The organism is Lactimicrobium sp., from assembly GCF_036453465.1.
Lineage (GTDB): Bacteria > Bacillota_I > Bacilli_A > Erysipelotrichales > Erysipelotrichaceae > Bulleidia.
In genome coordinates this window covers 1-49,108 of sequence record NZ_JAZHUW010000015.1, presented here as the reverse complement: position 1 = coordinate 49,108, position 49,108 = coordinate 1, and the positions used below count along the sequence as shown (strand labels likewise).

The window sequence follows — 49,108 nt, the reverse complement described above, 5'->3', positions numbered from 1 at the left end:
AAAGAGGCAGAAAGAGATCCTGAGTGTGTATGGCATCAGCGAACAGAGCTATGCCCGCGAGATCAAAAAGATCTGTCAGAGAATCAGGTGATTTTCTCAGTTAGTTATAAAATCCATGAAGTTAACGATAGTCAGTAATTAAACGTGTCATAAAGACCTCCATCTTTAAAATTCATCTGTATTATAATAATTTCACAATGGTTTTATCTTGCACTATAACGTTTACAATTTGTACAATAGCACCATGGACACGCAAAATACACTTTCACAGGCATCTTCACAGCAGACAATCCCATTTCACATGCAGCTGTGCACTGTTCCAGACGATTTTGATGCCGTCGGCATGCACTGGCACGAGCAGATGGAAGTCATTCTGATCCGCAGCGGACAGGGTCAGATGCACATTGACAGCCAGATTCTTGCTGTCAGCACCGGCTGTATGATCCCCGTTATGCCAGGGGAAATGCATGCCATCACCCGTACAGGCAGCCAGCCGCTGGTCTATGAAGACTACCTGTTTTCTCTGGATATGCTTGATGGCAAAGATCCGGATGACTGGTGCCGCACCCATGTACTGCAGCGTCTTGAACATCATGAACTTCTGCTGCCCCGTCCCATCAGTGATACAAACCCGATTCACCAGGATCTTTCCGGTTTTCTCCATAAGGCAGAAAAAGCCAGCACAGCCAGAGAAGGCGGCTATTCCATGCAGGTAAAAGCATATCTATTGTTGTTTCTGCAATGCCTGTATGCCCACCGCATCAAGGCTGCCTTCCAGAATGAATCCAGCCACCAGGACATTGTGAGAAATACCATTGCTTTTGTCAAAGCCAACTACCGCCATTCCATCTCCATTGATGAAGCCGCGGCTGCAGCAGGCTTCTCCCGCAACCACTTCATGCGGATCTTCCATCAGGAAACCGGCGAAACCTTCATCACCTACCTGAACAGATACCGCCTGGAAGTTGCCGCAAATCTATTGCGCAGCACAAACAGCTCCGTCAATGACATTGCCGTGGAATCCGGCTTTGACAACTTTTCCTACTTCATCCGTCTGTTTAAAAAGCAGTATCATACCTCACCAGGCAGATACCGCAGAGCCAGCTACCGCTAACGTACAAACCCATCCAGATGTGGTATTTCCACACCTGGTTTTTTATCATGCATGCAGGAAACAGACTGCAGAAAATGATCCAGCAGAATCAGCATATCATCTTTGTTCTGCATTGAAGTACCATAAGGTCTTGCAATCAAAGTCATATCTGTCAGTGCAAACAGATCTTCAATCTGCCGGCAGGCGTCCTTAACCTGTCCAAAACGTGCATTGCCAATGCAGGCTGCCGGTACATAGTGCCAGCTTTCACTGTGGCTGTAGAACAGGCGCTTCGAAAAGCGCACCGCCTGTTCATCCGGCTGATCATACAGCACATCAAACAGCACAAGCAGGCCATCCCACATGCATGCATTACACTGGTTCACCGCATCCGGAATGATACAGACCCGTCTGCGGATACACTTGCCGCAGCCAATACAGCCGGCAATATCCTCTTTACCAAGAGCACATATATCCACAATCATGTCCTTCTCTTCTATCTTCTCTTTCATAAAGGCAAATGCATCCACCGCCGCAGAACCTTCCTGCCTTGAGGCATTCACTACCAGAATCTTTTCAGCCATCCTGTCTCCTATTCAACCATTTCATTTTACACAGGGTTAGCCAACAGTGCGATACAGGCTTTACATCCTGCTGTTAGTCTTTCCTCAGGAAAGGGAGAATATCATGAAAAAAGCAATTGTTCTGGCAGGCTGTGGGATGCTTGCCATCAGCCTGCTGCCAGCCCATGCCAGCGGCGCCATTGTCATTAATGAAGTACAGCCCAATGATCCAGACAAAGGACCTGACTGGGTCGAAATCGCCAACATTTCCAATACAGCCGTGGATCTTTCCGGGTGGTATCTGAGTGATGATAAAGGAGAAGAGCGCCATACATGCAGCGAAACCACACCTATCAAAGACGGTACAATCTTAAACCCTGGTGAAGTGCTTGTTCTGGAAGAAAACACTGACTTCTCCTTTGGATTAGGAAAAAAAGGAGACAGTGCCATTCTCTTTGACAAAGATGGCAAGCAGGAGGACGCATACTCCTGGGACACAACTGCCAATGGCACCTGGCAGCGGCAAAAAGACGGTACCTTCAAAGATGCCCCGCAGACAAAAGGCCAGCCAAATGAAACAGAACAGAATACAAGTGCGCTGAAGATCAATGAAGTCGATTCCAATCCGGATGACTGGGTGGAACTGATCAATACCGGCAGTACACCAATAGAACTGGATGGCTTCCAGCTGAAAGACAACTCAGATGATCACATCTGGCGTTTCACCAACCACACGATCATTGAACCCAGAAAGCTGCTCCTCATCAACAACCAGACCCAGGGAGAATCCTGGGACAAAGATGGCTGGAAGACAGATACGTTTAACATTGGCTTAGGAGGCGGTGATTCGATCCGTCTGTTTGATGCCAAAGGAAATCTTCTGGATGCATACAGCTGGACCGAACATGCCCAGATCAATGGCAAAACAGCAGGAGCTTCCTATGGCAGACTGCCAGACGGTACAGGAAACTTCGCTCTGACAAAAGAAACACCCGGTGAAGCCAACCAGGCAGCTCCTGCAGAAACTGCCCAGCCGACAAATACACCCGAGCCAAAGCAGACCATTGCCTGGCCGGGACCGGATACTATCACCACTTCCAGCCTCACCTTTCTGGAAGATTCCTCCGGTCTTGATTTCTACAACGGAAAACTCTATGCCGTAGACAATGGCACCGGTAAGTTCTGGGTCATGGATGTGGCTAAGGATGGCACCCTGACAATCGAACCAGGCTTTGAAAACGGCAAGGCAGTCAACTTCACAACGCCAAGCAAAAAAGGACCGGATACCGAAGGCATCACTACTGCCAAAGATGGATATGTCTATCTGGCATCGGAGCGTGACAATTCTGCCAAAGGCACCAATTATAACGTGATTCTCAAAGCAGATCCCAATGGTGCTGAAAACCAGAACGCCATTCAGCAGTGGGATCTGACAAACCTGCTGCCGGCGGTGGATGCCAATGCCGGCATTGAAGCAGTGGAATGGGTTGATAACAGTGAACTCAAAGGAAAGCTGTTCGATCAGAACACCAATGCACCCTATGATCCTGCCAATTATCCCAATGCCACGGCAGACGGCGTCTTCTTTACCGCATTAGAAGCAAACGGCCATGTCTATGCCTTTGTTTTAAACACAAATGGCATAGCAAAGCTGATCGCTGACCTTGACAGCACGATTGGCGGTGCCATGGGGCTTGACTATGACACCTATGAACACAAGCTCTGGATTGCGGCTGACAATGGCTATAACAACATCTCAGCCACCATGGTATTTAACGGCACAGACAAGCCGGACATTACCCTTGTCTCCCCTGCCAAAGGCATCGATATCAATGCCAACAATGAAGGCTTTGCCATTGCCAGTGCAGACTACACCGTCAATGGTGTCAGGCCCGTCTATCACTTCCAGGATGGCATCAAGGAAGGCTCCCTGACAATCGGTGGATTATATTGTGATTACAAACCGGAACCAACAACAGAGCCCACTGCCCAGCCAACCACAGAACCAACGGCAGTTCCTTCTGAAAAGCCAACTGCTGTACCAACCACACAGCCTTCCGCAAGACCTGCCGCAGACAAAGCAGCAAAGAACACTGCAAATAGCACGCAGAAAGCGAACAATGCTAAAACCGCAGCCAAGACAGGCATCGATACAAGCCTGAATGGATGGCTGAGCATCGGCATTCTTGCCCTTACAGCAGCAGGTTTTGTACTGCATATGGAATTCAAGGAAAAACAGTAATTCATACAAGTCCGGTCAATGACCGGATTTTTTTACAGGCAAAAGAAAAGACCGCCAACGCGGTCATTTCGTTATGGTGGAGCTGATGGGACTCGAACCCACTACCTCATCCATGCCATGGATGCGCTCTCCCGGGTGAGCTACAACCCCAGTGCTTCTAAGTTTAACATAAAATTACGCCAGCGCAAAGACGCATGTCATGTGATCACAAAGAATTCTATTGGGCATGCTTCGTGCCTACATTCTGTAATCATTGATACAGCACCTCCTTTGATGAACACATTTTCATGATGGCAATCCACTCCAGAATGATTGGCGTACAATGAGACAAAGAGATTCTTTACGAAAGGGTGAGGTGGGATATATGGCAGCACAGCTGGTCAAGAAGCTGGAAATTGATTGGAACAAAATCGATCAATACAGCTACATCAGACAGATTCCAGCATTTAAAGGTATTACTGAAGTTGAATTCCATTCACCGGTTACCTTCTTTGTCGGAGAAAATGGAAGTGGAAAATCCACCCTGCTGGAGGCAATTGCCATTGCCTATGGCTTTAATCCGGAGGGTGGCACGAAAAACTATTCTTTTTCAACATATGATGATTACTCAGAGCTGCATCAGGCAATACGCTTATCAAAGGGGTATCGGAAAAACAAATGGGGCTATTTTCTGCGGGCAGAAAGTTTCTATAATGTTGCCACAAAAGAAGAAGAATATGCAAAATCCGGACTGGTTCCAATTCCATCCCAGGAGCTCCATTTAAAGTCTCATGGTGAAAGTTTCCTTGAAATTGCTCAGGAAAATTTCACAGATAACAGTCTCTATCTTCTGGATGAACCCGAAGCGGCCCTCTCTGTGCAAAGACAGCTCACCCTGCTTGCCATGATATACAACTGTACAAAACAGGGATCACAGTTCATCATTGTCTCCCACTCTCCTATTCTGCTGGGCATGCCGGATGCGGAAATACTGACATTTGATGATGGGCCGATTCATTCATGTGCATATGAACAGACAGACAGTTACCAGATCACAAAGATGTTCATTGAAAACAGAAAACGTGTATTGGATCTGCTGTTGGAAGATGATAAATCTTCTGCAGATTAGTTTGAAAAACCGTATAAAAGTACAATGCAGCTGCAGTTTTGCACGGATGATTCAACGAATTGTTTTTCACAAATGAAAAAAACCGCTTAAATAAACGGTTTTCTTCAAATACTTCTAGTGAGCGATAAGGGACTCGAACCCATGACCCCTTCCACGTCAAGGAAGTGCTCTCCCAGCTGAGCTAATCACTCAAGTAAGATGATTCTAGCACAGTCGAATAGAAAATGAAACATAAAAATCATGAGACCAATAGATCCCATGATTTTCATGTTATTCATCAGATTCCTGAATATCTGCTTCTTTCTTACCCTGCGGCAGGCGTTCATAGAGACCTGTCATATGTCTGAGCTTCTTGGCCAGTGCAAATGTGAAGTCTTCCTTCTTTGCACGCCATACCCAGTTATTGCCGGTTGTGGAAGGTACATTGAAGCGTGCTTCATCTCCCAGTCCCAGCAGATCCTGGAACTGCATGACTGCCAGATCTGCCACACTCATGTAGGCAGCTCTGATAAAGCCCCAGTTATAGCCTTCCTTTTCATCCAGATGCAGATAATCAATTGCATGTTCACTGAAGGACTTCGGTGAATTCTCCATCCATCCCATGACAGTCTCATTATCATGTGTACCTGTATAGACAACACAGTTGTTAATGAACTTGTGCGGGAGATAGCCGGAACCTGTATCTCTTGGATCAAAGGCAAACTCCAGCACCTTCATGCCCGGATAGCCTGTATCCTTGACCATCTGAATGACTTCCGGTGTCAGGAAGCCCAGATCCTCGGCAATGATGTTGAGGTGGCCAAGCTTCTTTTCAATGGTACGGAAGAAGTCGATGCCAGGTCCTTTGCGCCATCTGCCTCCACGCGCTGTCTTAGCACCATAGGGAATGGCAAAGTAAGATTCAAAACCTCTGAAATGGTCAATACGCAGCACATCCACCAGTTCGAACTGATACGAAATGCGCTTTGCCCACCAGGCATAGTCATCCTTCTTCATACCTTCCCAGTTATAAAGAGGATTGCCCCAGAGCTGGCCATCAGCGGAGAAGCCATCCGGCGGACAGCCTGCAACCTCTGTTGGCTTGCCATCCTGATCCAGTTGGAACATCTGCGGATTTGCCCAGAGATCACTGGAATCCGGTGATACATAGATCGGTACATCACCGATCAAAGACACACCATGATCCAATGCATAGGTACGCATCAAAGCCCACTGCTGGAAGAAGAAGTACTGAATGCCTTTATAGAAGGCAATTTCATCCTTCAGTTTCGCTTCTGCCTGCTTTAATGCTTTGGGATCCCGCTTGCGCAGATCATCTTCCCACAGCATGAAGCTCTTGCCATTGTGGGCATCCTTCAATGCCATGAAAAGTGCATAGTCATGCAGCCAGAAGGCATTCTCCTTTTCAAATGCCGCAAAGTCATCCGGCAGATCCTTGTACAGTCTGTCTACTGCCTTGCGAAGAACCGTAAACCGTTTGTTATACAGTGTTCCATAGTCGGTACGGCCAGGATCACTGCCCCAGTCTTCCTCACTGTACTCTTCTTCCTTCAGCCAGCCGTCCTTTGCCAGCAGATCGAGATCGATGAAATACGGATTGCCGGCAAAAGCAGAGAATGACTGATATGGAGAATCCCCATATCCGGTCGGTCCAATTGGAAGAATCTGCCAGTATGACTGCCCGGCAGCCTCCAGGAAATCAATGAATTCATATGCCGCCTCACCCAGTGTACCAATCCCATAGCGGGAAGGCAGCGCACTGATCGGCATCAGAATTCCTGCACTACGTTTCATAAATACCTCAATTCTAAGAGTATCATCCCTTTACGGCACCAGCCGCTACACCCTTGATAATATACTTCTGGCAGCTCAGGTAGAAGATGATAACCGGAATAACCGCAAGAATCAATGCAGCCATGATGGCACCCATATCGACGGAACCATAAGATCCCTTCATATACTGAATGACAATGGAGATTGTCTTGTACTTCTTGATATCCAATACCAGATACGGCAGAAGGAAGTCATTCCAGATCCACATGGTTTCCAGAATACCAACAGAGATATAGGTAGGCTTCATGATCGGCATGACAACCTTGAAGAATGTCTGCAGAGGTGTGCAGCCATCGATCATGGCAGCTTCCTCAATCTCAATCGGAATCGAGCGGACAAAACCGGTAAACATGAATACTGCAAGTCCGGCACCAAAGCCAAGATACACGATGATGATGCCCCACGGGTTTGTCAGATGCAGCATGTTGGCAACCAGAGACAGTGTGAACATAACCATCTGGAACGGCACAACCATGGAGAAGATGCACAGCAGATAGATGATCTTGGACCACTTGGAATTGACTCTGGTGATATACCATCCGGTCATCGAGCAGAACAGCAGGATGGCAGCGACGGAGAATACTGTGATAAACACAGTCCAGCCGACGGAGCTTAACAGACCATACTTGTTGATGGCCTGCGCATAGTTCTGAAAGCCGATGAATGTTTCGCTTGTCGGCAGCTTGAATGGCTGCAGGTTGATGGAATTCTTATCCTTGAAGGAGTTCCAGAGCACAACCAGCACCGGCATAATCCAGAAGACACAAAGGAATGTCAGGAATGTTGTGCCATACCATTTACCTTTTTGATTCATATTACTGCTGTACCTCCTTGGACTTTGTCAGCTTCTGCTGAATGCCCGCAATTACAACTACCAGGATGAAGAACAGAACTGCCTTGGCCTGGCCGACACCTTCGAAGCCGACACGGCCGAAGAATGTGTTATAGATATTCAATGCCATCATTTCAGTCTGTTTCATTGGCGCGCCTCCGGTCAATGCCAGGTTCTGATCGAACAACTTGAAGCCATTGGTGATCGTCAGGAATGTGCAGATCGTAATGCTCGGCATCATCATCGGAATGATGACCTTGAACAGCATCTGACGGCTGTTGGCACCATCGATTTCAGCAGCTTCGAGCACATCGCCCGGAATTGCCTGGAAACCGGCAATATAGATGATCATCATGTAGCCGATCTGCTGCCAGCAGACCAGAATGACCAGTCCCCAGAAACCAAGCTTTGCATTCAGGTTCAGTGCTGTGCCGAAGTGAACAAGAATACCAGAGAAGATCAGCTGCCAGATATAGCCAAGCACAATGCCGCCGATCAGGTTAGGCATGAAGAAGATGGTACGGAAGATGTTTGTACCATGACGGTCTTTGGTCAGAGCCATTGCCAGTGCGAAGGCAATGACATTGATCAATACGAGCGTCACAATGGCAAACGCTGCCGTGAACCAGAAGGAATGAACGAATGTTGTGTCCTTGAATGCGGTGATGTAGTTGGAGAAGCCAACCCATTTGGCATCCGTGACAGTTGTAAACTTGGTAAAGGAGAGATAGATACCAAGAATAAACGGAATCAGGAAGCCGATGGCAAAGGCAGCCATCGTCGGCACTGTGAATACAGGCCAGTATTTTTTGATATTTTTCTGCATATCTTGTTTTGCCTCAAATCAATGTGAAGAAAGACAGGTCAGCAGATAAGATTTCTGCCGGCCTGTCTGCGTTGTGAATCAAACTAACTCAGTTGTTGGAAGCAGCGAGCTTCTTTTCAGTTGCCCAGTTGTCAACGAATGCTGTCTTGACCTGATCCCAGTTAGCATCACTCTGATCAGCAGCGTATACAGTCAGAGCCTGGCCAAGTGTATTCTTCCATTCCTCGGAAGGCATTGTTGTGAAGTTCCAGGATACCGGTGTACCTGTGTTTGCATTGGCAAGGTTGAACAGAACGTTTGTGGATTCAGGATTGGACTTGAACGGAATGTTGAAGCCCATCTTGTCGCCGCTTGTCATAGCCTTGACACCTTCATCAGATGTAACGCACCAGTTCATGAAATCCAGAGTAGCCTTGATATCAGCCTCAGAAGCCTTGCTGTTAACGCACCAGTAGTTCTCAGTGCCCATGCACAGACCCTCATTAGCATCATCAACACCGAAGTAGATCGGCAGGAAAGCCAGATTGTCATCGCCAATAGCCTTTACCTTGTCATACTCCCATGTACCATTCTGGAAGAAGACAGCCTGCTGGTTGACGAATTCAGATTCAGACTGATCACCAGTTGCAGTGGACAGCTGAGAAGGATCGATTGTGGAATTATTGATGTACAGATCCCATACATTCTTGTAGTTAGGCAGATATGTACCCTTCAGCTCATCCTCATCATCTACACCTGCATCCTTGTACTCATAGTAGATCGGCAGGTTAGCCAGATGTGTCTTGAAACGCCAGTCACTGGAAGAATCCATACCAGGAGAAGTAAATGCTGCAAATCCAAGCTCATCCTTGCGAGCTGTGATATCCTCAGCAACCTTCTTCAGATCATCGAAGCTCTTGATATCATCAACAGAATAGCCAGCCTTCTCAAGCAGAGCCTTGTTGGTGATCAGACCATAAGCCTCAGTAACATAAGCAATACCTGCGACCTTGTCGCCATCCTTCAGCTCATAAGCCTTATTGGACAGCTGGCTCTCAATATCAGAACCGCTCAGATCGTAGCAATAATCCTTCCAGGAAGCCAGTCCAACAGGACCATTAACCTGGAACAGAGTCGGCATCTCAGACTTAGCCATCTCAGACTTCAATGTGCTCTCATACTCACCAGAAGCAGCTGTCAGAACAGTTACCTTAACGCCAGTCTCCTTTGTGTACTCGCTTGCCAGATCCTGCCAGTACTCATCAGCCTCAGGCTTGAAGTTCAGATAATAAACGCTTCCCTTGCTGGAATCAGCAGATCCAGAAGCTGCAGCAGAAGCAGAGCCTCCGCAGCCAGCCAGCATCGCAGCAGATAATGCTAATGCTACAAAACCCTTCTTATTCATTTTTTCCTCCTGATTTTTCAATCATGGTTGTACGCCCCATTTCATTTCCCTCCGGATGGAAACGTTACCGGAACCGTTTACAACTTACGCCATTATGATATGTAATCGTTTACAGAAATGCAAGCACTTTCTTAAAGAATTTTAATGATTTTGTACAGCCCTCATATAGGCCAGAATCTGATCCTGTTCCTGAAGCCCATCAACCCAGAGATCCGCCGTATTTTCAATCACATTCCAGTCCCCTTTGGACCAGACATCCTTTACGCCAATCACCCGAAAACCAGCCTTTTCTGCCGTCATTACCGGCACAAGTGTATCCTCAAACACAAACGTAAAATAAGGCTCTGTATGCATCCGATCACAGGCACGGAGATACAGATCCGGCACAGTTTTATCCTCTTTGCCATTTCCAGGGGTCAGAACAAAAGAGAAAAACGGCAGAATGCCAGTTCTGGCAAAACAGGCATGCAGAAGATCTTCATCACTGGTGGATACCACACACATCGGCATGTTCTTCTCCTTCAAAGCAGAAAGGAAGGAATACACACCAGGCTTCAAAGGAATCTTTTGTGCATATGCCTGATGAATCATATCAATGATCTCCTGCTGTATGCGTTCAGGAGTAAGCGCAGGCAGATATCTCTCATGCAGAAAGGCACTGCTCTGCGGCAGTGACATATCTTTCACTACTGTATTGATCTGTGCTGATACATCAATTCCTTTTGTATGCAGGTACTGCCGGGCAAGATCACACCAGAAGCCCATAGAATCCAGCAGCGTCCCATCCGCATCAAAGATGCAGGCAATTCTGTTTTGTTTTTGTATAAGCATACAGCTATGATAGCGCATCCAAATAAAAAGGTCCCTTGCGGGACCCACTGGAGGATTGATATTGATAAGTGTAAATGATTATGCCTGCTCGCCGAAGAACAGCTTGAGATCATCATCGACCGTGCCGATGCCGGCAATGCCGAAGTTATCAACAAGCACCTTGGCAACATTCGGTGACAGGAAGGCAGGCAGTGTCGGTCCAAGGTGGATGTTCTTGACACCAAGGGACAGCAGAGCCAGCAGAACAATGACGGCCTTCTGCTCATACCAGGCAATATTGAATACCAGCGGCAGATTGTTGATATCTGCCAGATTGAAGATTTCCTTCAGTTTGAGGGCAATCAGAGCCAGGGAATAAGAGTCGTTGCACTGGCCGACATCCAGAACACGCGGAATGCCATTGATATCGCCAAGATTCAGCTTATTGTACTTGTACTTGGCACAGCCTGCTGTCAGGATGACAACATCCTTCGGCAGCTTCTCAGCAAACTCTGTGTAGTATTCACGGGACTTCATACGGCCATCGCAGCCAGCCATGACCACAAACTTGCGGATGGCACCAGACTTGACAGCATCCACAATCTTGTCAGCCAGAGCAAATACCTGGGCATGGGCGAAACCGCCAACGATGGAACCTGTCTCAATTTCCTTCGGAGGCTGGCATGTCTTTGCCTGCTCAATGAGAGCAGAGAAATCCTTGACCGTACCATAGGCACCATCAATGTGACGGCAGCCAGGATAGCCGGCAGCACCGGTTGTCCACAGTCTGTCTCTGTAAGAATCAGCCGGCGGAACGATGCAGTTGGTTGTCATCAGAATCGGGCCGTTGAAAGACGCAAACTCTTCCTTCTGCTTCCACCATGCATTGCCATAGTTGCCCGCAAAGTTAGGATACTTCTTGAACGCCGGATAATAATGTGCCGGCAGCATCTCAGAGTGTGTATAGACATCCACACCAGTACCCTGGGTCTGCTCCAGCAGCTGCTCCAGATCCTTCAGATCATGGCCGGATACCAGAATGCCAGGATTCTTTCTGACACCGATATCAACCTTGGTAATCTCCGGATTGCCATAAGTACCGGTATTTGCCTCATCGAGCAGTGCCATACCCTTGACACCATACTCACCAGTCTTCAGTGTCAAAGCAGTCAGTGCATCCGCGTCCAGACTGTCATCCAGCAGCTTGGCCAGTGTCTCCTGCAGGAAAGCATCCACTTCCTCATTCTCATAGCCCAGGGCATTGGCATGCTTCATATAAGCCGCAAGACCCTTCAGGCCATAGGTAATCAGCTCACGCAGAGAACGGATATCCTCATTCTTTGTAGCCAGAACACCAACCTTCTCAGAACGAGCCTTCTCCATGAAGGAACCTTCGTTTCCATTCCAGAGAGCCGCATCATTCAAGCCTTCCTTATTGTCAAGCTGTGCAAGCAGCTCTTCCTTGGCGGCCAGTGTCTTCTTGATTCTTTCAATGATGGCAGCCTTGTCAAAGTTGGCATTGGTAATCGTTGTAAACAGGTTGACTGTGACCAGATGATTGACATCCTTGCTGACAGCCCTGCCCTCTTTGCGCAGTGCAGTTGTCACCTCAGACAGTCCCTTTGTCACATAGATCAGCAGATCCTGCATGGCAGCCACATCCGGCTGCTTGCCGCATACACCAACATACATGCATCCCTTGCCGCCAGCAGTTTCCTGGCACTGATAACAAAACATCTTTGCGTCCATTCTGTTCTCCTTCTTTCCTTCTATGCTATTACAGCGTCAATAACAGACCCATCTTGAACCGCTTGTCTGCCTGGACAGCATGCAGGCCGCCCTTGGCAAAATGGAAATTCTCACCCGCATGAATCACATGCGGCACGCCTTCATACGTAATGACAGCTTCCCCATCCAGAGCGAAGATCAGCGCCTCACCCGGGGCCGCATGCTCACTGAGACCTGTACCGGCATCAAATGCTATCACCACAAACTTCATGCTGTCATTATGGACAACATCCATGTTTACGATCTTGCCATCCTGATAAGGAACCAGATCCGCAAACCTGAATACCTCACCTGCTTTGATCAACTGATTCATAACATCCTCCTGCTGGACTGCCAGCTCTGTATAAACCGTATCTTCCTTCGTACGGAAACCAACTGCCTGATTAATTTCTGTCAGCACACCTTCATGTTCTTTGACAAGCACGCTGTCATCTGCGCCATATACTTCCACACTGCCCTGCAGCACATAGACAAGCTTGTGGTAAGGGTGAATCTCAGCACTGATGTCCGTATTGGCACCAAGCGAGAATACCGTCAAAGGATTCTTTCCGGAAATGATCTGACTTGAAACCGTACACCCAGGCACCGGTGCATTTTCTTTTTTCAGAGAAAACACTTCACCAGCTTTTGCTTTCATAGAATTATTTCCTTTCGATGACACCATGTGTATCATCTTTCATCACAGCCTGAAAGGCTGTCTCTGCAAGCATGCCATTCATGATGGCAAGACGCAGCTTCTGGTACATACCGGCATCCGACTGCCAGTAGGCGCTGTGTACATCCGATCCAATCTCCCATGTGAGTGAATCCAGAGAACTGTCAATAGCATGATTGACATGATCACACGGCATGCCATCCAGGAAGAAGTTTTCATATGCCTGAAAGGCATCTGCCGGAGCCGCTGCACTGACAGCATGCTTTGCACCAAAGGCCTGTGCCCACTGCACCAGCATATCAGGATCTGCCCCATTCTTTTTCAACAGATCTTCCACCAGGGCAGCATAGCGGCTTTCTGCACTGTCAATCGTTGACTGCAGAGAACCATGGATATTCATCGGATTGATGATTCTTTCCAATGGCGGCAGTACCCTGACATAGGCACTGTCATCTTCCAGCAGACCATTTTCCTTTGCCTGATCCGCAAAATACTTTGTCAGCTCTTCCTGGTTGGCAATTTTGCCATACAGCCAGTAATGAATCGGGCCGAGTGTCATGCTCATGTCAGGCATTCTCCTGCAGGGAAATGGACTCATTGAGCATATTCACAATGACCGGGGAAGGCAGACCGTGCATTGCACAGGCATCTTCCAGGGACTCACCGGATGCCGCTGCACACTCCAGGCAGTGCATGCCGGCATCCATCAGAATCTCAACACAAGCCGGATATTTCGCAACAATCTCGCCAATCAGCGTATCTCCATTGACATACTTTTCCATCTTTACTGGTCCTCCTTGACCTTACGACAACAGGATACTAAGATGTAGACAACAATTATGTTGTTGCAACAACAAAGAGGCAAATTTATGAACGAATTTTTACTGTCAAATACAAATCTGTTCCATGGCATCAATGAAGACGAAATCAAACATCTGCTCGTCTGCCTTGGCGCCCATGAACAGTCCTATGATAAAAACGAAACCATTCTGCGTGCCGGCAGCACCGTCCAGGAGATCGGTCTGGTAGAATCCGGCAGTGTCAATATCATCGTCAACTTCTACTGGGGCACAAGCCGAATCTTCGGCCATGCCAGCCAGGGTGAAATCTTTGCCGAAAATTATGCTGCCATCCCGGGCAAGGAACTGCTGTGCGACGTGGTTGCCGCCCAGCCCAGCACCATCCTGTTTCTGAATCTGAACAAACTGCTGACAACCTGCCAGAAAGGCTGTGCCTTCCATAACCGGCTGATCCACAATCTGCTGTCCATCCAGGCTAGAAAGTGCCTGAACATGTCACTGCGGATGATGCATACAGCACCAAAATCCCTGCGGGAAAAACTGCTGTCTTATCTGTCAGAACAGGCAATGGTTCATGGCAGCACCCACTTTTCCATTCCCTATGACCGCCAGCAGCTGGCAGATTATCTCGGTGTAGACCGCAGTGCCATGTCCGCAGAACTTTCCCGAATGAAAAAAGACGGCCTGATCTCATGCCATAAGAATGAATTCATCCTGCATGAGATGCCAGACCATCTCTGATTTACTGTGCGCTGCGGGCAAAGTGTTCCTTTGCAAACTCCATATCCTGCACAAGTTCCAAAGCACCAATATAATTGCCATCATGATCCCGCACCGCCATATAGCTGACCAGTACGGATCTGCCATTCTTGTTCATCCAGACATTTACCTTATCCTGGGCACCAGAGCGGAAATCATTGATGATGGCGCGCACCATCGGTTCCACCTTCGGCGGATGGCAGGTAAACACTTCACGGTCAATTGCCATGGCCGGCCGCTTGAACAACTTATGGCCCTCATTGAAATACCGGTTGATATTATCAGCGTCCACAAAGCTGATCTCCAGCGGCATCGTATTGAGCATCGCAGACAGCTGGGCAGCACTCATATGGCCCCCGGCCAGCTGAATATCGCCGTCTTTTCCCTCTTTTTCTGCAGCCTTCTGCTCACCTGGCAGCCAGATCTCATTGGCAACGCCAAAGCACATATCATAATCCTTGCTGCCCTGGTACACAGCAGCCCAGTCTGCCTCAGTAAACTTCTCAGCGGCAATCGGGAACAGAATGTTCTGCTCCTTGAAAATCATCTCACGCACTCTTGTCAGCACAGCATCCAGCCTCTGCTGCCAGGCGGCATCATGATTGTCATTTCTGGCAAGTGCACCAAGCTCATCACGGATCTCATCATCCACCGTCCACATCACATCAGACGGACCTGTCACACCATATCTGACCTTCAGATGCGGATACAGCAGATCACCCTTCTTGGCATAATGGATCGACACCTCACGGATCTTTGGCAGCAGTAAGGCATCATGACTCTTGTCATAAGCATCCAGCAAGGCAGACAATGCCTCATTTTCCTTTGTGAATGTATACAGCGGATGTCCCACAACAGCCTCCAGGGCAGCAGCCTTTGCCTTTCTGTCCATACCAGCACCAGCCACAGAAGCCTGCACTGCCTTTTCAGCATTGGCAATCTGCTCCTCTCTGGTCGCACCATGGAATAAAGCAGAATGCACATCACACAGCTTCTGCACCTGATTCAGCGGTGTACCTTCCTTGATCAGCTCCTGCTCTGCCTTCATGATTTCAGAGGCATCTACATCCTTGAAATTGTCCACAAAATCCTTACGGACACTTTCCAGATCCTCACCATCAGCTAATCTTTGCAGATAGGACTTCAGCAATGACATACGGGCATCACTGTCATCCGTACTCTCACTGTTTTTTTCGTTTTTCTTTGCTGACTGCACAACGCCGATATCCGGCATCTCACCAGCCAGGGTAAAGCCATTCTGCATCAATACACCGACAACCTTTGCCATGTCGATGCCCTTCATGGAAGCACCCTTGGGAATTGTCATCAGTCTGCCCGCAGACCGGCGCATCACCGGATTGACAATATCCGAGAAACCAAGCTGTGCCATGATATCAATCAGTTCCGGATACTCGTTTGTCAGATCATACACTGACTTGCTCAAATCTATTTCTTTTGCCATCTTCATGACTCCTTTGCTTTTTACACCATGATCATACGAGTTAGATACAGTTCATTATGTTGCTTAAACAACAAATACGTTGTTTTTTATATTATTTTGCAGTAAAAAAAGCAGTGCTCAGCACTGCTCATCAGAAACGAACATAAGGAGATGTGGGACGGAACAGACAGTCCCGGGTAATTTCACGCAGACTGGATACACCGCACATCTTCATGGTATCCACAAGTTCTCTGCCAATCTTTTCGGTATACAGGGAAACACCCTCTTTGCCGCCGCCATAGACTGCCGTCACAAACGGTCTTGCCATCATCACTGCATCTGCACCAAGGGCAATTGCCTTGAACACATCGGCACCAGACCGAATCCCGCCATCCACCAGCACGATCATATCTCTGCCAACGGCATCACGGATCTCAGCCAGCACTTCTGCGGTTGCCGGCACCTGATCCTGTACACGGCCGCCATGATTGCTTACCACAATCGCAGCAGCACCTGCTTCCTTGGCAGCCAGGGCACCCTTTACGGTCATGATACCCTTGATAATAAACGGACGTCCTGCCTTCTCGGCAATCTCATGCAGCTGGGCAATGGTCTTGGGACCTGCCGGCGGATTCTTTCCCTGCAGAAACGGCAGACCAGCCGCATCCACATCCATCGCTACAGCAAAGGCACCGGATTCTTCCACCAACGCCATCTTCTCCTCAATCGTGTCCATATCCCAAGGCTTGACAGTCGGAATGCCGACACCGCCGGCATGACGGATCGCATCACATGCTGCCTCCATCACCTTCATATCTGTACCATCCCCAGTAAAGGCCGCGATGCCTGCATCTTTGCACGCTGAAACAAGAAGATTATTGTACGATACATCGTTCAGACTGTCCCCATAATGCAGATTCACCGCACCGACCGGGCCAGCCATAAACGGATACTTCAGATGCTGGCCAAACAGATCCAGCGATGGATCAGGATCCTTACCTTCTCCAATCGTATTCATATTGACACGGATCTGCTGCCAGGCACTAAAATTCCGCATTGCCGTATCACCCATGCCCTTGGCACCTGGGCCGGGAATCTGATTTTTGCATGCACGCCCATCACAAACCGGGCAGGCATGGCAGTAAGGTCCCACCTTCTTCCGTGCCGCCTCCAATAATTCCTGATATGTCATCCAACCATATCCTCCATTTACTGCAAGCATAGCACAAATGGCAATTGTTTTTACGTATGGTGCATCCCGTGCTATCATCGTATGGCAATGAAAAAGACTTACAGACTTGCCATGATCTGTCTGTTCCTGCTGATGGCACTTTTCATCCTGCTGGCAGGAAGATGGACCATGATCAAAATACAGCATTACAAAGCTTACAAGCAAACCGAAAACAGTATGGTTCTCAAGATAGGCAAAGACAAGCTGACCATCGAAGCAGGCAGTGATGTCTCTCTCTATGATGCCATCCATGCATCCGGCGGCACTCTCTCAGCATCCGGCAGTATCAACACCAGTAAGCCAGGCAGCTATCCGGTTGTCTATGCCCTGCGGGCAATGGACAAATATGGCCGCGAAATCTTAAAAAAGCGCAGTGTCATCTTCACGGTGGAAGATACCACAGCACCTGTGATTACATTGAAAACAGATCAGCTGCAGATTGCCCAGGGTGCTGACTTTGATCCCAGCGGAAATGTATCCAGCATCATGGATACCGTGGATGGCAGTATTGCCAAAGACAAATGGCAGATCACTTCCCAGGTAAACACATCGCAGCCTGGCAGCTATCCTGTCATGATTGAAGCAGCCGATACCAGCGGCAACAGTGCCTCTGCTTCCTACACCGTTACAGTTGTCACCCCAGCCGCTGATGAGCATCCCTATCTTGTCAGAGTCAACCGGGCTGCCAACACGGTCACCGTCTATGCAAAGGATGATGCAGGAAACTATTCCCTGCCGTATAAAGCATTTCTCTGTTCAACCGGGCCGGATACACCGCTTGGCAGCTATACAACCTTTGGCCAGTCAAGATGGCGTTCTCTGTTTGACAATGCCAGCGGCCAGTATGTCACAGACATCGTGGATGATATTCTGTTTCATTCCGTTCCTTATACCGCTGAAAGTCCGGATACCCTGGAGTATGACGAGTATAACAAGCTTGGCAGTGAAGCATCCCTTGGCTGTGTGCGCCTGCAGGCAGCCAATGCCAAATGGATTTATGACAACTGTCCCCTTGGCACCACCGTTGAATTCTATGATGATGCAGACAATCCCGGGCCTTTTGGCAAACCGGATCTGGCAAAGATTGATACCATCAGTCCCAACCGGGGCTGGGATCCTACCGATCCGGATCCTGATAATCCCTGGAACAAATAAAGACGCTTTTCAGCGTCTTTTTGTTATTCGTCCCGATCATCCTTTCATGTATCGGGCACCAGATCCTGATCGATATGAAAGGAAGATATCTTGCCAACCAGCCAGGAAGAAATGGTGACCGTTACAAAGGAATACACAATGTTCTGCCAGGGCAGATAGCTCAATGACAGCAGCAATACCACTGCATCCGCCAGAAAGTAACATCTTGCCAGAGGCTGTTTCAGCTTCTTGTGCAATAGCAGTGCCAGCACATCATCCCCGCCGCAGGCACCCCCGATTCTTACAACCATGCCGCAGCCAAAGCCGACAAACAAGGCACCCAGGATGGCAGCTGCCAGCGGCCAGTCAGAAAGGCTTGGCAGCACAGGTCCCATCCATTCCCACAGCCGATAGCTCAAAGAGAATGATGCCGTGGAAAGAAAGGCATTGCGCACAAAGCCCCTGCCAAGCACAAAGGCACCAAGCAGATACAGGGTGGTATCAAACAGTGCCGAGGTAATGGAAGGGGATATGCCAAACCAGTGTTCCAGCAGCAGTTCTGTACCGAGCTCACCGCCCTCTGTCACACCGCTCTGCAGATGCACATTAAACAAGCCAAAAGAAAGAATGCAGGCCCCGGCAATCATCACCAGATCATTTTTCAACTTCTTTGTGTCCATGCCCACATTCTATCGCATGTTCACATAATATTCAAATTTACGACTTTTTACGATGAGACGCTCCCTTATCGGCATACATTGCCTGATCTGCCCTGCGCAGAAGTTCATCAAAATGATCTGTGGATCCCTTCTGCAAGGCATACCCCATGGCTATGGCAAAGTGCTCCTTCTCACAAGCCTGATGAACCTCATCTATGATCTTCCAGATCCTGCTTTCATCCTCATTTTCCAAAAGCACAAGGAACTCATCGCCGCCCATGCGCACCACATGGTCACAATCCGCATACCGCATCAGGATACTGGCAGCCTGACGGATCAGCTTATCCCCGGCCAGATGGCCTCTGCCATCATTGACATCCTTGAGACCATTGATATCACAGGCAATCAAACCAAAGCTTTCCATCTTTCCATGACGCTCCAGATACTTCTCCAGACCGCCGCGGTTCAAAGCACCGGTCATTGGATCACGTCTTCCTTTTTCCTCAGCATCCACCAGGGTATCCCGGTTCCTGACCAGTGCCGCCAGGAAATCAGTCAGCGTCGAAAGCATACTGCCGGCCGGATGCAGATTGGCACTGTCAGAGTTGATCACCATTGTAAAGCCTCTTGATTTGCCAGATATGACAAGATGGCCGGAAATCAGATTGGCAATGGCAATCGGCGGATGAAAATCAGGATGCTCTGCCACAAAGGCATTCATATCCGGGATCAGCACAACTTTATGAGACTGAAACAACTGATACAGCGCATCCGCATCTTTCTTACGCATACCCTGCAGCTCTGCTTTCAGCGGCACATCCACACCAGAACACCATTCATAGGTGCAGGCAAGTGTACCATCCATTCTTTCCTCAAAAATCAGAAAGCGCTCTGCCTGCAGGTGCAGGGAAATCTGTTCCATGGTCTTTTCAATGCCAACAGAAGGATCAGGTTCTGACATACCGATGGCAATGGCATCATTGGCCCATGTCTCATAGGCAAGCAGATCCTTTGTCATTGTATTTTCAGCCGTCTCAGACGGATTGCCGATACAGAATCTGACGGTTCTGCCCTGCCAGTTGATCAGAAGGTTTCTTGTGGAGTAAATATGGGAAGCGGCGTCCATGCGGACCTGACGGGATATTACCGTCTCATAGGAAAGCAGACTGTTGAAGCACCATGGACAGACAGCTGTTCTGCCTTCAAGGATCTCATAACATTTTCTGCCCGCCACATCCAGATCCTCCGGCAGATTCAGATCCTGCTTCATGGCTTTGTTCATAAACAGAATCTCAGTGCTTCTGGGATCCATCAGAATAATTCTCTCCGGTGCTGTATTCAGCACATTGATATCGGCGCCGACTCTGTGAATGCAGGCAAGCTGCTGATCCAGTGCACTGGCCTGGCGTTCAAAATGTGCCATCCGCTTGAGCAGCAGTTCCATCACGCCGTCAAAATAATACGCTTCCGACCCCATCACAACAGCACAATCCAGATCCAGAGAATACTGGGTACTGCTGCTGTGCCAGAGGTTTTTCACCATGTCAGACAATAGATTCGTGACATTGACAAGAGCCTGCATATCCTTCTCTTTGCCCAACAGTAAGAACGAGCAGCCATGCAGATGGGCCGCAATCGTATGCGCAGGCAGATGAATCGACCGGATGCTCTTTGCCATCGCCTGCATGATCTGCTCACAGAATGTATCTGAAAAATTCCTGCGCAGAGATGCCTCATCGTGCAGACGCAGATAAATGCAGCCATAATTCTCATGCGAAGAATGCAGTGCTGAGGCAAATGCCTCCCCGGCCATCATTGCCCCATACGCATTGTATAAACCCGTTTCTTCATCATGCATGAAGATCTCACCGCGGGTTTCCTGACACAGATGAATCAGCCCAGCCGTACCGGCAATCCGATTGCCCCGGTACCATGGAAACTCAGAGATCGTGACATACTGCATGCCTTGTTTGCCATTGACAAAACAGCCGGTATTGCGCGGCTTTCCATCCTGCAGAATCTTATCTTCCAAAGCACGTTCCTGTCTGGCATCAGCCAGCCAGCCTGTTTCCCGTTCCGTTCTGCCTGCCACATCCGCAAGGCTCTTTTTCTGCAGGCGGGCCAGCATCGTATCATTCATGCCCAAAAAGCGCTGTCTGTCATCTTTCCAGAAAAACGGAATACCGGCGCAATCCAGAAATGCCCGGAACACAGCAAGAGCATCCTCATTCTCATGGCTTTCTGCGTGTCTGTCTGCGAACAGATCAGGTTCCAGGGAATTGGCAAACACCGGCAAAAGATCCCGGCGGTTTTTCGCCGATTCCCACAGATCCCGTGCCTCACAGACAAGAATGTCCTTTTTCCCGCTGCGGGATACCTGGGTTGCCTTGAATACAGTCCAATACCAGCAGCCATCATTTGCCTTGATGCGGAATAACGTCTGCACATAGCCGCCCTGGGAAGCCTGAATTTCCATCATCAGGCTGTCTGGATCCATAAATGCCAGAAAGCGGTCATGATCATCGGGATGCACCAGTCCGCGGCAGTAGGCCAGAATGCCATCCTTCACGCCATGAATCAGTGTTTCCGGCTTTAACTGCGGATGCACACAGTCAATGATGTCAATTTCATCTTTCTCTGTGTCCAGGCAGTAAATGCCATCATACAGCAGAATCAGATTGCGGAAGGCCGCATCAAACTGTCTGGTCTTATAGACCTTCTGGTCCATACTGATATTGAGGACGCCCATGGTGCCAGCCCAGAACTGACTGATGCCGGCAATACGGACAGCCTGCATGCGGATGTACTGATCATGATCCACAAATGTAATCACATGATTGTCACCCTCGGACACCTTTTCCAGATACTGCTCCAGTTTGCGGCGCATCGGGAAACTGCGGGAGGAAAGATCATGGGCAAAATTTTCCAGACTGGTAAAACCAATGCTCTCCAATTGCTCGATAAATGCCTGGTTGCCGGCAAAGACATGAATGCTGTCATGGGCATACAGAAAGATACCAATCGGATTTTCTGTGATCAGATCAATCAGGCCGACGGCACCATAGATGGCCGATTCCAGCTCCGTCTCCATCGGCAGATGCTTTTCCTCAATATACCTGCGGATTTGAAGAATAGGCATCGGCCTGCCGAAATAGAAGCCCTGAATCAGCTCACAGCCGATCTCCTTGAGAAAATCCAGCTGCTGTTTTGTCTCTACGCCTTCCGCAAGAGTATGCATGCCAAGCCGCTTGGCCATGGCAATAATGCTGGTAATGATATCCCGGCTGCGGTCATCAAAGTTGCGGAAAAACTCCATATCCAGCTTGATCGTATCAAACATGTAATTATGCAGTGCATTCAAAGAAGAATAGGCAGAGCCAAAGTCATCCAGCCAGACCTCATAGCCGGATTCATGGAAGCCGTCAATCACTTCCAGCATCCGCTGACGGTTGGAGGCAATGGCACGCTCTGTGATTTCAATATGCACAAGACGCCTTGGCACATTCAGCTGCAATGTCAGCTTGTTGAGATAGGCAAGCGGATCCATCAGATCCACATCCTGCTGGGACAGATTCAAAGAAACCGGCACAACGGAAAGACCATGTTCGAGGCATTCATGCAGGCTCTCTACAACCCGCTTCATCACATACTGATCGAGCCTTGCAATCTGTCTTGCCTGCTCCAGCACCGGTACAAAGATGCCCGGTGAAATCATGCCTCTTTCCGGATCATCCCATCTTGACAGTGCCTCAAAAGAGCGCACCGACGAAAAGTATGTATGCACCACCGGCTGATAATAAATGCGGATATAGCCCGCTTCCAAAGCTTTATCAAAGTGGCTCAGAATATAGCTGCGCTGCTGGTATTCCGTCTGCATCTGCTCATCAAAGAAAGCATAGCTGCGGTTACTGTCATTCTTGATCGTCTCACAGGCAATCATTGCCTTTTCAAACAGCATCTGAATTTCATTGGGATCCGGATAGCTGTGCGGCACAAAAATACCGGCTTTCAATGACGCATTGCGGGTGCCAATATACAGGTTCACCCTGGCACACACATCATCCAGCTTTTCGGCAATCTTGTTCTGCGGCACAACCGCATGGAACTGATCCGCATTAATCCGGCAGAACAACCCAGTTGGAAAGGTATTCTTCAGTACCGTGACAACATAAGCAAGACAGCGGTTGCCTGCCTGGGCACCCTTTTCACGATTGAAACCACGGAAATTGGCAATGTCAAAATAGACGGCACAGCAGGTCATCTCTGCACCATCTTCCTTTTTCTTTTCAACCAGAGCCTCTACCTGACGGGCAAACGCAGATGGACTGACCAGTCCGGTCAGATCATCCTTAGGCTGTTCAAAGCCATGGTCCTGATGGCACCACAGCTGCAGCAGATAGCAATTGTATCCAACCGCATGCGGCTGGCAGATTTCACCATAGGCTTCCCGCAGATTCTGATGAGATGTCATAAACTGCAGCCGCAGCGGAATATTCAGACTGCTGGAGGCATTCACCTGCATGCCGCCTCTGTGGAACATACCCTGCAGACGGCCGCCTGTCCACTTCAGAAAAGAAGGCAGATCCTCACATTCATACATATCCAGCACAGCCTGATTGACAAACAGGACCGTTTCTTCCTCATCGTCATCAATCACACAGATACCGACATTCAGTGCATCATAGCAGCGATGCATCTCCGCCAGAAACTGTTCCTTCTCTTCCAATAACATCTTGATCACCCGTACAAAGCCTTATCCCCACGACAAAAACAGCAGTCATTAAATATAGATTCATTGTAACCGGTTCCAGATTAGTGTCAATCTGCACCAGCATTACCCAAAATTACGCAAAAAAGCAGGACGCTGTCTTGCCCTGCCCATCTCATCAATCACTCTTCAATCACCTTTGTCAGCCTTGGCAGAATCTGCATTTTTCTCGACAATACATCCTTCTGCAGAGTAAACGGGCCATCACTGTCAGGGAAGGCTTCCCTGCACTTGTCTGCCTTTTCACCCGCCGCAAAGAACACCGTTCCATTTTCCACCACGGATGTAAAAGCCACAACCAGCAGATCCAACCCCTTCTTTTTCACAAGCAGGTCCATTGCTTTCTGCACAGCTGCCTGCTGTGAAATGGCCATGGAAACCTTGGGTACCAGCACCTGGGAAATCATCGTATGCACAGAATCAATGTCATAATACTTGATATCCTGCACAATCTGATCACTCAGGGGCATATCCCCGCTGACACTGGCAGCCGTAAACATCTGCCGGCCGAAGTCATCAATATCCACATCTGCCACGGCCGCCAGGATATTGGCCACATCACGGTCTTTCTGGGTTGTCGTCGGACTTTGAAACATCAGTGTATCTGACAATACAGCCCCAAGCAGAATGCCCGCAATTTCCTTTGGCAGCGGAATCTGATTTTCCCGGAACATAGTCGTAATGATGGTTGCCGTAGAACCGACGATCTCATTGCGGAAGGATACCGGCTGCTTGGTCGCAAAGTCATTGATGCGGTGATGGTCGATCACTTCCAGAATCACGCCCTTTTCCACTGCCCGTACAGACTGGGAAAATTCATTATGATCCACGAGAATCAGTTTCTTGTTGCGGTAATTCATGATGTGATAGCGGGAAATATAGCCAACCAGATGATTGCCTTCATCCACGACCGGATAATCACGATACCGGGTTTTCATCATTCTGGTACCGGCATCCTCCACCAGCTCATCCTGACGGAATACCATCGGCTTCTTCATGATCAGCTTCACCGGCGGTGCCAGAAACAGATAACGGGTCGTATTCATCGAGCCATGCCCGCTCAATACAATCGGACAGTGATACTGCTTCGCAGCAGAAAGCACCTGCGGGGCAATCTGCTTTGTCCATACCGCCACCAGCGTACCGGCACCCTTTTCAATCAGATCTTTCTGACTGTCAGGATCATCTCCGACAATCACGATTCTGTCCTTCACTTCATAATTCTGTGTCTTGGTCTTGCTCAGAGCGACAATAGACACTTTGCCATTGACATGCACATCAGGATCTTCATATATCACACGGCCATTGATTGCTTTGGCCAGATGGCTGACATCCGTATGTTTCAACAGCTCAATCTCAGCTGCGGTATCGCCCAGGCCGATATTGGCCAGATCACTGCGGGAAATAAAGCCGGCAATGGTACGGTCCTCATGCAGCACCGCCACCGAATTGCGCTGGGAGTCCTTCAGAATGCCAACAGCCTCAAAGACAGTGGTGTCCGGGGTGACGGAAACTGGCGGATCGATGCAGATCTCACCAATGGTCTTGCGGGCATCCTTCAGCAGCATCGGCACCTCAACATGAAAATGATCCAGCAGGAAGCTGGTCTCATGATTCAATTCACCAAGCCGGCATGGAATCGCCCGGATTCCCTGCGCTCTCTTGAAAAAAGCATAAGCAATGGCACTGGCAACCGAATCTGTATCCGGATGCACATGGCCAAGCACATACACTGGTTCTTTCTCATCCATAGATCATGCCTCCTGGTCTGCAGATCCCTGCACCAGACCATTTTCCACCAGATGTTTCTGCAGCGTTGCATAGGTAATGCCAAGAGCAGCCGCCATTTCTTTCTTGGTGATTTCCCTGCGGGCAAGCTGATCACAAAGCTGGCTGAACAAAGCCATATCCAGCTCCTTGCTCTTGCGGCCCCGCTTCTTCTCTTCTCCCGGCACAACAGCACCTTTTTTCTGGGCAAACAGAACCGTCACGCCAAGATCATGCAGCTTCGCCAGCAGTTCCTTCATTTCAGAAACAGAAAGACCGCTGCTGTCATACCCCTGCATCATCAGTGTATCTGCCCACGACAAAAGGCCAAGCATCTTCTGCATCTGCACCCTGGAAGAGCCAACATCCAGAAAAATATCATCCAGATCAATGACTTTTGTAAAAAACAGTTTACTGGAAGTCTCAAAAACTTCATCGTTATCTAAAACAGCATATCCGTATCTCATTGTGTCTTCACTACGCATATTTTGCGTATTTCTGATGCTATCTTAATACAGAAAATGAGCAGTGCAAAAGAGTTTTTTGTGTGAAAACACATACATTTGCAAAATGCAGTTTCTAACACGGTATTCATGAAAAGAAGACGTATCAGGTGTATCATTATGCGGTATGAAAAAGGGAGGCAGTGATATGAAGAAAATCCCCTTCATCGCCATCTGCACCTGTCTTGCACTTCTGACAGGATGCGGCGGCAATAAAACTGATATTGCAAAACCAACTACAGCAGTCAGTCCGACCCCAACGGCTACACCAACCCCGTCCCCGACTGAGCTGACCTATGTACAGAAGATGGAAATGCTGGAAATCATCAACAGTGATCTCAACCAGACCTACGGCACCAAGGCACAGGTATATGCCGACATGACCGCAACAACCTTTACGCTTTCCGGCAGTACGGCAACCGCCAAGGGCACCTACAAGTATCCAACCACCGCCACGGAGGCAAATGAAAGCTTCACCTATACCTTCAATATTCTGGATGATGGCGACGTGGAGAAGAAAGATGCAGATGTCACCGCATCAACGCCGACACCAACGGCAAGTTCCTCCAGTGCTTCCACAACCGGCAAGAAAGCAGACTATACGCCAACGGAAAAGTTTGACTTCACCTGCAATTCTTCCATTACCGTCTATGGCAAGATGGAAGGCAGCGGCACCTACCGTGCGGATGTAGTGGACAGCGATGGCAAGATTGTCGCCAACGTCTTCAATGAGTCCAGTCCGTTTGATACGACCAAGACCGTCGATCTGCCCGCCGGATCCTATTCTCTCTGGATCCTTCTGGACAATGCCGGCAACTGGGATCTCAATTACACTGTCAGTTAAGAAAACAGCAGCTTTTCCCACCCAAGGAATAAGCTGCTGTTTTTCTGAAATCAAGATTTTACTTTTGCTCTCTGCCATCACAAAACAGATGTTAGAAGTGGAACATGTCAGAGGATCCGGGCAAGCAGTGCACCGGCAATGGCACCGCCAAGATGTCCCTGCCATGAAATGCCAGGCAGAAAGTTCATGACCAGGTTAACAAAGATGGTATATACCATAGCACTGTTATGGGTAATGGCTTCCATGCCATACTTTTGGGCAATCCTGACAATAGCAAATACCATCAGTCCATACAGACCGGTGGAAAGACCTGCCGCAAGTGTGTGCGGAGCCAGAAGACATACCATGATATTTCCCGCCACAATACAGACAAACAGCAGCAGTCCGAATCTGGCATGGCCAAGATTGTTTTCCATTGACTGGCCCATACTGATAAACGCAGACAGGTTCATGGCAATATGCCAGAATGACAGATGGACAAAACCAGCTGTCAGAAGGCGCCACCACTGGCCGCCAAGCACATAAGAGCGGCTGACACCAAGCAGATACGGCATGGGATCATGGCCCAAAGAAGCTGTCTGCATCAGGCCCAGCAGATAGACAAGCACACAGATGGCACTGACGGCATAGGTTACGATCGGAATATTTGTGAAGTTATTGTAGTCCATGCAAAAATCCTTTCCATTTTACCGGCTGCGTGAAGACAGGTGGTGAGTGCGCCGGATATACAGGTCATAGAACAGACTGCCTGTCTGTCCCTCTTTTGGATAATCATCCTCAGAAAGATCCAGGGAATAGCGGTCATAGGCATTAATCAGCTTTGTGCCGGCCGGATGGATAATCTCACGCTTGAATGGTGCGCCATAACTGGCATGAACATGGCCATATGCCATGTACTTCGGCCCCCATCTTGTTAAAAGATCATTGAAACAGGCAAAACCGCGGTGAGCCAGATCTTCCCCATCCCCATAGCCAAGACACGGGGCATGGCTGACAAGCAGATCAAAGCCGCCTGTAAACCGTAACATGCCCTCCATGTGGCGGATCCGCTTGCTCATCTGCTTTTCCGTATACATATCCTTCCCGCTGTGATAGCGCATCGAACCGCCAAGGCCAAGTATCCGCAGACCGTGAAAGTTGTATACCGTATCGTCGATATCAATACAGCCCATGGGCGGATGCACATCATAGTGATGGTCATGGTTGCCGCGCACATACAGCAGCGGCTTATTGGCAGCCGTGGTCAGATACTCCAGATAATCCGCAGAAAGATCACCGCAGGAAATGATCAGATCATATGCATCTGTCTTGTCAGGTGTCCAGTAATCCCACAATCCCTTTTCTTCTACATCAGACAATAACAGAAGCTTCATTGCGCCTCCATCTGTTTGATTTCAGCAGCCGTCTTCTCATCATATTCATGCATTTCAGGTATCTTTCCTTCCACATTCTCATACAGCCAGTCCATGGCCAGAATCTGCCCGGCATCCAATGCCCCATGGCTGTTTCTCACATTGCCAGCCTGGTCTTTCAGCTCACCAGAGAAAATGGCAAAATCATCACAGAGAAGCGCATTCTTCAAGGCATCCATCAGCCGCACAGAGCAAGATGGCAGGCCATCTGCACAATGCAGATCAATCACACCGGACTTCAGTCCCCACCACTGGCTGTGCATGCCAGGCTTGATGCCCTGAATGATATTATGAATCAGTTTTTCATAAAAGGCACCCCAGTTGCGCACCGGTGCAGCCAGATGAATCACTTTGCCATTCTCTCTGCGGCAAAGGCCGTATTCCGGTTCATCACGGTCCGGAAAGATCAGGTCCCTGGCCGCATACAGCGTAATGTTTTCCTTTGCAAACAAAGCGGCACTATCCACATCTTTCTGATCGGCCCAGACTGCTTTCACTTTAATATCCGGACGGACCATCTGTGCACCAATGGCAAAGGCATTGACTTCTGCTGCTGTGCCATACACAGGCGAGGGCACCAGATAGCCAATGTGATCGGTATTACTGAGCTGAGCTGCCAGAGCACCCATCAGAAACTTCACTTCAAAATCACGGGTGGCATAGGAATGCAGCGAATGGTTCTCCAAAAATAACGAGCAGTTGTAAATCTGCACCTGTGGATGCAGGATTGCCTGCCGCAGGGCAGCGGTTCTCTGCAGGATGCTGGTAGTAAAGATCACCTGTGCTCCTTTGGCAATGGCATCATTGATAGCCGCTTCGGTATCTTCATCTTTGTCACAGCTGTCATAAACCATTGTCTTCACAATGCCGTCAAACACATTCTCGATGTAAATGCGGCCGATTTCATGATCCGAGACAGCACTGTCACTCTGCTTCGTCGGATAAATAAAGGCTGTATACAAAGGATTGCGCTCACTGTAGGCAGGATTGAAATTCAGCAGGCTGAACCGCTTTTCCTTTGCATCCACCGGTGCCATCTGCACGCCTGCCTGCTGACAGGAGCCAAGCATCAGTTCCTTCTGCAGGCCCGCAATACGCCGGGCAATGGAAGCGCGGGAATAATCCAGCAGACTGTCAAACTGATAGGTCAGAAGATAGACAAGAAAGGCATCTCCTGGTGTAAGAGAGACTTTGTCACTTTTCATCTGCTGATAGACACCCTCAAAGCGGAAATAGCCGCCCTGAACAGTATGAATCAGATCCGCAGGCCATGGCGTCACCAGATCCCGGTTTAACAATGCGGCAAGCCGCTTATAGCTGCCAGGCTTTGTGAACTGAATATTGTAGATCGGACAGACCTTGTAAAAGGAAAGAAACTCCTGATAGACAGCTGGCATATCATCACACATCACTCTGGTGACATCAGCCATGATGGAAGGATTGCCAAGATACTTCATGACGGAAACACGCTTGTTGCCTTCCTGCACATAGAAGCGGCCCAGATACTCCTTGACCTGAATGGGATCATCAATGCCGCTGTCTGTCTGCACCTGCCAGACATTCATCCACTTGCGGGCAAACTCACTTCCCTCCGGCATGACCGGCATATAATTGCCGGCAAAGGATACCGTCCGCATCTGTGTCACTGTACCCGTCACAAGAGACAGCGGGATCTCCATGACACCCAGCGGGATCTGCTGACAGGTGCCTTTGACAATGTCATCGAGAACAGCAAGCTTTTCCCCGTGCTTTACTGCTTTTTCACCCTCTTTGTGGGCTTTTTGATATTCCTGCAGAGCTTCACTCATACGTCCTTCTCCCTTTTGTTCTCAATTATATGAAAAAAGATGGCTGTTACACCATCTTTGCAAGTGACATCACAAACAGATCTCACGCTTTTTCATTGTCTGAAGATGAAACACTGTTCTTGGAAATCAAAATCACTTCTGCAGTTGTTTCCTGGCCATCCCGCTTCAATGTCAGTGTCACCTTGTCGCCAACATCCTTATCGGCAATGTATTCAGCCAGTGTGCTGACACTTGTCACTTCTGTGTTATCCACTTTGACAATCCGGTCACCGACCTTCACACCGGCATCGGCGGCATTGGATTCATCCGCAATGGCAACAACATACACGCCGCCCTCCTGATCATCCGATGCTGTTACCTGCTGCACAGTGATGCCAAGAGCTGCCTTGGATGCAAACGGATTGGTGGAATCACTGCCATTACCATTCTGTGTGCCCTGTGAAGGGGAAGCCGAAGAAGAACCATCCGTTCCATCAGAACCAGAACTGCCGGAGCCATTGGAGCCCTGCGATCCATTATTGTCAAACTGAGAAGGCAGCTGCTCAAAGAACTTCTCCATCTCTTCCCGTTCTGCAGAAGTATCGTTCTTCCGGCTTCCAAGGCCTGTATAGTTGGCCACAACACCGCCGCCAAAGCCGCATCCAAAGCACAATGCACAGATGCCGATAATCGTCCATACCTTCTTGTGGTTAACCTTCTTTTTAGCAGGCTTTGCGGGCTTTGGTGCTTCTGTCTTTGGCGCAGACGAAACTGTCTTGCCAGCGGTTTTCATCTCTGCTGTATTTTCTGTCTTAGCTTCTGAAGCAGCAGATGCCTCTGTCTTTTCTTCGCCCTTTTCGGTATGTTCTTCTGACTTAGCTTCTGCAGATGCTGGTTCAGCAGATTCTGCCTTTTCCTGTGACTTTGCAGTATTGTCCACAGATGTCAGCTGCTGGGTTTTATCAGTCTGCCCAGAAGAAGACACTGTCTTTTCAGCAGATGATTCCTGCTTTGCGTCTTTGTTTTCTTCTGTATTTTTCTTTTCGTTATCGATATTTTCTGCCATGTCTCTCACTCCTTCTGTGTTTGCAGATACATGGTACCTGTCTTTTGTGAACACTGCATGAACAACAGAAGGATGTCAGACGATAATTGCCTGCTTACTGCAGCTTCATATCACCGTCTTTGATCCAGCCAAGATGCTTCTCCAGGCGGCAGAACAATACGGACAGCACCGCCGGCAGCACAAAGCAGATCAGGATCATACCAAGCCAGTCCATACCAGTGATGCTTGTCTTCAGGCCGTTTTCAATATCACTGATCCAGCCGGTGTAGATGCCGATCTGGCCGACAAAGCCGCAGGTTCCCATACCGGAAGAGACAGCCGGGCCATTGTTCTGCAGATGGAAGACACAGGTGGCAAGTGGGCCGGTGATCGCGCTGGCAAAAATCGGAGGCAGCCAGATTCTTGGATTCTTGATGATATTGGGCATCTGCAGCATGCTGGTGCCAATTCCCTGCGAAACAAGTCCGCCAACGCCGTTTTCCTTGTAGGACATGATGGCAAAGCCAACCATCTGCGCGCAGCATCCAGCCACGGCGGCGCCCCCGGCCAGTCCGGTCAGAGAAAGGGCGGCACAGATGGCTGCAGAAGAAATCGGCAGCGTCAATGCAATGCCTGTTACAACAGCCACAATCATTCCCATGACAAGCGGCTGCTGTTCGGTTGCCCACATGATGACGGAGCCAAGTGAAGATGCCGCTGCACCAATGGCCGGTGCCCACAGCATACTCAAACCAGCACCAACGATCAGTGTCACTGCCGGCGTAACCAGAATATCAATCTTTGTTTCACCGGAGACAAGCTTGCCGCACTCCGTTGCAATGATGGCAATGATGTAAACAGCCAGAGGACCGCCGGCCCCGCCCAGACTGTTGGCAGCAGCACCGACACCTACCATGGTAAACAAAACAAGCTGCGGGGCATGCAGTGCCCAGGCAATGGAGGCTGCCATTGCCGCACCGGCTGCACCGGAGGCATAGCTGCCAATGTCAGAAAGGAAGGACAGATGCAGCTGGGTGCCAGCTGTCGAAAGAATCGTTCCAATCAGCAGGGAAGCGAAAAGCCCCTTTGCCATCGCTCCCATCGCATCAATCAAATAGCGGTCTGCAGAGACAACCACGTCCTTGCGGGCCAGAAAACGCCTTACATTTTCCATATCTTTCTCCCCTTGAACATGTTCCGTTATACAACAGGAGAAAACATTTGTATAGTCATTCTGACTATACTTTATTGTCAGAATGACTATCAAATAATCAGTCACAAAAAAAACAGCAGACATTTCCTGCTGTTAACATGAATCCTGTCCGCAAAAACACTCTCATGCCTTTACCGGTACTTTATTGCTCATGAAAATCACAATGACACTGCCAATCACACAGAAGACAAAGCTGAGCAGCACCAGCAGATGCGGCCCAAATGCATCCAGGATCATGCCGCCGGACACATTGGCAATAATGCCGGACGCCATCATCATGATGGTAAACATAGACTGTCCCTTGACGGCTTCTCCCGCCTTCATTCTTTCGCCTGTATACTGCACAATGGCAGGATAGAACAGGCCGTATGCCATGAAAGAAAGCAGCTGTGACACATAAACAAGAGTCACATTGCCAGCCAGCAGAACAAGCAGTGCCTTGAGTGAAAAGCCAATCATGGATACCTGCAGGGCATGGGCTGCAGAAAGCCTTCTGCGCAGCCAGTCAAAGCTGACCATAGCAGGGATTTCCATGGCAGCTCCAAGGGCAAACAGATTACCCATATCTGTGACCGTACCGCCCAAAGGCTTGATCACCTGCAGCATGAATGAACCTATGATGTAATTGTAGTAGTACATGACCATGATGCCGATATTCAGCACCAGGAATGCCTTGTTATTTCTGATGAAGTCTTTGAGCGTAATGCGCTCTTCCTCTTTGGGTTCCACATGAGATGAAGATGTCTGTGGCCCAAGATGTTTTTTCAAAAGGAAGATGCTTATCAGCAATAGAATCAACGAGAATATCGTAGCACCGGGAATGGAATTGATGCCTGCTTTTTCTATCACGACGCCCAGAACAGCAGTCATGATGGCATACAGCAGAGATCCGGCGGCTCTGCACAAGCCAAAATTAAGCTGAATGCCATATCCCTGAATCCGAAAAACAAGTGTATTTACAAGCGGCTGCAGAAGCAGATCAAACACAAGAGCCAGCACATAGCAGATAAACAGGGCAGCACTGTGACCATGCAGAATCATCAGAAAGATGCACATCAGGCCGGTCAGAAAGGCAAGCAGTGAAATCAGCTGGGTCAGTGTAACCTTTTTCGTGCGGTCTGCGAAGTCAGCCAGCCCTGGTGATAAAAGAACAGTTAACAGATTTGCACCGGACATTACCAGACCGACTTCCGTGTTGGAAAAACCATTGGCCAGCAGGAATACCGAAAGGAAAGCACCTACACCGGCATACATTGTAGAGTAAAAGCCCTGAATACCAGCATAGTCCAGTGTCAGTCGTGTTTTCAGTTTTTTCTGGTTCATATCCAAATCTTCCCTTCTGCAGCAATGCGGCCATAGCGTACCACACTGCCTGTGGGCATACAACAGAGTAAAGAAAACTTACTCAATGGATTTCGGGATCTTCATAGCACTCACAATAGCGGGCCATGAAAGATGGCTTTTCACCCTTTGCATACAGGTGGGAAACATCACCAAAGCTGCTGATCCGGAAAGACGCAGTTCCTTTTACTCTTTCCTCGGTATAGATGGTTGTCACACTGGATGGTGCTGCGCAGAATCCATGCCAGATGATCATCGGGGATACATTCAGCAGATGGGACAGCAGCACACATTCAAGACCAAAATGACAGAACAGGGCAATGGTATCGTGATTGCTGGCAACGGCATCATACAAATATCCATTGCGCTGATAGCCGTGCTTAGCCAGCAATTCATCAAAGCTGGAAACAACATGGTCATACTTTGCTTTCAGATCCACTGCCTCAAAAGCAGGATTTTCTGTCCAGTGATCCTTGTCAAAGAAGCGCTCATCCTGAGTCCAGACAGCAGGACGCCAGTCCCATGGCCTTGTTGGTTCAGTTTCATCGGTATGAACAACCGGAATATGAAACTCCTTCAGCCAGTCCAGTGTCACTGCCTGACGATTCATTTTCTTCAGTGTACAGGAAGCCGTAGCCTGTGCCCTGCCCATCGGTGAAACATAAAAATAGTCGATCTTTTCCTTTGCCAGCCGCTCCGCAAGATACTCCGCCTCACGCCATCCCTTCTCTGTCAGGCTGTCATGTGCATAGTCTGGCTCACAATGCCGCACCACCAGTATTCTCATTCCAATTCCTCCCAATCTCATTGAAAACAAAATACATCTCGATTATAATATCAAAGCTGTCATTTGCCGACTTAGCTCAGTTGGTAGAGCAACTCATTCGTAATGAGTAGGTCGTTGGTTCGATTCCGATAGTCGGCACCTCAGAAAAGCCCTTGAATAAAGGGTTTTTCTTTTGTTCGATATAATGTACATTCACAAAATCAGCTTCCAGGTACATCAAATGTTTTTTATTTTTGCAGAAATAATCCAGCAAATCCTCTGCAAGGCATATTTATATTACGATTTACAGTATCATCACAATATCAATAAGCGGCTTATCCGCGGTTCATTTTCATCATCTGTCTGCTGTCATTTCTTTGCTTTTTCAGCATGCGGACAACGTTGCCCCTTTTTCATGTTTCTCATATACTAAGGACATGGATCACGATAAAGAGTGCCCTTATCGGGCAAAAAATGAATACTGTACACATGCCATTCGTCTGTTTCAGAAGCTGCCGGAAGAAGATCAGGCTTCGCTGGTGGCACATGCGATGCACATCAAACGGCCGCGCGGTTCCATTCTGGCCGAAGAGAACAGCGAAATCGATGCGGTTGTCATCATCCGCAGAGGCAAGGTGAAAACCAGAAGAATTGATACCAATGGTGAGGAACATATTCTGGATGTCCTGCATGACGGCCAGGCAATCTGGCATGGCATGTTTCTGGAGGATCATGTCTACCACTATGATGTTGTGGCTCTGACGGATGTTTCTCTATGTCTGATCAAACGTTCTGATTTTATTGCCGTGCTTTCTGAGCACCCCTCTACGGCTTTATATCTGATTGAAATGCTTTCTACGGAACTGCAGGATGCCAATGAGAAAGCTTACCTGCTGTCTCTGCATGCAGTGGATGACCGGGTCGGTCAGTTTCTGCTGTTTCGTGATGCCCGCTGCATTGGCAAGGAGATTGAGCTTAAGCTGGATGACATTGCAGCATCCATCAGTTTACGGCCTGAGACCGTCTCCCGGGTAATCACAAAGTTTGAAAAAGAAGGTGCCGTAAGAAGACTGGGCCATGGCAAGCTGCTTGTCATAGACCGCAGGAAGCTTTCTGCGCTATCTCATGCCTGAAGATCCTGATAATAGCTTTTCGCGGTGACAATACCATCCTGCATCATGATCTTTCCTCTGGCAATCACGCCATCCAGGGAGAGATCATTTTTTAACAGCACCAGGTCGGCATCACTGTCTTTGCCAATGTGCCCTTTGTGAGGATACAGATCCAATGCAGTTGACACCGTCTTTGTAATTGGCATCAGAGCTTCAGAAAGAGACAAGTGCTCATCATTGACAAGATGGCGGACTGTATCAAACAAAGTTGCCATCTTTCCAATTCCCATTCCAATCAGCTTCTTGTCATCACTCCACACCGGGAAACTGCCATTGGAATCCGAAGACAATGTAATTCTGTCCCAGGATACCTTTTCCTTCGCAGCTGCCATCAGATGCGCTGTTCTGGCTGTCTCATTGCCGCTGGTAAAGTCAATATAGCCGCCCTTTGAGGCAAAGATCAAAGCATCCTCGTACGCATTCGCCACATGCGTCGGTCTGAACTGACGAATCGGAATATCCGTATTCTCTACAATGTCCAATACATCCTTGTATCCCTTTTTGCCCCTGCCCGTATGCATGTGCACAATACCTGGCTTTTTTGCCAGCAGGCCGGCTGTTCTTACCTGTGTGGCCAGACGTGCAAGCTCTTCCTTACTGACATTGGAAGAACGATGGTCACTGATGGCAATCTTGACGCCAATGATTTCATTGATAAACGCAACATCTTTTGCCACAGATCCTGTCAGGGTCGTGCTGGGATAGGCATAGGAACCTGTCAAACACCAGGCACTCATGCCTTCTTCCCGCAGTGCCTTTGTCTTGGCGACAAGTTCCTGCACGCTTTTGGCATTGCTGTCAGTGCCCAGCAGGCCAACCACAGAGGTCACACCATACCGGATGCAGTCACGCATCTGCAGCGGTGGAATCAAAGAGGCAAAGCCATCCTCACCGCCGCCGCCAATGATATGGACATGCTGGTCAAGAAAGCCCGGCACAAGCAGCTTGCCAGTACCATCAATAACCTTCATATCATCCTTATCCCAGTCAAAGTCAATCTGATGATCCACTTTGACAATACGGTCATTGCATACCAGTACATCATTGATGCCAAGATCTTCCGGTGCATACACATGCACATGCTTTATGATCAGAAACATACTTCACCTCCAAAAAAAGTCCGTTCAGTGTAAGAACGAACCAATCACGCCATACGATACAAGCGACATAATCACAGCTGCCAGGAAGACACCAAGCAGGATGGAAATACTTGCCTTCTTCAGGTCCATATCAAAGACAGATGCCACCAGAGAACCTGTCCAGGCGCCTGTGCCAGGCAGCGGAATACCAACAAACAGCATCAGTCCCCAGAAACCATACTTATCAATCTTTGGCTTGTTTTTAGCAGCCTTGGCTTCCAGCCATTCCACGAATTTACCCATGTGATGATCTGCCATGAAATGAAGAAGTTTTTTCAAAAGCAATAAGATAAACGGAATTGGCAGAATATTGCCGGCAACACAGAAAATCAAAGCTTTCCAGAGCGGAATGTTCAGCAGTCTGGCAACGATCAGACCCCCGCGCTCTTCAACAAGCGGAAACATTGAAACGATAAAGACTGACCACTCAGCCGAAATATGCTGTCCAATCGTGGACATGAACCAGTTAATGAAGCTGTTCATACATCCTCCTGAATGCGACTACTCTACCACATCCGCCATACGTGCTCAACCAGAGCTGATATACACCCTGGTAAAATTTGCGGAAAAATATTGTTGACATAAAAAGTTAGAATTGGTATTATAGACAAGCATTCGATGAGATATGGGCCTGTAGCTCAGGTGGTTAGAGCGCACCCCTGATAAGGGTGAGGTCGTTGGTTCAAGTCCATTCAGGCCCACTTCATCGTATGGGGTTATAGCTCAGCTGGGAGAGCACCTGCTTTGCAAGCAGGGGGTCAGGAGTTCGATCCTCCTTAGCTCCACTGATTACGGATGAGAAATCATCCGTTTTTTTCTCTGTTTCTTAAAAGGATGGGCGCTGCTATTCAGCGCCCATCCTTTGTTCTTATCCTTTTGCTTATTTCTGAGGAATCAGGGAAGCATTCATGCCCTGAAAGCGCGGCCTGCGTGCCTTGCTCAATCTGAACAAGCCGCTTACGGTAATACTGAGCTCCGGCAGTCTGCCCGGATAGCGCTCCGTATCATTCTTACGCATATATGCTCTGCCCTGCACAAGCACACGGTCACCAGCCTCAAACTCATATGCCTCATCAGCACGCCAGTCCTTGGCCGTAAAACTGATCACATCCACAGAGCCCTCGTCATCATGAACATGATAGTAATCACGGCTCTGTGTCTCTTTCAGCAGTGTCATGATCTTGCGGTCCTGGTTATGCAGTGTAATCCTGCCAAATGCCATCTTCTCATCCTTTTCCGGCCCCAGGTCTGAACGCAGATGCACAGCACCATCTTCCTCAATCGTTCCAATCGCCGTCACATAGTAGCAGATCACATTGTGATCATGATCCCGAATCGTTTCAAATGCAAAATAATCTCTAGGTCCCATCATTGTCAAATTTCTTCCCAAACTTGGATGTATTCTGTAAACATAGGCTTTATACCACATTTTTCTGTGACGTGCTACCATGAATTTGGAAAAGCGGAGGTTTCCCATGTCAACAATTCTGAAATCTATTCCTGTTACTGCCATTGACGGCTTCACCATCGGGCAGTGTGAAAATACCAATACGACAACGGGTGTTACCGTCATTCTCACTGGTGAAAAAGGTGCTGTCTGCGGTGTTGATGTCCGCGGCGGCGGTCCTGCCAGCCGGGAAAATGCCCTGCTCAATCCTCTTGCCGCAAACGATGCCGTTCATGCCGTTGTTCTCTCCGGCGGATCTGCCTTCGGTTTGGAAAGCAGCTGCGGTGTTATGCGCTGGCTGAAGGAAAGAAGCATCGGCTTTCAAACTGCATACGGGCCAGTCCCGATTGTTGTCAGTTCCTGCATCTTTGATCTTGGCATTGGTGATGCCAATGCCTGGCCGGATGCACAGATGGGCTATCAGGCCTGTCAGAGTGCCCCGAACTTCCTTGAAGGCAATCATGGTGCCGGCATGGGTGCAACGGTAGGCAAAGCCAATGGCATGGAACATGCTATGAAAGCAGGTATTGGCGCAGCAGCATTTCAGCTGAATGATCTGCAGGTAGGCGCCATTGCCGTCGTCAACGCCTTTGGCGATATCTATGATCCTGATACCGGCAGAAAGCTGGCAGGACTGCGGGATGATGATGGCACAATGACACCAAGCTGTGAAGAGGCACTGTACCAGATGGCACCGCAGCTGGCCCATACCAACACAACCATCGCTGCGATATTAACCAATGGCATCTTCAACAAGACAGAGCTCACCAAAATTGCCGGGATGGGCCATGACGGCTATGCCCGTGCCATCAATCCCGTGCATACCATGTTTGACGGTGACTCTCTGTATGCCCTGAGCCACCCTGCTGTTAAAGCAGACATCAATGTGGCAGGCACACTGGCCGCAAGAGCAGTCGCAAAAGCCATTGATGCCGCTGTTCTGCATACTCAGGCAGCTTTTGGACTGCCCTGTGCCAAAGACATGCTTGCAAAGTAAAAAAACAGGTTTTGAAGAAAGTCTGGCGTAAATCCAGTCTTCTTCATGACCTGTTTTATTTTACGGCATCCATAAGCTTTTCTCTCTGGCGGACAGAGCGTTTCAGCCAGCCTCCCTGGAAGTAATACAGGAAGAACATGGCCGAAGTCGCGATCCAGCTGATTGGATAGCATACAAGCGTATCAAACAGACGGGTGGCAGGGAAAAACAGGATCCACAGGATTCTGAATGCTCCAACACCAATTGCAGTCATGACCATAGGAACAACAGAATCACCGCATGCACGCATAGACGAGGAAAGAATCTCGACGCCACAGAATGTCACCCAGAACGGGCACATGTACCACAGCATCTGCATACCAATATTGATGACACCCTCATCTGGTGTAAACAGACGGTAAATCCAGCGGCCCAGCAGCAGGCATCCTAAAGAAATTGCACTGGCCCCGATGACATACATGAGCAATCCTTTATGAATGCCCTTCTTCACACGGGTAATATTGCCCGCCCCGAAGTTCTGGCCGCAGAATGTCAGCACTGCCTGTCCAAGTGCTGCCGAGGAATTCCAGAACAGGGCATCAATCTTGCCAAAAGCAGTAAATGCAGCGACGGTATCTGTACCATAGCTGTTGACACTGGACTGAATAAACAGGTTGGCGATGGAATACAGGCAGGACTGAATGCCCACCGGGAAACCGATGATAACAACGCTCTTGAGCACATTCCAGTCAACGGACAGATCGCGTATCTTAAATGCATAAATATCATCGGTTCTGGCCAGCACCCACAGTGTCAAAGCACAGGAAACAACTTCTGAAAGTACCGTTGCGATGGCAGCCCCAGCTACTGACCAGTGGAAGCCTACGACAAACAGAATATCCAGTACGATATTGGTAATACAGGATGCCGCCAGAAAATATAATGGGCGTTTGGAATCACCGACAGCACGCAGAATGCCGGCACCGTTGTTATAAATCAAAGACGGCACCATCCCGGTCAGATACAGGCGCATATAGGTCAGTGAGTAGCTGTAAATAGAATCCGGCACTTTCAGCAGATGCAGAATGGAAGGTGCTAGCAGAATACCGCCAACCGTAAAAATAATGCCAAGGATCAAGGACAGATACATAGAGCTGTCAACGGCCTTATGCACGCCTTCCTGCTGGCGGCTGCCATAGTACTGGGCAATGACGACGGTCGCACCTGAGCTTAATCCTACGACAAAGCCGACCAGCAGATTGATCACCGTACCAGTGGATCCGCCTACAGCGCCAAGGGCTTCCTTGCCGACAAAATTGCCAACAACAATGGCATCCACCGTGTTATAAAGCTGCTGAAACAAGGAGCCAAACATGATCGGAAAGAAAAAGAACAGGATCTGCTTCCCGATACTTCCCTCCAGCATATCATTCTTAGCATGCATGCTTATACCCTCCCTTCATTTTGATTTCATCATGAAAACAATGGCATCATGATACCACGATCCCGGTATCAGTAAAGCCGCTCAGCCTGAAAACAGCCTGTTTACAAGATGATATACCATTCAGACAAATATCGATGCATTTTATTCCACAGCCTTCAGTGATTCGGCCATGTTAATACGCCGGATAGATCTGCGCATCAGCAGATTTACAATCAATGTAAAGAGCAGTGTGATGACAAAGGAAAGTACATAGGACAGTGCTGTCACATGAACATCAAAGCACATGGTATTCACGACAATACGGGCCATGACTGCTCTTTCAAACAGGGTTCCTGCCGGCATGCCAAGCAGCCCTGCCAGAACAGAAAGAATGATGTTTTCACGCAGAACGTAGCTGTATGTCTCGCGCGGATAGAAGCCAAGCACTTCCACCGTGGCAATTTCACGGCTGCGCTCAGCAATATTGATACTTGTGAGATTGTAGATCACAACAAATGCCAGTGCACCAGAGATGATGACAATCATGGCAATGATGTAGTGCAGACAGGAAAGCGCGCGGTCTACGCTGCTGCGGGTCTCTGTAAGCCGCACCAGTCCTGTTACACCGGAAAGATCTGTCAGACGTGTGGCAAAATCATCTGAGACATCACTGCATTTCAACAGGTATGTATCCGCCTGCCATGAGGCATCGGTAAAGGAGGCATGATTATTCATGATGACGAAATTGCTGATATAGCAGTCAAAGATGCCGCTGACCTTCACGCGCATCTGGTTGTGGTCACTGTCTTCCATCACCATCTCATCACCCACTGACAGTTTCAGCTTGCGGGCAATACCTGTGCTGATGACTGCTTCACCATCCTTTGGAAAGGCAATCTGTTCACTGCCATAATGCAGATGCCAGTAATCTGAAAACGCATCGGTATCCGCAAACTGATACAGCGTTACACCATTGAGCTGCGTGTCCTGACCAACTGTCACACCAGTGGAACTGCCTTCCAGCATGCCGTCAATCTCCGTGCTCTTTTCAAGCTCACTTTCCACCTGGTCATGCACATCCGTTTTGAATGAAAGGGCCATATCATACGTCTGGACCTGGTCAAACTGCAAATCAGCGATATCCACCATGGAATCCTTGACGCCAAATCCTGTCACAAGCAGGCCGGTACAGCAGGCAATGCCGATCACAAACATCACCAGACGCTGGGGATAGCGGAAGGCATTGCGCAGACTGGTCTTCTGCAGAAAGGACAGATGTTTCCAGATGGAAAAACGTTCCAGGAAGATTCTTTTGCCATGGCGGGCAGGCAGCGGCCGCATCAGAGCAGCCGGCACACTGTCCAGTTCATGATGGCAGCTGTACCATGTACACAAAATCATGCCCAGCATCGTTACTGTCAGTGTCAACAAAGCAAGCTTCCATGAAAACAGATACGGCATGGATGCAAAGTGATAGCTGACCTGATAGGCTTTCCAGAAAATCTGCGGTAAAGCCCATGTACCGCCAAAGAAGCCAATGATCCATCCAAGCAGGGCAGCACTGCCGGCATACAGCAGATATTTGGCCGTAATTGCGCCCTCAGAAAAGCCAAGAGCCTTCAATGTGCCGATCATGCCGCGTTCTTCTTCAACCATGCGTGTCATGGTAGTGATACATACAAGCATGGCAATCAAGACAAAGAACAGCGGGAACAGACTGGCAAGACCGCCGACAATTGACGTGTCATTTTCAAAGCTCACATAGCCGGCATTGTCTTTCCGGGTCAGTACATATGTCTTTGGCGCCGTAATACCAGCAGCTTCGCCTGTCCATTCCGTCAGAAAATGGTCATTTAGCAATGTATGATAGCGCTCCTCTGATATTTCACTGGTTTTCTGTTCCACATCATCCTGATATGTATCAAGCAGGCTGTCATAGGCCTTGCTGTAAATCTCTGCCTGGTTGGATAAAGTCAGATCCACCTCCGTATAGTCATCTGATACAAACACGGCATCCTGCACATAGAGAAACGCCTTGATGGTACCGCTGCCAATGGAAGCAGTGCCGCGGTCATTGCCAATATACAGCGGCGATGTGCACAGCCCGGTAATCGTATACGTTTCTCTTTTCAAATCACTGCTGTCCACGGTGATGGTTTTACCAATATCATCTTTGGTAAAGAAATTATCATCCCCAAGACATTCAGAAGTATTCCCCGGCAGCTTCCCTGCGGTCAGCTTTGGCACATTGATCTTTGCAGGCATGGCAATGACGGTATAGACATCACTGCTGCCATCAAACGTTCCCATGGCATTCAGGCTCTTCTGTCCCTCTGCCTCTTTGATCCCATCAATGCCGGCCAGCTTCTCTACTTCATCATCCCCAAAGCCAAGCGTAGAATACAAGCGGAAATCATACAGATTCTGCAAAGACAGATAGTTCTGACCAACTGAAGTCATGGCATCTGTTGTAATACGCAGGCCTGAGAAAAAGCCAACCCCAAGCATCACAATCAGCACAAGAGCAAGCCAGCGTCCCTTGAAGCTGGCAATCGAGCGTCTGGTTAACTTTCCAATCCCTTTCATCTTCTTCACCAGACTATCTCATCCACACTTTGAATATGGCCATTCTTACAATCATCCAGAATCTTTCCACTCTGGATATGGATGATACGGTCAGCCATCGGGGCAATTGCCTGATTATGGGTAATGATAACAACCGTTGTATGCCGCTGCCGGCTCAGTTCATACAGCATCTTTAATACGGCCTTGCCAGTCACAAAGTCCAGGGCACCGGTTGGCTCATCACATAGCAGCAAAGATGGATTTTTTGCCAAGGCGCGGGCAATGGCCGTACGCTGCTGCTCACCGCCGGAAAGCTGGGAAGGAAAATTATTCATTCTGTCCTGCAGTCCCACCATTTCAAGAGCCTTCTCAGCCGGAATCGGAGCATCACAAAGCTGGGCAGCAATTTCTACGTTCTCCAGGGCGGTCAGATTGGGAATCAGGTTGTAAAACTGGAAAACAAAGCCAACATCATGGCGCCGGTATGCCGTCATTTCCTTCTTATTGAAAGCACTGATTTCCCTGTCTTTCAGATAAATATGTCCGGATGTCAGAGTATCCATGCCGCCAAGCATATTGAGCAGCGTTGTTTTGCCAGCACCAGATGAGCCCAGGATCACGCAGAATTCTCCCTGATCAATTGTAAAACTCACTCCATCCAGTGCATGCACGGCGGCACTGCCGCTGCCATAGATTTTTACTGCATTCTCAAAACGGATATACCCTGATGCATCGCTCATTTGTGTAACCTCTGCTAAAGGTATTTTAACTGAAAACCAATAAAACAAAACAGCCAGTTATCAACCAGCTGTCCGATGAGAATGAGAAATATGGGAACTCATGTATATGATGGTCCAGACAACACTCATACCAAGCGCTATGGCAATGGCAAATTCCATCATCAGGAAAAACTGTGTCTGACAGTCTGCCATGCGATTCTGCACGGCTGCCAGCATGCCATAGTACAGATAGGAGCCCGGAATCAGTGGAATCGCGGATGGAATCACAAACAGGGTTGCCGGAGCATGCAGCAGTCTTGCCAGAAGCTCTGCATACGCTGCTGCAAAGGCAGATGCCAGCAGACATGGCGAAAAGATGGTGCCGGTGAGATGGTGCAGAAGCAGGTAAATACTCCAGGTAAACAGGCCGCCAAGGCTTGCTGGCAGCAGTAACCGCCCACGCACCCGGAACATGATGGAAAAGCCAAGGGAACCAAAGAAGGCCGTGGCAAGCTGAATGATAATTGTCTGCATCTTACAGCCTCCCGGCAGCCATGATCGCTGTCATAAAGCCAGCCGCAATGACGGCTGCTCTTACCATGCTTTCCGTTAAGCGGAGTGTACCGCTGATCGTATCGCCAACCAGAATATCACGGATGGAATTTGTCATCGGAATACCCGGGATCAATAACATGATGTCCCCGATCATAATCATATCCGCATGCAGAGACGGCGCCAGCCTGGCAGTCAGACAGACACAGAATCCGGTAAGGAAACTTGTCAGCAGGTTGAACGACACGGCATTGGGGCAGATGGGATCCAGAAACTGCACCAGAAAGGCTACAAGCAGTCCCATCAGGCCGGAGGCAATGCCATCCGCAAATGTACCGCCAAAGAAGATGGCAAAGGCCATTGCACCAAGCATACTGCCAAAGTACATCCAGAAGACGTTTTCTTTCTGATTGCGGATTGCTTCAATTTTCTGATGCAGCTGTGCACACGAACATGGTTTTCTGCAGAAGGCACGGCTCAGCTGATTCAATTGCTCCAGCCGGCGGAAATGATTGGAGGCACTTGTCAGTACACGTTTTGTCTGCGTATAGACATGTCCATCTGAATCTTCCATCGTTACAACAATACTGCTGGTGATGACAAAGACGTTCATCCTGGCAGCACCAGATGCCATTCCCATGCGGGCAATCGTATCCTCTACCCGTTTTACTTCACCACCGCTGTCCAGCATCAGCTCACCAATATCCAGCAATGCCTGCAGCAGGTTATTGCGCTCTGTCTCTTCCATCACTCACACAATCTTTCGCAAGCCATTGTATCAGAACACAAAGGCAAGAGAAATGAAAAGCAGCTGTCATTTTCAATGCAGATCATCATACGTAATCAGCTCCACATGATTGGTCTCAATCCAGTCTTTCAGCTGCAAAGACATCATCATGGCAGCGTCTTTACACCGGGCCAGAGACAATGTCGTCAAGCCAAGCAGTTCATCATCAATGTAGCCAGGATGACAGGCAATTGTGATGTATTCAGCAGAAAGAAATTCCTCTGCATATTTCAGATTGTCCTGCAGCGGTGTTCGGGCAAGCTGTTCCTCAGGATCAAAAATCTTTCCTTTCAAAGAAACTGACCTGCTTTGAAATGTCTCCTTTGATACAAAGCCATACTGTTTCTGCATATCCAGAGAAAATGGAACGCCTGTTTCTTTGGACAGATCACGAATGACCTGCATATAGTTTTCATGCATCAGAGAATGGGCATGCAGATAGCCTGGCTTTCTGCCAGTCAAAGCCAGAAAGCGCTCATACTGCGCCTTCATTTCCCGATAACATTCTTCATATGGAAACATCTCTTTTCCGCCTTGTTCACTCTGATAACGTTGATCCTTTACCCGCACACCAGAGCGGATAAAAGCGCCATTTTCATCCACCAGATGCGGGATCAAAGACGGATCCAGGACCGGTCTGCCAGAGACAATATTGAAGTCAATGCCAAAGCATACCTGCGGACGGTCTGCCATGAAGCTCACGGCAAATTCAGTTGAGGGCATATTGGTAAACAGGCCTGTATTGCGCAATACACCATGATCAATCGAATCTACAATTCCTAATGTCACACCTCTTGTAAAGCCAAAATCATCTCCCTGTGTCAGCAGTTTCGTCATATCACGCATCACCTTCCTGCAATTGCTCTTTGTGTGATACAGATCATAACAGACAAAGCCGCAGACACAAAAAAACCTGAAGAATTCTCTCCAGGTTTTCCAAGCCAAATTGTGATTAACGCTTGCTGAACTGCGGTGCACGGCGGGCAGCTTTGAGACCGTACTTCTTACGTTCCTTCATACGGGAATCACGTGTGAGGAATCCAGCCTTCTTCAGTACAGGTCTGTAATCTGCACTGGCTTCCAGCAGAGCACGGGAGATGCCATGACGCATAGCACCAGCCTGGCCGGCATAACCGCCGCCATAAACGTTGATCTTGATGTCAAACTGACCCTTTGTTTCAGTCAGTACAAGCGGAGCATTTACCTCCATACGCAGAGTAGCCTGCGGGAGATACTCTTCCAGAGTGCGTCCATTAACTGTGATCACACCTGTACCCGGAGTCATAAAGACACGGGCAACGGACTGCTTGCGGCGTCCTGTTCCGATGTAAGTAACCTTCTTCTTACCTGCCATTGTCCTTATCCTCCTTACTTAATCTTCAGCTCAACAGGCTTCTGAGCTGTATGAGGATGTTCAGCACCCTCATAAACGAATACATGCTTGCGCATCTGATCACCAAGCTTGTTGTGCGGCAGCATACCAGTGATAGCCTTTGTGACCCACTCAACTGTATACTGTTCACGCATCACCTTTGTGCTTCTGACACGCAGACCATTCGGATACTGGGAATGAGAGAAGTAGAACTTCTTGAAATCCTGATCACCAGTGATACGAACCTTATCTGCATTAATGACGATCACATAATCGCCACAGTCAACATTCGGTGTGTAAATCGGCTTGTTCTTGCCCTTTAATACTGTTGCGACCTGAGAAGCAAGACGTCCCAGGACACAGTCAGTGGCGTCTACAACATACCACTGACGCTTGACTTCGTTTGGCTTAGCCATCGTTGTCTGACGCATAATTCATCCTCCATATGTAGTTTCCGGGGCTACATTTGGCATGAGATGCCGACTGTTATTTTAAGTCCTGCCATGCACCAAGTCAACCTTTATTTATCGGCACTTTACGCATCTTTTGCAAAGGTAAATTCCACTGGGAAAGTGTCCTGTATCTGCGGCAGATAAAAAGCCCTGGTCTCCCAGAGCTTTGTTCGCTTCAGATCAATTGATCAATCCAGATCGGCACCGTTGGTTGCAATGACCTTCTTGTACCAGTAGAAGGAATCCTTGCGGCTGCGGTTCAGTGTACCCTTGCCTTCATCATCCATGTCGACATAGATGAAGCCGTATCTCTTTCTCATCTCACCTGTACCTGCAGAAACGACATCAATGCAGCCCCAGGTTGTGTAGCCAAGCAGATCAACACCATTTTCAATAGCCTTGTCCATTGCCTGAATATGCATGCGCAGGTAGTCGATACGATACTGGTCATGAATACTGCCATCCGGCTCAACCTTGTCGTAGGCACCAAGACCATTTTCCACAACCATCAGCGGAATGCGGTAGCGGTCATAGATCTTCTCAAGGAAGTATTCCAGTCCGGTTGGATCCAGTGACCATCCCCAGTCAGAGTACTGCAGATATGGATTCTTTGCACCGCTGGAGAAATTGCCGCCGACCTTCTCTTCAACCTTATGGGTTGTCACAACACCGGAATTGTAATAGCTGAATGTGTACATATCGACAGTGCCTGCTTCCAGCTCTGCCAGATCCTGTTCTGTGATATCCAGGTGCACATCATGCAATGCCCAGAGTCTTCTGGCAAATGGAGAATAATAGCCAAAGACATGAACATCGCCGCAGTAGTATGTTGCATTCTCCCAGTTATGTTCATTGGCAAGAACATCGGCAGGATCACATGTGCCAGGATAAGAGCAGGATGTAGAAAGCATGCAGCCGATCATATTATCCGGATCAATGGCATGTCCGATCTGGACTGCCTTGGCACTTGCTACAAGCTGATAGTGCAGCTGCTGATATGCTTCCTGATAAGCCGCATCTTCCTGTGCCTTATCCATATGCAGCATTTCCTTCTTCATCGGGATAAAAGCACATGTATTATTTATCTCATTGAAAGTCAGCCAGTAATGGACAAGTCCCTTGTATTCCGTGAAGCAGGTTGTCGCAAAGCGGACATAGAAATCAATCAGCTGACGGTTGTTCCAACCGCCATAGTTCTGCTCCAGATACAAAGGTGTATCGAAGTGCCAGATTGTAACAAGAGGCTCGATATTGTATTTGCGCAGTTCCTCAAATACCTTACGATAGTGTTCAATGCCGGCAGGATTCGGGTTCTTTTCATCACCATGTGGATACAGCCTGCTCCAGGAAATGGACATTCTGTATACTTTGAATCCCATCTCTGCAAATAAGGCAATATCTTCCTTATAGCGGTCATACTCATCCACAGCATTATGATTCGGATAATGAACACCATCCAGCACAGCATAATGTGCGCCTTCCGGCAGATGGGCAAACTGATTCATCTTGCCAGGCTTGCCATCTTTGTCAATGTACGTAATGTAGCGTGGTTCCTTATAGGAGCCGCCTGTAGTCACATCCGTCTTCGCCGGGCCTCTGCCATCTTTGTCCCATGCGCCTTCTACCTGGTTGGCTGCCGTAGCACCGCCCCAGAGAAAACCATCTTGAAAATGAGCCATACATTTCCTCCTTTAAGATACTTAAATGATAACGTATTCATCATGAAAGATGGTGTCAAAATGCTGAATAACATCTGAATATGAGTAGCAGTCATGCTGAAGGGAGGGCGAAAAAAAAGTGACTCTCAGGATGAGAATCACTCTTGCTAACCTGGCAGCGCGCTCTTTTTGCCGTAAGGCTATCTTCGCCGCGGAAGTGCTTAACTTCTGTGTTCGGGATG

General features: G+C 48.7%; 43 protein-coding genes and 5 tRNA genes. 11 read left to right on the top strand and 37 right to left on the bottom strand.

What is annotated here, in order from left to right; translation table 11 throughout:
- Window positions 1-301: 301 nt before the first annotated feature.
- A complete protein-coding gene (locus tag SOI44_RS05455) occupies window positions 302-1,114 on the top strand; it encodes an AraC family transcriptional regulator (RefSeq protein ID WP_331348211.1) in 813 nt (270 codons plus the stop codon).
- On the opposite strand, the gene SOI44_RS05450 is transcribed toward SOI44_RS05455, so the two are convergent.
- Window positions 1,111-1,677, bottom strand: coding sequence for a hypothetical protein (locus tag SOI44_RS05450; RefSeq protein ID WP_331348210.1), 567 nt, complete (start codon window positions 1,675-1,677; stop codon window positions 1,111-1,113). The two genes, SOI44_RS05455 and SOI44_RS05450, sit on opposite strands and share 4 nt — an antisense overlap.
- A gap of 103 nt (window positions 1,678-1,780) precedes the next feature.
- Here SOI44_RS05450 and SOI44_RS05445 point away from each other — a divergent pair, with 103 nt between their 5' ends.
- Window positions 1,781-3,898, top strand: coding sequence for a lamin tail domain-containing protein (locus SOI44_RS05445; protein ID WP_331348209.1), 2,118 nt, complete (start codon window positions 1,781-1,783; stop codon window positions 3,896-3,898).
- Between the two features lie 74 nt (window positions 3,899-3,972).
- On the opposite strand, the gene SOI44_RS05440 is transcribed toward SOI44_RS05445, so the two are convergent.
- Window positions 3,973-4,048 (bottom strand) — tRNA-Ala (locus SOI44_RS05440).
- Between the two features lie 214 nt (window positions 4,049-4,262).
- Here SOI44_RS05440 and SOI44_RS05435 point away from each other — a divergent pair.
- Window positions 4,263-5,006 (top strand): AAA family ATPase, encoded by a 744-nt coding sequence (locus tag SOI44_RS05435; RefSeq protein WP_331348208.1) that lies wholly within the window; start codon window positions 4,263-4,265, stop codon window positions 5,004-5,006.
- A gap of 118 nt (window positions 5,007-5,124) precedes the next feature.
- Here SOI44_RS05435 and SOI44_RS05430 read toward each other — a convergent pair.
- The 10 genes from SOI44_RS05430 to SOI44_RS05385 form a co-directional block, all read right to left on the bottom strand.
- Window positions 5,125-5,197, bottom strand: a tRNA-Val gene (locus SOI44_RS05430).
- 79 nt (window positions 5,198-5,276) lie between these two features.
- Window positions 5,277-6,812 carry a 4-alpha-glucanotransferase gene (gene malQ / locus SOI44_RS05425; RefSeq protein ID WP_331348213.1) on the bottom strand — a complete coding sequence of 512 codons (1,536 nt, stop codon included), beginning with the start codon at window positions 6,810-6,812 and terminating at the stop codon, window positions 5,277-5,279.
- 10 nt (window positions 6,813-6,822) lie between these two features.
- A complete protein-coding gene (locus tag SOI44_RS05420; RefSeq protein WP_331348207.1) occupies window positions 6,823-7,653 on the bottom strand; it encodes a carbohydrate ABC transporter permease in 831 nt (276 codons plus the stop codon).
- A gap of 1 nt (window position 7,654) precedes the next feature.
- Window positions 7,655-8,497 carry a carbohydrate ABC transporter permease gene (locus SOI44_RS05415; RefSeq protein WP_331348206.1) on the bottom strand — a complete coding sequence of 281 codons (843 nt, stop codon included), beginning with the start codon at window positions 8,495-8,497 and terminating at the stop codon, window positions 7,655-7,657.
- 88 nt (window positions 8,498-8,585) lie between these two features.
- Window positions 8,586-9,881: an ABC transporter substrate-binding protein gene (locus tag SOI44_RS05410; protein WP_331348205.1), complete on the bottom strand. Its 1,296-nt coding sequence runs from the start codon at window positions 9,879-9,881 to the stop codon at window positions 8,586-8,588.
- 141 nt (window positions 9,882-10,022) lie between these two features.
- Window positions 10,023-10,712 (bottom strand): HAD family hydrolase, encoded by a 690-nt coding sequence (locus SOI44_RS05405; protein WP_331348204.1) that lies wholly within the window; start codon window positions 10,710-10,712, stop codon window positions 10,023-10,025.
- Between the two features lie 78 nt (window positions 10,713-10,790).
- Window positions 10,791-12,440, bottom strand: coding sequence for a hydroxylamine reductase (gene hcp, locus SOI44_RS05400; RefSeq protein ID WP_331348203.1), 1,650 nt, complete (start codon window positions 12,438-12,440; stop codon window positions 10,791-10,793).
- Between the two features lie 28 nt (window positions 12,441-12,468).
- The gene (locus tag SOI44_RS05395; protein ID WP_331348202.1) at window positions 12,469-13,116 is read right to left on the bottom strand and encodes a cupin domain-containing protein; all 648 of its coding nucleotides are present in this window, start codon (window positions 13,114-13,116) and stop codon (window positions 12,469-12,471) included.
- A 4-nt stretch (window positions 13,117-13,120) separates the two neighbouring features.
- Entirely contained in the window at window positions 13,121-13,699 is a 579-nt protein-coding gene (locus tag SOI44_RS05390; RefSeq protein ID WP_331348201.1) for a hypothetical protein, read from the bottom strand.
- A 1-nt stretch (window position 13,700) separates the two neighbouring features.
- Window positions 13,701-13,916, bottom strand: a complete 216-nt coding sequence (locus tag SOI44_RS05385; protein WP_331348200.1) for a DUF1858 domain-containing protein — start codon at window positions 13,914-13,916, stop codon at window positions 13,701-13,703.
- 87 nt (window positions 13,917-14,003) lie between these two features.
- Between SOI44_RS05385 and SOI44_RS05380 the strand changes: the two genes are divergently transcribed.
- Window positions 14,004-14,675 carry a Crp/Fnr family transcriptional regulator gene (locus SOI44_RS05380; protein WP_331348199.1) on the top strand — a complete coding sequence of 224 codons (672 nt, stop codon included), beginning with the start codon at window positions 14,004-14,006 and terminating at the stop codon, window positions 14,673-14,675.
- 1 nt (window position 14,676) lies between these two features.
- On the opposite strand, the gene SOI44_RS05375 is transcribed toward SOI44_RS05380, so the two are convergent.
- Window positions 14,677-16,155, bottom strand: coding sequence for a DUF438 domain-containing protein (locus SOI44_RS05375; RefSeq protein WP_331348198.1), 1,479 nt, complete (start codon window positions 16,153-16,155; stop codon window positions 14,677-14,679).
- A 130-nt stretch (window positions 16,156-16,285) separates the two neighbouring features.
- A complete protein-coding gene (locus tag SOI44_RS05370; protein ID WP_331348197.1) occupies window positions 16,286-17,326 on the bottom strand; it encodes an alpha-hydroxy-acid oxidizing protein in 1,041 nt (346 codons plus the stop codon).
- Between the two features lie 81 nt (window positions 17,327-17,407).
- On the opposite strand from SOI44_RS05370, the gene SOI44_RS05365 reads away from it, so the two are divergent.
- Window positions 17,408-18,520, top strand: coding sequence for an immunoglobulin-like domain-containing protein (locus SOI44_RS05365; protein WP_331348196.1), 1,113 nt, complete (start codon window positions 17,408-17,410; stop codon window positions 18,518-18,520).
- 44 nt (window positions 18,521-18,564) lie between these two features.
- Here the strand turns inward: SOI44_RS05365 and SOI44_RS05360 are convergent, their stop codons facing one another.
- From SOI44_RS05360 to SOI44_RS05345, 4 genes are all read right to left on the bottom strand, one after another.
- On the bottom strand, window positions 18,565-19,179 hold the full coding sequence (locus SOI44_RS05360) for a YitT family protein (protein WP_331348195.1): 615 nt from the start codon (window positions 19,177-19,179) through the stop codon (window positions 18,565-18,567).
- Window positions 19,180-19,216: 37 nt separating this feature from the next.
- On the bottom strand, window positions 19,217-23,890 hold the full coding sequence (locus SOI44_RS05355; protein ID WP_331348194.1) for a sensor domain-containing diguanylate cyclase: 4,674 nt from the start codon (window positions 23,888-23,890) through the stop codon (window positions 19,217-19,219).
- Between the two features lie 158 nt (window positions 23,891-24,048).
- Window positions 24,049-25,677: a putative manganese-dependent inorganic diphosphatase gene (locus SOI44_RS05350; protein WP_331348193.1), complete on the bottom strand. Its 1,629-nt coding sequence runs from the start codon at window positions 25,675-25,677 to the stop codon at window positions 24,049-24,051.
- A gap of 3 nt (window positions 25,678-25,680) precedes the next feature.
- Window positions 25,681-26,160, bottom strand: coding sequence for a hypothetical protein (locus SOI44_RS05345; RefSeq protein WP_331348192.1), 480 nt, complete (start codon window positions 26,158-26,160; stop codon window positions 25,681-25,683).
- A gap of 184 nt (window positions 26,161-26,344) precedes the next feature.
- Between SOI44_RS05345 and SOI44_RS05340 the strand changes: the two genes are divergently transcribed.
- Entirely contained in the window at window positions 26,345-27,040 is a 696-nt protein-coding gene (locus tag SOI44_RS05340) for a hypothetical protein (RefSeq protein WP_331348191.1), read from the top strand.
- A 107-nt stretch (window positions 27,041-27,147) separates the two neighbouring features.
- Here SOI44_RS05340 and SOI44_RS05335 read toward each other — a convergent pair whose 3' ends face one another.
- The 7 genes from SOI44_RS05335 to SOI44_RS05305 all read right to left on the bottom strand — a co-directional run bounded on the left by SOI44_RS05335 (window position 27,148) and on the right by SOI44_RS05305 (window position 34,625).
- Window positions 27,148-27,708 (bottom strand): rhomboid family intramembrane serine protease, encoded by a 561-nt coding sequence (locus SOI44_RS05335; protein ID WP_331348190.1) that lies wholly within the window; start codon window positions 27,706-27,708, stop codon window positions 27,148-27,150.
- Between the two features lie 18 nt (window positions 27,709-27,726).
- Window positions 27,727-28,413, bottom strand: a complete 687-nt coding sequence (locus tag SOI44_RS05330; RefSeq protein ID WP_331348189.1) for a metallophosphoesterase family protein — start codon at window positions 28,411-28,413, stop codon at window positions 27,727-27,729.
- Window positions 28,410-30,260, bottom strand: coding sequence for a BMP family ABC transporter substrate-binding protein (locus SOI44_RS05325; RefSeq protein WP_331348188.1), 1,851 nt, complete (start codon window positions 30,258-30,260; stop codon window positions 28,410-28,412). The genes SOI44_RS05330 and SOI44_RS05325 overlap by 4 nt, the downstream gene beginning before the upstream one ends.
- An 82-nt stretch (window positions 30,261-30,342) precedes the next feature.
- Window positions 30,343-31,305, bottom strand: a complete 963-nt coding sequence (locus SOI44_RS05320; RefSeq protein WP_331348187.1) for a S1C family serine protease — start codon at window positions 31,303-31,305, stop codon at window positions 30,343-30,345.
- 94 nt (window positions 31,306-31,399) lie between these two features.
- Window positions 31,400-32,458 (bottom strand): PTS transporter subunit IIC, encoded by a 1,059-nt coding sequence (locus SOI44_RS05315; protein WP_331348186.1) that lies wholly within the window; start codon window positions 32,456-32,458, stop codon window positions 31,400-31,402.
- 162 nt (window positions 32,459-32,620) lie between these two features.
- A complete protein-coding gene (locus tag SOI44_RS05310) occupies window positions 32,621-33,820 on the bottom strand; it encodes an MFS transporter (RefSeq protein ID WP_331348185.1) in 1,200 nt (399 codons plus the stop codon).
- An 82-nt stretch (window positions 33,821-33,902) separates the two neighbouring features.
- Window positions 33,903-34,625, bottom strand: a complete 723-nt coding sequence (locus SOI44_RS05305; RefSeq protein WP_331348184.1) for a histidine phosphatase family protein — start codon at window positions 34,623-34,625, stop codon at window positions 33,903-33,905.
- 65 nt (window positions 34,626-34,690) lie between these two features.
- Between SOI44_RS05305 and SOI44_RS05300 the strand changes: the two genes are divergently transcribed.
- Both SOI44_RS05300 and SOI44_RS05295 read left to right on the top strand, forming a co-directional pair.
- Window positions 34,691-34,763: transfer RNA gene (locus tag SOI44_RS05300), tRNA-Thr, on the top strand.
- Between the two features lie 278 nt (window positions 34,764-35,041).
- Window positions 35,042-35,737: a Crp/Fnr family transcriptional regulator gene (locus tag SOI44_RS05295; protein WP_331348183.1), complete on the top strand. Its 696-nt coding sequence runs from the start codon at window positions 35,042-35,044 to the stop codon at window positions 35,735-35,737.
- On the opposite strand, the gene iadA is transcribed toward SOI44_RS05295, so the two are convergent.
- Both iadA and SOI44_RS05285 read right to left on the bottom strand, forming a co-directional pair.
- Complete coding sequence (gene iadA, locus SOI44_RS05290) at window positions 35,728-36,876, bottom strand: beta-aspartyl-peptidase (protein ID WP_331348182.1); 1,149 nt, start codon at window positions 36,874-36,876, stop codon at window positions 35,728-35,730. The two genes, SOI44_RS05295 and iadA, sit on opposite strands and share 10 nt — an antisense overlap.
- 24 nt (window positions 36,877-36,900) lie before the next feature.
- Window positions 36,901-37,398 (bottom strand): COG2426 family protein, encoded by a 498-nt coding sequence (locus SOI44_RS05285; protein ID WP_331348181.1) that lies wholly within the window; start codon window positions 37,396-37,398, stop codon window positions 36,901-36,903.
- A gap of 144 nt (window positions 37,399-37,542) precedes the next feature.
- On the opposite strand from SOI44_RS05285, the gene SOI44_RS05280 reads away from it, so the two are divergent.
- Both SOI44_RS05280 and SOI44_RS05275 read left to right on the top strand, forming a co-directional pair.
- Window positions 37,543-37,616, top strand: a tRNA-Ile gene (locus SOI44_RS05280).
- Window positions 37,617-37,627: 11 nt separating this feature from the next.
- Window positions 37,628-37,700 (top strand) — tRNA-Ala (locus tag SOI44_RS05275).
- 95 nt (window positions 37,701-37,795) lie between these two features.
- Here the strand turns inward: SOI44_RS05275 and SOI44_RS05270 are convergent.
- Window positions 37,796-38,287: a hypothetical protein gene (locus tag SOI44_RS05270; protein ID WP_331348180.1), complete on the bottom strand. Its 492-nt coding sequence runs from the start codon at window positions 38,285-38,287 to the stop codon at window positions 37,796-37,798.
- Between the two features lie 103 nt (window positions 38,288-38,390).
- Between SOI44_RS05270 and SOI44_RS05265 the strand changes: the two genes are divergently transcribed.
- Window positions 38,391-39,359, top strand: coding sequence for a P1 family peptidase (locus SOI44_RS05265; RefSeq protein WP_331348179.1), 969 nt, complete (start codon window positions 38,391-38,393; stop codon window positions 39,357-39,359).
- 55 nt (window positions 39,360-39,414) lie between these two features.
- Here SOI44_RS05265 and SOI44_RS05260 read toward each other — a convergent pair whose 3' ends face one another.
- The 9 genes from SOI44_RS05260 to SOI44_RS05220 all read right to left on the bottom strand — a co-directional run bounded on the left by SOI44_RS05260 (window position 39,415) and on the right by SOI44_RS05220 (window position 48,887).
- Window positions 39,415-40,782: an MATE family efflux transporter gene (locus SOI44_RS05260; RefSeq protein ID WP_331348178.1), complete on the bottom strand. Its 1,368-nt coding sequence runs from the start codon at window positions 40,780-40,782 to the stop codon at window positions 39,415-39,417.
- A gap of 141 nt (window positions 40,783-40,923) precedes the next feature.
- Window positions 40,924-43,347: an ABC transporter permease gene (locus tag SOI44_RS05255; RefSeq protein ID WP_331348212.1), complete on the bottom strand. Its 2,424-nt coding sequence runs from the start codon at window positions 43,345-43,347 to the stop codon at window positions 40,924-40,926.
- Between the two features lie 5 nt (window positions 43,348-43,352).
- A complete protein-coding gene (locus SOI44_RS05250) occupies window positions 43,353-44,066 on the bottom strand; it encodes an ABC transporter ATP-binding protein (RefSeq protein ID WP_331348177.1) in 714 nt (237 codons plus the stop codon).
- Window positions 44,067-44,126: 60 nt separating this feature from the next.
- Window positions 44,127-44,579 carry a threonine/serine exporter family protein gene (locus tag SOI44_RS05245; RefSeq protein WP_331348176.1) on the bottom strand — a complete coding sequence of 151 codons (453 nt, stop codon included), beginning with the start codon at window positions 44,577-44,579 and terminating at the stop codon, window positions 44,127-44,129.
- 1 nt (window position 44,580) lies between these two features.
- Window positions 44,581-45,345: a threonine/serine exporter family protein gene (locus SOI44_RS05240; protein ID WP_331348175.1), complete on the bottom strand. Its 765-nt coding sequence runs from the start codon at window positions 45,343-45,345 to the stop codon at window positions 44,581-44,583.
- Window positions 45,346-45,417: 72 nt separating this feature from the next.
- Complete coding sequence (locus SOI44_RS05235) at window positions 45,418-46,221, bottom strand: ChbG/HpnK family deacetylase (RefSeq protein WP_331348174.1); 804 nt, start codon at window positions 46,219-46,221, stop codon at window positions 45,418-45,420.
- Window positions 46,222-46,336: 115 nt separating this feature from the next.
- Window positions 46,337-46,738 carry a 30S ribosomal protein S9 gene (gene rpsI / locus SOI44_RS05230; protein ID WP_331348173.1) on the bottom strand — a complete coding sequence of 134 codons (402 nt, stop codon included), beginning with the start codon at window positions 46,736-46,738 and terminating at the stop codon, window positions 46,337-46,339.
- A 14-nt stretch (window positions 46,739-46,752) separates the two neighbouring features.
- Entirely contained in the window at window positions 46,753-47,187 is a 435-nt protein-coding gene (rplM, locus tag SOI44_RS05225; protein WP_331348172.1) for a 50S ribosomal protein L13, read from the bottom strand.
- 209 nt (window positions 47,188-47,396) lie between these two features.
- Window positions 47,397-48,887, bottom strand: a complete 1,491-nt coding sequence (locus SOI44_RS05220; protein ID WP_331348171.1) for a glycoside hydrolase family 1 protein — start codon at window positions 48,885-48,887, stop codon at window positions 47,397-47,399.
- Window positions 48,888-49,108 lie beyond the last annotated feature (221 nt).

What these genes read in the sequence shown, in the direction of transcription:
- SOI44_RS05455 (WP_331348211.1), top strand. Translation starts at nt 302, where the DNA reads ATGCAGCTGTGCACTGTTCCAGACGATTTTGATGCCGTCGGCATGCAC.
- SOI44_RS05450 (WP_331348210.1), bottom strand. Translation starts at nt 1,677, where the DNA reads ATGGCTGAAAAGATTCTGGTAGTGAATGCCTCAAGGCAGGAAGGTTCT.
- SOI44_RS05445 (WP_331348209.1), top strand. Translation starts at nt 1,781, where the DNA reads ATGAAAAAAGCAATTGTTCTGGCAGGCTGTGGGATGCTTGCCATCAGC.
- SOI44_RS05435 (WP_331348208.1), top strand. Translation starts at nt 4,263, where the DNA reads ATGGCAGCACAGCTGGTCAAGAAGCTGGAAATTGATTGGAACAAAATC.
- SOI44_RS05420 (WP_331348207.1), bottom strand. Translation starts at nt 7,653, where the DNA reads ATGAATCAAAAAGGTAAATGGTATGGCACAACATTCCTGACATTCCTT.
- SOI44_RS05415 (WP_331348206.1), bottom strand. Translation starts at nt 8,497, where the DNA reads ATGCAGAAAAATATCAAAAAATACTGGCCTGTATTCACAGTGCCGACG.
- SOI44_RS05410 (WP_331348205.1), bottom strand. Translation starts at nt 9,881, where the DNA reads ATGAATAAGAAGGGTTTTGTAGCATTAGCATTATCTGCTGCGATGCTG.
- SOI44_RS05405 (WP_331348204.1), bottom strand. Translation starts at nt 10,712, where the DNA reads ATGCTTATACAAAAACAAAACAGAATTGCCTGCATCTTTGATGCGGAT.
- hcp (WP_331348203.1), bottom strand. Translation starts at nt 12,440, where the DNA reads ATGGACGCAAAGATGTTTTGTTATCAGTGCCAGGAAACTGCTGGCGGC.
- SOI44_RS05395 (WP_331348202.1), bottom strand. Translation starts at nt 13,116, where the DNA reads ATGAAAGCAAAAGCTGGTGAAGTGTTTTCTCTGAAAAAAGAAAATGCA.
- SOI44_RS05390 (WP_331348201.1), bottom strand. Translation starts at nt 13,699, where the DNA reads ATGAGCATGACACTCGGCCCGATTCATTACTGGCTGTATGGCAAAATT.
- SOI44_RS05385 (WP_331348200.1), bottom strand. Translation starts at nt 13,916, where the DNA reads ATGGAAAAGTATGTCAATGGAGATACGCTGATTGGCGAGATTGTTGCG.
- SOI44_RS05380 (WP_331348199.1), top strand. Translation starts at nt 14,004, where the DNA reads ATGAACGAATTTTTACTGTCAAATACAAATCTGTTCCATGGCATCAAT.
- SOI44_RS05375 (WP_331348198.1), bottom strand. Translation starts at nt 16,155, where the DNA reads ATGGCAAAAGAAATAGATTTGAGCAAGTCAGTGTATGATCTGACAAAC.
- SOI44_RS05370 (WP_331348197.1), bottom strand. Translation starts at nt 17,326, where the DNA reads ATGACATATCAGGAATTATTGGAGGCGGCACGGAAGAAGGTGGGACCT.
- SOI44_RS05365 (WP_331348196.1), top strand. Translation starts at nt 17,408, where the DNA reads ATGGCAATGAAAAAGACTTACAGACTTGCCATGATCTGTCTGTTCCTG.
- SOI44_RS05360 (WP_331348195.1), bottom strand. Translation starts at nt 19,179, where the DNA reads ATGGACACAAAGAAGTTGAAAAATGATCTGGTGATGATTGCCGGGGCC.
- SOI44_RS05355 (WP_331348194.1), bottom strand. Translation starts at nt 23,890, where the DNA reads ATGTTATTGGAAGAGAAGGAACAGTTTCTGGCGGAGATGCATCGCTGC.
- SOI44_RS05350 (WP_331348193.1), bottom strand. Translation starts at nt 25,677, where the DNA reads ATGGATGAGAAAGAACCAGTGTATGTGCTTGGCCATGTGCATCCGGAT.
- SOI44_RS05345 (WP_331348192.1), bottom strand. Translation starts at nt 26,160, where the DNA reads ATGAGATACGGATATGCTGTTTTAGATAACGATGAAGTTTTTGAGACT.
- SOI44_RS05340 (WP_331348191.1), top strand. Translation starts at nt 26,345, where the DNA reads ATGAAGAAAATCCCCTTCATCGCCATCTGCACCTGTCTTGCACTTCTG.
- SOI44_RS05335 (WP_331348190.1), bottom strand. Translation starts at nt 27,708, where the DNA reads ATGGACTACAATAACTTCACAAATATTCCGATCGTAACCTATGCCGTC.
- SOI44_RS05330 (WP_331348189.1), bottom strand. Translation starts at nt 28,413, where the DNA reads ATGAAGCTTCTGTTATTGTCTGATGTAGAAGAAAAGGGATTGTGGGAT.
- SOI44_RS05325 (WP_331348188.1), bottom strand. Translation starts at nt 30,260, where the DNA reads ATGAGTGAAGCTCTGCAGGAATATCAAAAAGCCCACAAAGAGGGTGAA.
- SOI44_RS05320 (WP_331348187.1), bottom strand. Translation starts at nt 31,305, where the DNA reads ATGGCAGAAAATATCGATAACGAAAAGAAAAATACAGAAGAAAACAAA.
- SOI44_RS05315 (WP_331348186.1), bottom strand. Translation starts at nt 32,458, where the DNA reads ATGGAAAATGTAAGGCGTTTTCTGGCCCGCAAGGACGTGGTTGTCTCT.
- SOI44_RS05310 (WP_331348185.1), bottom strand. Translation starts at nt 33,820, where the DNA reads ATGAACCAGAAAAAACTGAAAACACGACTGACACTGGACTATGCTGGT.
- SOI44_RS05305 (WP_331348184.1), bottom strand. Translation starts at nt 34,625, where the DNA reads ATGAGAATACTGGTGGTGCGGCATTGTGAGCCAGACTATGCACATGAC.
- SOI44_RS05295 (WP_331348183.1), top strand. Translation starts at nt 35,042, where the DNA reads ATGGATCACGATAAAGAGTGCCCTTATCGGGCAAAAAATGAATACTGT.
- iadA (WP_331348182.1), bottom strand. Translation starts at nt 36,876, where the DNA reads ATGTTTCTGATCATAAAGCATGTGCATGTGTATGCACCGGAAGATCTT.
- SOI44_RS05285 (WP_331348181.1), bottom strand. Translation starts at nt 37,398, where the DNA reads ATGAACAGCTTCATTAACTGGTTCATGTCCACGATTGGACAGCATATT.
- SOI44_RS05270 (WP_331348180.1), bottom strand. Translation starts at nt 38,287, where the DNA reads ATGATGGGACCTAGAGATTATTTTGCATTTGAAACGATTCGGGATCAT.
- SOI44_RS05265 (WP_331348179.1), top strand. Translation starts at nt 38,391, where the DNA reads ATGTCAACAATTCTGAAATCTATTCCTGTTACTGCCATTGACGGCTTC.
- SOI44_RS05260 (WP_331348178.1), bottom strand. Translation starts at nt 40,782, where the DNA reads ATGCATGCTAAGAATGATATGCTGGAGGGAAGTATCGGGAAGCAGATC.
- SOI44_RS05255 (WP_331348212.1), bottom strand. Translation starts at nt 43,347, where the DNA reads ATGAAAGGGATTGGAAAGTTAACCAGACGCTCGATTGCCAGCTTCAAG.
- SOI44_RS05250 (WP_331348177.1), bottom strand. Translation starts at nt 44,066, where the DNA reads ATGAGCGATGCATCAGGGTATATCCGTTTTGAGAATGCAGTAAAAATC.
- SOI44_RS05245 (WP_331348176.1), bottom strand. Translation starts at nt 44,579, where the DNA reads ATGCAGACAATTATCATTCAGCTTGCCACGGCCTTCTTTGGTTCCCTT.
- SOI44_RS05240 (WP_331348175.1), bottom strand. Translation starts at nt 45,345, where the DNA reads ATGGAAGAGACAGAGCGCAATAACCTGCTGCAGGCATTGCTGGATATT.
- SOI44_RS05235 (WP_331348174.1), bottom strand. Translation starts at nt 46,221, where the DNA reads ATGACGAAACTGCTGACACAGGGAGATGATTTTGGCTTTACAAGAGGT.
- rpsI (WP_331348173.1), bottom strand. Translation starts at nt 46,738, where the DNA reads ATGGCAGGTAAGAAGAAGGTTACTTACATCGGAACAGGACGCCGCAAG.
- rplM (WP_331348172.1), bottom strand. Translation starts at nt 47,187, where the DNA reads ATGCGTCAGACAACGATGGCTAAGCCAAACGAAGTCAAGCGTCAGTGG.
- SOI44_RS05220 (WP_331348171.1), bottom strand. Translation starts at nt 48,887, where the DNA reads ATGGCTCATTTTCAAGATGGTTTTCTCTGGGGCGGTGCTACGGCAGCC.